Origin of the sequence: Pseudomonas sp. Ps21-P2, from assembly GCF_039672565.1 — a bacterium.
Lineage (GTDB): Bacteria > Pseudomonadota > Gammaproteobacteria > Pseudomonadales > Pseudomonadaceae > Aquipseudomonas.
Window position 1 is genome coordinate 1 of record NZ_JBDFPL010000011.1, and the last position, 56656, is coordinate 56656.

52 protein-coding genes and 1 pseudogene (1 of these 53 cut by a window edge) are annotated in these 56656 nt (G+C 60.4%); 23 read left to right on the forward strand and 30 right to left on the reverse strand.

Annotated elements, in window-relative coordinates; genetic code table 11:
* Positions 1-611, forward strand: a 611-nt coding sequence (locus ABEH28_RS24135) for a transposase (RefSeq protein WP_346631280.1), incomplete at its 5' end; no start/stop codon positions are given.
* A gap of 105 nt (positions 612-716) precedes the next feature.
* Here ABEH28_RS24135 and ABEH28_RS24140 read toward each other — a convergent pair.
* From ABEH28_RS24140 to ABEH28_RS24155, 4 genes and pseudogenes are all read right to left on the reverse strand, one after another.
* Positions 717-1091, reverse strand: a complete 375-nt coding sequence (locus ABEH28_RS24140) for a helicase (protein WP_192174557.1) — start codon at positions 1089-1091, stop codon at positions 717-719.
* Positions 1092-1419: 328 nt separating this feature from the next.
* Positions 1420-1689 (reverse strand): annotated as a pseudogene (locus tag ABEH28_RS24145) (HU family DNA-binding protein); the annotation flags it as partial.
* A gap of 188 nt (positions 1690-1877) precedes the next feature.
* Complete coding sequence (locus tag ABEH28_RS24150) at positions 1878-3026, reverse strand: FAD-dependent oxidoreductase (RefSeq protein WP_346631281.1); 1149 nt, start codon at positions 3024-3026, stop codon at positions 1878-1880.
* A 34-nt stretch (positions 3027-3060) separates the two neighbouring features.
* Complete coding sequence (locus ABEH28_RS24155; protein WP_002555879.1) at positions 3061-3228, reverse strand: rubredoxin; 168 nt, start codon at positions 3226-3228, stop codon at positions 3061-3063.
* A 371-nt stretch (positions 3229-3599) separates the two neighbouring features.
* Between ABEH28_RS24155 and ABEH28_RS24160 the strand changes: the two genes are divergently transcribed.
* Both ABEH28_RS24160 and ubiA read left to right on the forward strand, forming a co-directional pair.
* On the forward strand, positions 3600-4178 hold the full coding sequence (locus tag ABEH28_RS24160; protein WP_346631282.1) for a chorismate lyase: 579 nt from the start codon (positions 3600-3602) through the stop codon (positions 4176-4178).
* The gene (gene ubiA / locus ABEH28_RS24165) at positions 4178-5068 is read left to right on the forward strand and encodes a 4-hydroxybenzoate octaprenyltransferase (RefSeq protein WP_346631283.1); all 891 of its coding nucleotides are present in this window, start codon (positions 4178-4180) and stop codon (positions 5066-5068) included. Before ABEH28_RS24160 ends, ubiA begins: the two co-directional genes overlap by 1 nt.
* Before the next feature lie 35 nt (positions 5069-5103).
* On the opposite strand, the gene ABEH28_RS24170 is transcribed toward ubiA, so the two are convergent.
* Entirely contained in the window at positions 5104-5460 is a 357-nt protein-coding gene (locus ABEH28_RS24170; protein WP_346631340.1) for a hypothetical protein, read from the reverse strand.
* A 194-nt stretch (positions 5461-5654) separates the two neighbouring features.
* Here ABEH28_RS24170 and phoB point away from each other — a divergent pair, with 194 nt between their 5' ends.
* The 3 genes from phoB (at position 5655) to ABEH28_RS24185 (ending at position 9135) form a co-directional block, all read left to right on the forward strand.
* Positions 5655-6344, forward strand: a complete 690-nt coding sequence (gene phoB / locus ABEH28_RS24175; RefSeq protein WP_037016751.1) for a phosphate regulon transcriptional regulator PhoB — start codon at positions 5655-5657, stop codon at positions 6342-6344.
* A 90-nt stretch (positions 6345-6434) separates the two neighbouring features.
* Positions 6435-7694, forward strand: a complete 1260-nt coding sequence (gene phoR, locus ABEH28_RS24180; RefSeq protein ID WP_346631341.1) for a phosphate regulon sensor histidine kinase PhoR — start codon at positions 6435-6437, stop codon at positions 7692-7694.
* 100 nt (positions 7695-7794) lie between these two features.
* A complete protein-coding gene (locus tag ABEH28_RS24185; RefSeq protein WP_192174552.1) occupies positions 7795-9135 on the forward strand; it encodes a hemolysin family protein in 1341 nt (446 codons plus the stop codon).
* A 21-nt stretch (positions 9136-9156) separates the two neighbouring features.
* Here ABEH28_RS24185 and ABEH28_RS24190 read toward each other — a convergent pair whose 3' ends face one another.
* The 8 genes from ABEH28_RS24190 to ABEH28_RS24225 all read right to left on the reverse strand — a co-directional run bounded on the left by ABEH28_RS24190 (position 9157) and on the right by ABEH28_RS24225 (position 19747).
* Entirely contained in the window at positions 9157-10065 is a 909-nt protein-coding gene (locus ABEH28_RS24190) for a M23 family metallopeptidase (protein ID WP_192174551.1), read from the reverse strand.
* Between the two features lie 278 nt (positions 10066-10343).
* Entirely contained in the window at positions 10344-11249 is a 906-nt protein-coding gene (locus ABEH28_RS24195; RefSeq protein WP_346631284.1) for a response regulator, read from the reverse strand.
* Positions 11250-11422: 173 nt separating this feature from the next.
* Positions 11423-12181 carry a phosphate signaling complex protein PhoU gene (phoU, locus tag ABEH28_RS24200; protein WP_133773894.1) on the reverse strand — a complete coding sequence of 253 codons (759 nt, stop codon included), beginning with the start codon at positions 12179-12181 and terminating at the stop codon, positions 11423-11425.
* 51 nt (positions 12182-12232) lie between these two features.
* Positions 12233-13066, reverse strand: a complete 834-nt coding sequence (gene pstB / locus ABEH28_RS24205) for a phosphate ABC transporter ATP-binding protein PstB (RefSeq protein WP_065988194.1) — start codon at positions 13064-13066, stop codon at positions 12233-12235.
* Between the two features lie 97 nt (positions 13067-13163).
* Positions 13164-14834 carry a phosphate ABC transporter permease PstA gene (gene pstA, locus ABEH28_RS24210; RefSeq protein ID WP_346631285.1) on the reverse strand — a complete coding sequence of 557 codons (1671 nt, stop codon included), beginning with the start codon at positions 14832-14834 and terminating at the stop codon, positions 13164-13166.
* Positions 14835-14849: 15 nt separating this feature from the next.
* Positions 14850-17135 (reverse strand): ABC transporter permease subunit, encoded by a 2286-nt coding sequence (locus ABEH28_RS24215; RefSeq protein ID WP_346631286.1) that lies wholly within the window; start codon positions 17133-17135, stop codon positions 14850-14852.
* 185 nt (positions 17136-17320) lie between these two features.
* Positions 17321-18301 (reverse strand): phosphate ABC transporter substrate-binding protein PstS family protein, encoded by a 981-nt coding sequence (locus tag ABEH28_RS24220; protein WP_192174547.1) that lies wholly within the window; start codon positions 18299-18301, stop codon positions 17321-17323.
* A gap of 147 nt (positions 18302-18448) precedes the next feature.
* Positions 18449-19747, reverse strand: coding sequence for an MFS transporter (locus ABEH28_RS24225; RefSeq protein WP_346631287.1), 1299 nt, complete (start codon positions 19745-19747; stop codon positions 18449-18451).
* A 380-nt stretch (positions 19748-20127) separates the two neighbouring features.
* Here ABEH28_RS24225 and ABEH28_RS24230 point away from each other — a divergent pair, with 380 nt between their 5' ends.
* Positions 20128-20529 (forward strand): acyl-CoA thioesterase, encoded by a 402-nt coding sequence (locus tag ABEH28_RS24230; protein ID WP_093466337.1) that lies wholly within the window; start codon positions 20128-20130, stop codon positions 20527-20529.
* Between the two features lie 108 nt (positions 20530-20637).
* Complete coding sequence (locus ABEH28_RS24235) at positions 20638-21549, forward strand: D-hexose-6-phosphate mutarotase (RefSeq protein WP_346631288.1); 912 nt, start codon at positions 20638-20640, stop codon at positions 21547-21549.
* Positions 21550-21704: 155 nt separating this feature from the next.
* Here the strand turns inward: ABEH28_RS24235 and ABEH28_RS24240 are convergent, their stop codons facing one another.
* From ABEH28_RS24240 to ABEH28_RS24260, 5 genes are all read right to left on the reverse strand, one after another.
* Positions 21705-22241 carry a DUF3299 domain-containing protein gene (locus tag ABEH28_RS24240; RefSeq protein WP_346631289.1) on the reverse strand — a complete coding sequence of 179 codons (537 nt, stop codon included), beginning with the start codon at positions 22239-22241 and terminating at the stop codon, positions 21705-21707.
* Between the two features lie 79 nt (positions 22242-22320).
* On the reverse strand, positions 22321-22566 hold the full coding sequence (locus tag ABEH28_RS24245; protein WP_037016790.1) for a GlsB/YeaQ/YmgE family stress response membrane protein: 246 nt from the start codon (positions 22564-22566) through the stop codon (positions 22321-22323).
* 223 nt (positions 22567-22789) lie between these two features.
* A complete protein-coding gene (locus ABEH28_RS24250; RefSeq protein WP_346631290.1) occupies positions 22790-23872 on the reverse strand; it encodes a 5-(carboxyamino)imidazole ribonucleotide synthase in 1083 nt (360 codons plus the stop codon).
* Between the two features lie 7 nt (positions 23873-23879).
* Complete coding sequence (purE, locus tag ABEH28_RS24255; RefSeq protein ID WP_065988179.1) at positions 23880-24371, reverse strand: 5-(carboxyamino)imidazole ribonucleotide mutase; 492 nt, start codon at positions 24369-24371, stop codon at positions 23880-23882.
* A gap of 211 nt (positions 24372-24582) precedes the next feature.
* A complete protein-coding gene (locus ABEH28_RS24260; protein ID WP_192174542.1) occupies positions 24583-25494 on the reverse strand; it encodes a LysR substrate-binding domain-containing protein in 912 nt (303 codons plus the stop codon).
* Between the two features lie 211 nt (positions 25495-25705).
* On the opposite strand from ABEH28_RS24260, the gene ABEH28_RS24265 reads away from it, so the two are divergent.
* From ABEH28_RS24265 to ABEH28_RS24275, 3 genes are all read left to right on the forward strand, one after another.
* Entirely contained in the window at positions 25706-27130 is a 1425-nt protein-coding gene (locus ABEH28_RS24265; RefSeq protein WP_282365398.1) for an aspartate ammonia-lyase, read from the forward strand.
* A gap of 202 nt (positions 27131-27332) precedes the next feature.
* A complete protein-coding gene (locus tag ABEH28_RS24270; protein ID WP_346631291.1) occupies positions 27333-28787 on the forward strand; it encodes an alanine/glycine:cation symporter family protein in 1455 nt (484 codons plus the stop codon).
* A gap of 30 nt (positions 28788-28817) precedes the next feature.
* Positions 28818-29822, forward strand: a complete 1005-nt coding sequence (locus ABEH28_RS24275) for an asparaginase (RefSeq protein ID WP_346631292.1) — start codon at positions 28818-28820, stop codon at positions 29820-29822.
* Between the two features lie 395 nt (positions 29823-30217).
* Here ABEH28_RS24275 and ABEH28_RS24280 read toward each other — a convergent pair whose 3' ends face one another.
* Positions 30218-31117: a bestrophin family ion channel gene (locus ABEH28_RS24280; RefSeq protein ID WP_346631293.1), complete on the reverse strand. Its 900-nt coding sequence runs from the start codon at positions 31115-31117 to the stop codon at positions 30218-30220.
* A 234-nt stretch (positions 31118-31351) separates the two neighbouring features.
* Between ABEH28_RS24280 and tkt the strand changes: the two genes are divergently transcribed.
* Positions 31352-33463, forward strand: coding sequence for a transketolase (gene tkt / locus ABEH28_RS24285; protein ID WP_346631294.1), 2112 nt, complete (start codon positions 31352-31354; stop codon positions 33461-33463).
* Positions 33464-33527: 64 nt separating this feature from the next.
* Here tkt and ABEH28_RS24290 read toward each other — a convergent pair whose 3' ends face one another.
* The gene (locus ABEH28_RS24290; RefSeq protein ID WP_346631295.1) at positions 33528-34739 is read right to left on the reverse strand and encodes a YeeE/YedE family protein; all 1212 of its coding nucleotides are present in this window, start codon (positions 34737-34739) and stop codon (positions 33528-33530) included.
* Between the two features lie 90 nt (positions 34740-34829).
* Positions 34830-36365: a PLP-dependent aminotransferase family protein gene (locus ABEH28_RS24295; RefSeq protein WP_346631296.1), complete on the reverse strand. Its 1536-nt coding sequence runs from the start codon at positions 36363-36365 to the stop codon at positions 34830-34832.
* Between the two features lie 89 nt (positions 36366-36454).
* On the opposite strand from ABEH28_RS24295, the gene ABEH28_RS24300 reads away from it, so the two are divergent.
* The 3 genes from ABEH28_RS24300 to ABEH28_RS24310 are packed head-to-tail and all read left to right on the forward strand — an operon-like array spanning position 36455 to position 38223.
* Entirely contained in the window at positions 36455-37096 is a 642-nt protein-coding gene (locus ABEH28_RS24300; RefSeq protein WP_346631297.1) for an FMN-binding negative transcriptional regulator, read from the forward strand.
* Positions 37089-37535 (forward strand): GNAT family N-acetyltransferase, encoded by a 447-nt coding sequence (locus ABEH28_RS24305; protein ID WP_346631298.1) that lies wholly within the window; start codon positions 37089-37091, stop codon positions 37533-37535. Before ABEH28_RS24300 ends, ABEH28_RS24305 begins: the two co-directional genes overlap by 8 nt.
* Before the next feature lie 16 nt (positions 37536-37551).
* Positions 37552-38223: a GNAT family protein gene (locus ABEH28_RS24310; RefSeq protein ID WP_346631299.1), complete on the forward strand. Its 672-nt coding sequence runs from the start codon at positions 37552-37554 to the stop codon at positions 38221-38223.
* A gap of 132 nt (positions 38224-38355) precedes the next feature.
* Here ABEH28_RS24310 and oadA read toward each other — a convergent pair whose 3' ends face one another.
* Entirely contained in the window at positions 38356-40164 is a 1809-nt protein-coding gene (gene oadA / locus ABEH28_RS24315) for a sodium-extruding oxaloacetate decarboxylase subunit alpha (RefSeq protein ID WP_346631300.1), read from the reverse strand.
* 102 nt (positions 40165-40266) lie between these two features.
* Positions 40267-41682, reverse strand: a complete 1416-nt coding sequence (locus ABEH28_RS24320) for an acetyl-CoA carboxylase biotin carboxylase subunit (protein WP_074885974.1) — start codon at positions 41680-41682, stop codon at positions 40267-40269.
* 195 nt (positions 41683-41877) lie between these two features.
* On the opposite strand from ABEH28_RS24320, the gene ABEH28_RS24325 reads away from it, so the two are divergent.
* On the forward strand, positions 41878-42828 hold the full coding sequence (locus ABEH28_RS24325; protein ID WP_346631301.1) for a LysR family transcriptional regulator: 951 nt from the start codon (positions 41878-41880) through the stop codon (positions 42826-42828).
* On the opposite strand, the gene ABEH28_RS24330 is transcribed toward ABEH28_RS24325, so the two are convergent.
* Positions 42782-43012, reverse strand: coding sequence for a hypothetical protein (locus ABEH28_RS24330; protein ID WP_346631302.1), 231 nt, complete (start codon positions 43010-43012; stop codon positions 42782-42784). The genes ABEH28_RS24325 and ABEH28_RS24330 overlap by 47 nt on opposite strands.
* On the opposite strand from ABEH28_RS24330, the gene ABEH28_RS24335 reads away from it, so the two are divergent.
* The gene (locus ABEH28_RS24335) at positions 42902-43141 is read left to right on the forward strand and encodes a hypothetical protein (RefSeq protein WP_346631345.1); all 240 of its coding nucleotides are present in this window, start codon (positions 42902-42904) and stop codon (positions 43139-43141) included. The genes ABEH28_RS24330 and ABEH28_RS24335 overlap by 111 nt on opposite strands.
* Here ABEH28_RS24335 and hexR read toward each other — a convergent pair.
* Complete coding sequence (gene hexR, locus ABEH28_RS24340) at positions 43122-43988, reverse strand: transcriptional regulator HexR (protein ID WP_065988147.1); 867 nt, start codon at positions 43986-43988, stop codon at positions 43122-43124. The genes ABEH28_RS24335 and hexR overlap by 20 nt on opposite strands.
* A 117-nt stretch (positions 43989-44105) precedes the next feature.
* Positions 44106-46172, reverse strand: a complete 2067-nt coding sequence (locus tag ABEH28_RS24345; RefSeq protein ID WP_346631303.1) for an EAL domain-containing protein — start codon at positions 46170-46172, stop codon at positions 44106-44108.
* A gap of 171 nt (positions 46173-46343) precedes the next feature.
* Here ABEH28_RS24345 and uvrD point away from each other — a divergent pair, with 171 nt between their 5' ends.
* The 3 genes from uvrD (at position 46344) to ABEH28_RS24360 (ending at position 50124) form a co-directional block, all read left to right on the forward strand.
* Positions 46344-48527 (forward strand): DNA helicase II, encoded by a 2184-nt coding sequence (uvrD, locus tag ABEH28_RS24350; RefSeq protein ID WP_346631304.1) that lies wholly within the window; start codon positions 46344-46346, stop codon positions 48525-48527.
* A gap of 206 nt (positions 48528-48733) precedes the next feature.
* On the forward strand, positions 48734-49588 hold the full coding sequence (locus ABEH28_RS24355) for a Tim44 domain-containing protein (RefSeq protein ID WP_192174525.1): 855 nt from the start codon (positions 48734-48736) through the stop codon (positions 49586-49588).
* A gap of 128 nt (positions 49589-49716) precedes the next feature.
* Entirely contained in the window at positions 49717-50124 is a 408-nt protein-coding gene (locus ABEH28_RS24360; RefSeq protein ID WP_192174524.1) for an SMI1/KNR4 family protein, read from the forward strand.
* A 60-nt stretch (positions 50125-50184) separates the two neighbouring features.
* Here ABEH28_RS24360 and ABEH28_RS24365 read toward each other — a convergent pair whose 3' ends face one another.
* Positions 50185-51939: a cation:proton antiporter gene (locus ABEH28_RS24365; protein WP_346631305.1), complete on the reverse strand. Its 1755-nt coding sequence runs from the start codon at positions 51937-51939 to the stop codon at positions 50185-50187.
* 310 nt (positions 51940-52249) lie between these two features.
* Between ABEH28_RS24365 and ABEH28_RS24370 the strand changes: the two genes are divergently transcribed.
* Positions 52250-52735 carry an acyl-CoA thioesterase gene (locus ABEH28_RS24370; RefSeq protein ID WP_122534219.1) on the forward strand — a complete coding sequence of 162 codons (486 nt, stop codon included), beginning with the start codon at positions 52250-52252 and terminating at the stop codon, positions 52733-52735.
* A gap of 17 nt (positions 52736-52752) precedes the next feature.
* Here ABEH28_RS24370 and pdxY read toward each other — a convergent pair whose 3' ends face one another.
* A complete protein-coding gene (gene pdxY / locus ABEH28_RS24375) occupies positions 52753-53619 on the reverse strand; it encodes a pyridoxal kinase PdxY (protein WP_346631306.1) in 867 nt (288 codons plus the stop codon).
* Positions 53620-53753: 134 nt separating this feature from the next.
* Between pdxY and ABEH28_RS24380 the strand changes: the two genes are divergently transcribed.
* Positions 53754-54146: a DUF3301 domain-containing protein gene (locus ABEH28_RS24380; protein ID WP_074886003.1), complete on the forward strand. Its 393-nt coding sequence runs from the start codon at positions 53754-53756 to the stop codon at positions 54144-54146.
* Positions 54147-54166: 20 nt separating this feature from the next.
* Here ABEH28_RS24380 and ABEH28_RS24385 read toward each other — a convergent pair whose 3' ends face one another.
* Positions 54167-55129: a CobW family GTP-binding protein gene (locus tag ABEH28_RS24385; protein ID WP_346631342.1), complete on the reverse strand. Its 963-nt coding sequence runs from the start codon at positions 55127-55129 to the stop codon at positions 54167-54169.
* Positions 55130-55178: 49 nt separating this feature from the next.
* Between ABEH28_RS24385 and ABEH28_RS24390 the strand changes: the two genes are divergently transcribed.
* On the forward strand, positions 55179-55550 hold the full coding sequence (locus ABEH28_RS24390; protein WP_192174566.1) for an NADH:ubiquinone oxidoreductase: 372 nt from the start codon (positions 55179-55181) through the stop codon (positions 55548-55550).
* Positions 55551-55562: 12 nt separating this feature from the next.
* Here ABEH28_RS24390 and zigA read toward each other — a convergent pair whose 3' ends face one another.
* Positions 55563-56656, reverse strand: the 3' portion of a protein-coding gene (gene zigA / locus ABEH28_RS24395; protein WP_346631307.1) for a zinc metallochaperone GTPase ZigA. Its footprint extends 109 nt past the window's final position; only the last 1094 of its 1203 coding nucleotides appear in the window; its start codon lies beyond the right edge, outside the window; its stop codon occupies positions 55563-55565.

Genomic DNA, 56656 nt, shown 5'->3' on the forward strand with positions numbered 1-56656 from the left:
ATTTACGCCCCTGGACTCCACCTCCCGCCGTCTACGGCAAGCTGCAAAGCCTTCTGCGGCGCAGGGCTTCGCTGGTTCAGGCCAAAACCAGCCTGACCCAGAGCTGGGCAAATGACGCCAGTTTGAAAGCTGTGTTCGCCACTTTTCTCAAATCGGTTGAGCGCCTGGACCTGCTCGTCCAGAAAAAACTCAAAGATGTCTTGCGAGAAGCCGGTTTGCTTGAAGAAGTGGCACGTTGCCAAGCGATCGAGGGTATCGGTTTTCTGACCGCAACTGCTTTGGTCATGGCATATAACCGAGGCGACTTTAACAGCGGCGACTCTTTCATCGCTTTTTTGGGCATGGACCTAAGAGTGAGCGACTCGGGCCAAAAAAACGGCCGAAGATCTTTAACAAAGCGAGGGTGCTCGGAAGTTCGCCGATTACTGCACAACGCCGCTATGTCGGCGAGCCGATCAATTGCCTGGAAAGCGTTCTACAACAAACACCTGGGCAGCGGAAAAGCGACGACCCAGGTGCTTGTCATGCTCGGCCGTAAACTCGCTCGGATCGCGTTCTCCCTGATGAAAAACCAAAGCGAATATCAACCGAAAGGGGGGATTTTGGCTTGATGACAACCATAGAATCTCCCACAGGATCTGGGTTGACGCAACATCTCAGGCACGCCGCTGCACTCGTGGGAGTGAGCTTGCTCACGAAGAGGCCTGAGCATTCAACTATTTCTTCTTCCTCGGCTTCAAATACTTCGTCAGCCCCTGGAACCACATCACCAGTCCCGCGTTGCCGGTGACCAGGATGTCCTTGTCCTGAATGCCCTGCATGAATGCGAGCTGCTTGTTCCGGGCCTGCATTGTGGCGAAGCCGTAATCGGCGTCTTTGAAAGAGATCACGAACGCAGGCGCCGCAAAGGTGCCAGCGCGGCTCTTGACGCGCTGATCGCGCACGATGAAGTGCCGGGCGATCTTGCCGTCAGCCGTCTGCAACTGGAAAGCCAGATCCTTCCCCGCGAGTTGCTGCTGAAACGCGGGATTATTGCGACTGGCGCGGGCCATCAACAGGCCCAACATCCAGAGTAGAAAACGAAACTTCATGCGTGGGCCTCATGGGATCAGCGGCGGTCAGGGTGACAGCCGCAGTGTAGCGAGCTTGATTGTCCGGCGAGCAGGCAGAACCGGTCAGTCGCAAAGTGGCGGGCTAGACGGGACGCGCGGGTCGGCGCCGGTCGATTCACCGGCCATAAAAAAATGGGCACGCCGACTGATCGGTATGCCCATTTCCATGCTGCTCGCCCTCCGCAGAGCGCTCAGCGAATTACTTTTTCTTTGCTGCGGGTGCCTTGGCCGCTGGGGCCTTGGCTGGCTTGGCATCTTTGGCGGCTGCAGCCGGCTTGGCTGGTTTCGCTGGCTTTGCCGAGTCCGGATTGACGCTGTCTTTGAGAAACTTGCCCGGCTTGAATGCCACCGTGTTGCTGGCCTTGATCTTGACGGGCTCACCGGTCTGAGGGTTCTTGCCGGTGCGGGCGCCACGATGACGTTGCAAGAAAGTGCCGAAGCCAACCAGCGTGACGCTGTCCTTTTTGTGCAGCGCGTTGGTGATTTCGTCGAGCACCGCGTTGAGGACGCGATTGGCTTGTTCTTTTGTGAGATCTGCTTTCTCGGCAATAGCCGCTGCGAGTTCTGGTTTACGCATATGAAGCCTCTTTTACGGTTTTTTGTTTTTATGTCCCGTGCAGCCCTTGCGGACAGCGAGCAGGTGCCGCAACAGCTCTACGTTGCGGCAGACCGGAATGAGAATGGCACGCCACCGGGACCCGCGCCAGTACGTGGGCCACGTTTGTTTCAACTAAAAGATGGCTTATCCGACAGAACGACTGTTAATCATGCCAGCAGCGGGGGCAAAGCCTTGTTCAGGGCGAGCTTGTCCATCACCGCCGCGCCTGTCAGAGCGTAACCCAGCAGGTTGCCGTCGCTGTCCAGACACAGTGCCTTGATGTCGGCGCCCTCACCTTCCACGGTCCAGACACCTTCCGAGCCCTTGGGCGGCGGCGACACTACCAGCGGGCAAACAGGCGTTTTCACCGTGACCGGCATCGGGCCATATTTGACGGGTGTGAGCGTGCCGGCGAGGGTTTGCGCCAATGCCCGGGCGCAGTTCATCAGCGGCATGACGTAAAGCAGATTCAGGCCATCAACTTCAGCGCAGTCGCCCAGTGCATAGATATTGGCGTGGGAGGTCTGCAAATGCCGATCGACCACAACGCCACGCCCAATCTCCAGGCCGGCCGCTGCGGCGAGATCAGTGCGGGGCCGCAGGCCGATGGCCGACACCACCAGATCGCAGTGAAGCACCTCGCCATCCGACAGGTGCGCCTCGAGCCCGTCGTCGGCACGATCAAGCCGTGTCAGCAAGGGGCCGAGATGAAAACGCGCCCCCAGGCTTTCCAGTCCGGCCTGTACCGCTGCGGCAGCCGCAGGGTGCAGCAACGTCGGCATCACCTGCTCGCACGGCGCAACCAGGTCGATTTCGTAGCCGCCCAGGATCAGATCGTTGGCGAACTCGCAGCCGATCAGGCCTGCGCCCAGAATCAGCACTCGCTTCTTGCCGGCGGCTGCAGCACGGAAACGCGCGTAGTCCTCCAGATCATTGATCGGGAATATGGCATCGGCGGCATCACCGGCCACCGGCACGCGCACAGTTTCCGCGCCCCACGCCAGAATCAGATCGCGGTACGGGACCGCTTCCTCGCCGATCCACAGACGCTTGTGACCCGGATCGATGCCGCTGACGCGGGTGTGCGTGCGCACCTCGGCCTTGAGCTGCTCGGCCATGGCGCCTGGCTCGGCCATGCTCAAGCCGTCGGCTTCCTTGTTTTTGCCAAAGCCGGTGGACAGCATGGGTTTGGAGTACGAACGGCCGTCATCGGCGGTGATCAGCAACAGCGGCGTCTCGCCATCCAGCTTGCGAAATTCGCGGGCGAGGTTATAGCCCGCCAGCCCGGTACCGATGATCACGACAGGTGCGTTCATTCATTTCTCCAGAGGGGTCGTGGAAGTCGGCGGATCAGCCGATTTCGATCATCTCAAAATCCATTTTGCCGACGCCGCAGTCAGGGCACAGCCAGTCTTCCGGCACATCCTGCCAGAGCGTGCCCGGCGCGATGCCGTCATCCGGCCAACCGTCGGCTTCGTTGTAGATCAGGCCACAGACTATGCATTGCCACTTTTTCATTGGTCGGTTCTCTTGGTTTCAGGCTAGGCGTCCCAGACGCTCCGCTGTCGTCGCGAAGTTTTCGAATGGGTCAGGCCTTTTACTGATCACAGCGCAATGACGCAAGTTTCATTGATGCACGACTCGCGCGCTTTTCGGAGGATTGGCTCTAGCTGCGATGGCGTCGAGCGTCATGCCGCAAGATTGATAGCGCCCAAACCGGCCTCTTCCCGGCTGAAGCCGGTCCTACTAACACTGCATATCCTGTAGGACTGGCTTTAGCCGGGAATGCGTCAAGTGTCTCAGCGCAGCAATGGGGGGCTCCGGTCGTCGGTCAAAAATCGCAATCATGCTAAGCTCGCCGCCTCGATTGCCGCCTGTGTTTGTCTCCCGTGATCCAGCAAACCCCTGCATTTCCAGCGCCCGAGTGGCTTTTGCGCGATCAGTTGATCGAAGCCCCCTCACCCGTCGTTCTTGAGTGGCTGTTCCACGAAGATTCCCTGACCCGACGCCTGACCCGGCTCTCTGACAATCATTTCTGCGTGCAGCCGCAATTCGAAGGCTGGCAGCGCCTGCGTGAAGATGAATGCGCCGCGCTGCACTTGCCTGAGGGCAGCGAAGGCTGGGTGCGTGAAGTCTATCTGCTGGGCCGTGACGAACGATGGGTGTTTGCCCGCAGTGTCGCCGCCCGCAGCGCTCTGGAGCATGACGGCCTGCACATGGACGAACTCGGCACCCGATCGCTGGGCGAACTGCTGTTCAGCGATAAAGCCTTCGCCCGCGGTCCGCTGCAGGTCTGCCGCTATCCTGCGCAATGGCTGCCCGAGACTGACGCACAGCCGGGCTTGTGGGGACGCCGCTCCTGTTTCAGCCGGGGGATCTTGAGCATTCTGGTGGCGGAAGTGTTTCTGCCCACCGCATGGCGCGCCATCGAAGCCAACCTTCCACTGCATGCCCAAGAGGGCCGCTGATGTATCTGTCGTTGCTCAAATCCCTGAACCGTCTGCACCCACGCGCCTGGGACTTCATCCAGCTCACGCGCATCGACAAGCCCATCGGCATTTATCTGTTGCTTTGGCCGACCTTGTGGGCGGTCTGGATTGCAGGCAAAGGCTCGCCTTCCCTGAGCACGCTGCTGATTTTCGTCATCGGCGTGTTCCTGATGCGCGCGGCGGGCTGCGTGATCAACGACTTCGCCGACCGCAAGGTGGACGGCCACGTCAAACGCACCGAGCAACGGCCGTTGGTGAGTGACAGGGTGACGTCAAAGGAAGCGCTGATTCTGTTCGCCGTGTTGGTGGGGCTGAGCTTTGTGCTGGTGTTGTTCACTAACGCGACGACGATCTGGCTGTCGTTCGGCGGTCTTGCCCTCGCGGCGTGCTACCCGTTCATGAAGCGCTATACCTACTACCCGCAAGTGGTATTGGGCGCTGCGTTTTCGTGGGGCATGCCGATGGCGTTTACCGCAGAGACCGGCGAGCTGCCCGCTGCCGCGTGGCTGCTGTACATCGCCAATCTGCTGTGGACGGTGGGATATGACACGTATTACGCGATGACGGATCGCGAGGACGACTTGAAGATCGGCGTAAAATCCACGGCCGTGCTGTTCGGCGACGCGGATCGGGTGATCATCCTGACGCTGCAATGCCTGGCATTGTTCTGCCTGATGCTGGCGGGTACACGCTTCGAGCTGGGCCTGTACTTCTTCATCGGCCTGCTGGTGGCGGCGGGATGCTTCGCCTGGGAGTTCTGGTCGACGCGGGACAAAGACCCTCAAGCGTGCTTCAGGGCTTTTCTGCACAACCACTGGGCGGGGCTGGCGATTTTTATCGGTATCGTTCTGGACTACGCGCTGCGCTGACCGATTCGGGCCGACGCAGCGCGCGAAGGCTCAGATCATGGCTTGGCGATGTGCCAGACGTCGCCCTTGCCGTCGCCGGATTTGTCGCCAGCAGCCTTATCGCTTTTGAAAAAGTACAGCGGCTTGCCCTTGTAAACCCACTGCGAGGCGCCGTCATCGCGCTTGATAATGGTCCAGTCGCCCTCAGGCTTGTCGCTTGCTGTGGCAGTCAGCGGCGGCCAGTTGGTTGCGCACTGATCGTTGCAGACGGACTTGCCCGCGGAGGTGTCCTTATCAAAGGTATAAAGCGTCATGCCTTTGTGGTCGGTGAGCATGCCGTCACTGGTCATCGCCGGCGCGGCAGCGAATGCCATGCCGGAAGATGCCAACGCTGCCGCCGCCAAAAGGCGCATCAGAGCAGAAGAAATTTTAGCCATGGATGAATCCTCTTTTTGTTTGTCGCTGGATGGACATTTCTTGTAGGACAAGTCGCCAGCTTAGCGCTAGACCGGCGAATACGCCTAGCTCGAACTAACCTGTCACACGACTGCAATAATTCCGTTATCTAATGCGCCCCAAGACAGTTAAATGACATGAGGTTCGAGGCATGGTTGGCAGGAGCATTCTGATCGTCGACGACGAGGCGCCCATTCGCGAAATGATTGCCGTCGCACTGGAAATGGCCGGCTATGACTGCATTGAGGCTGAGAATTCGCAACAGGCCCACGCCGTTATCGTCGACCGCAAGCCGGACCTCATCCTGCTGGACTGGATGCTGCCGGGTACATCCGGCATCGAGCTGGCACGCCGCCTGAAACGTGACGAGCTGACCGGCGACATCCCGATCATCATGCTCACGGCCAAAGGCGAAGAGGACAACAAGATTCAGGGCCTCGAAGTCGGCGCCGACGACTACATCACCAAACCCTTCTCTCCCCGCGAACTGGTCGCCCGCCTCAAGGCCGTGCTCCGCCGGGCTGCCCCGAACGATGGCGAATCCCCGATCGAAGTCGGCGGTCTGCTGCTGGACCCGATCAGCCACCGCGTGACCATAGACGGCACACCTGCCGAGATGGGCCCGACCGAATACCGCCTGCTGCAATTCTTCATGACCCATCAGGAACGCGCCTACACCCGCGGGCAGCTGCTCGATCAGGTCTGGGGCGGAAATGTCTACGTGGAAGAGCGCACCGTGGATGTCCACATCCGGCGTCTGCGCAAAGCCCTCGGCGAGGCTTACGAAAATCTGGTACAAACCGTCCGCGGTACTGGTTACCGTTTCTCCACCAAAAGCTGAAAAAGCGTTTGGCAGCGATTCAGACCGCTGAAGACAAGGACGCGTTAATTGAATCACAACTGGCATGGCACCCTGATCCGCCACTTGCTGATGTTGGTCACAGCCTCGCTGCTGGCCGGTTTGATCAGCGGACATTACGGCGGGTGTCTGGCAGTCGGTCTGGGGCTTTATCTGGCCTGGACCCTCAAACAGCTGCTACGCCTGCATGACTGGCTTCGCCATCACAAACCCGACGAGCCGCCGCCCGATGGCTATGGCTTGTGGGGTGAAGTCTTCGACAGCATTTACCATTTACAGCGTCGCGATCAGCGCGTGCGTGGCCGCCTGCAAGCGGTTATCGACCGTGTCCAGGAATCCACCGCCGCGCTGAAAGATGCCGTGATCATGCTCGACAGCGACGGCAACCTGGAATGGTGGAACCGCGCGGCAGAAACCTTGCTGGGCCTGAAGACGCCCCAGGACAGCGGTCAGCCGGTGACCAACCTGGTGCGCCACCCGCGCTTCAAGGAGTACTTCGCGCACGCCAACTACGCCGAGCCGCTGGAGATTCCTTCGCCGGTCAATGACCGCCTGCGCATTCAGATGCTGATCACCCGCTACGGCAACAACGAGCATTTAATGCTGGTGCGCGACGTGACGCGTATGCATCAACTGGAGCAGATGCGCAAAGACTTCGTCGCCAACGTGTCCCACGAGCTGCGCACGCCTTTGACGGTCATCTGCGGGTACCTGGAGACGCTGCTGGATAACGTCGAAGAAGTGAATCCGCGCTGGGTCCGTGCTTTGCAGCAAATGCATCAGCAAGGCGGACGCATGCAGACGTTGCTTAACGATCTCCTGCTGCTGGCCAAGCTGGAAGCCACCGATTACCCGTCCGACAATCAGCCCGTCGCCGTGTTGTCGCTGCTGCAGAGCATCACCAATGATGCCCAGGCGCTGTCGGGGAGCAAGAACCAGCAGATCACCCTGGAGCTGGAAAGCGACGTCAGCCTCAAGGGCAGCGAGGCGGAGCTGCGCAGCGCGTTCTCCAACCTGATCTTCAACGCGGTCAAATACACGCCCGCAGAGGGCAAGATCCGCATCCGCTGGTGGAGTGACGGGCGTGGCGCGCACCTGAGCGTGCAGGACTCCGGCATCGGCATCGACAGCAAACATATCCCGCGCCTGACCGAGCGCTTCTACCGCGTCGACTCCAGCCGCGCGTCAAACACCGGCGGAACAGGCCTGGGCCTGGCGATCGTCAAGCACGTGCTGCTGCGCCACCGCGCGGTACTGGAAATCAACAGCGTCCCCGGCAAGGGCAGTGTGTTTATCTGCAACTTTGCCCCGGCCCAGATGACCAAAGCCTAGGCAAGCCTGTAGATAGCCGTTAAATTGCGTCCCTTGTGCCCTCCAATTGTGAGGGCTTGTTTCATTCCACACTTCAAAACGGAACCTGCAAAACCCCATCATGGACCCTTCCCCTGGTATCAGCCTGGCTTCACTCTTCGCCGATTTCGGCATGATTCTTTTCGCAATGGTGTTGGTTCTGCTCAACGGATTTTTCGTTGCGGCCGAGTTCGCCATGGTCAAACTGCGCTCCACCCGTGTCGAGTCCATTGCCGAGAAAAACGGCTGGCGTGGACGCATTCTGCGCACCGTTCACAGTCAGCTCGATGCTTATCTGTCGGCCTGCCAGCTGGGTATTACGCTGGCGTCGCTGGGGCTGGGCTGGGTCGGCGAGCCGGCGTTCGCGCACCTGCTGGCGCCGTTGCTCGAGACGGTCGGCGTGGAATCGCCTGAAGTCGTCAAAGGCGTGTCGTTCTTCAGCGCCTTTTTCATGATTTCGTACCTGCACATCGTGGTGGGTGAGCTGGCCCCGAAATCCTGGGCCATTCGCAAACCCGAGCTGTTGTCGCTGTGGACGGCGGTGCCGCTCTACCTCTTCTACTGGGCGATGTACCCGGCCATTTACCTGCTCAACGCCAGTGCCAACGGCATTCTGCGCATCGCCGGCCAGGGCGAGCCCGGCCCCCACCACGAGCACCATTACAGCCGTGAAGAGCTCAAGCTGATCCTGCACTCAAGCCGCGGTCAGGACCCAAGCGACCAGGGCATGCGCGTGCTGGCCTCCGCCGTGGAAATGGGCGAGCTGGAAGTGGTGGACTGGGCCAATTCCCGCGAAGACATGGTCTCGCTGGAATTCAACGCCCCGCTCAAAGAAATCCTCGCGATGTTCCGTCGGCACAAGTTCAGCCGGTACCCGGTGTACGACTCGGACCGCAATGAATTCGTGGGCCTGTTGCACATCAAGGACCTGCTGCTGGAGCTGGCGGCGCTGGACCACATCCCCGAGTCTTTCAATCTCGCCGAGCTCACGCGGCCGCTGGAGCGCGTGTCCAAGCACATGCCGTTGTCGCGCCTGCTCGAGCAGTTCCGTCAGGGCGGCGCGCACTTTGCGCTGGTCGAGGAAGCCGACGGCAAGATCATCGGTTACCTGACGATGGAGGACGTTCTGGAAGTGCTGGTGGGCGACATTCAGGACGAACACCGCAAGGCCGAGCGCGGGATCCTGGCCTATCAGCCGGGCAAGCTGCTGGTACGTGGGGATACGCCGCTGTTCAAGGTCGAGCGCCTGCTGGGCATCGATCTGGACCACGTTGAAGCCGAGACCCTCGCAGGCCTGATCTACGACAGCCTCAAGCGCGTGCCTGAGGAAGAGGAAGTCATGGAAGTCGAAGGCCTGCGCATCATCATCAAGAAGATGAAAGGCCCGAAGATCGTGCTGGCGAAGGTGTTGAAGCTGGATTGATCTGCACGTCCGGGCAGATCATCAATTCCCGCCAATCGCGAAGTTAGGCAGGCTCTGGACCGGTTGCGAGAATTCGTACGGGATCGACTCCAGCGCCAGCCCGACATTGCGCTGCACCACGAAGTGCAAATGCGGGCCGGTGCTGTTGCCGGTGTTGCCGGACCGTCCGAGCGGCGCGCCCACTGCCACATGCTGGCCTTCCTTGACGCTCACCGATCCCTGCTGCAGATGCAGATAAACGCCCATCGTGCCGTCGTCGTGCAGGATGCGCACGAAGTTGCCTGATGGATTGGCGCCTCGGCCCGACTGGGCATTCTCGGTCTTGATCACAGTACCGCCCCGCGCAGCGATGATCTGCGTGCCTTCGGGCATGGCGATGTCGATCGCGTAGCGGCTCTTGGCGCCTACATGGCTGTAAGACCCATTGGCACCCTGACTGATGCGAAACGGCCCGCCCACCCACGGCAATGGATAGCGATAGGCAAATCCGTTCGCTGACACGCCGCGCTGCGGGTCGCCGACGATGGATCGCAGACTGGGCTTGTAGGCCATGGCCTTGCTGGCGACTTGCGGGCTGAGGGCGATAAGGCGTTCGTTGCTGCGCGCTGGAATTGTGCGGCGAATGACTTGGTCCGACACGCCCACCACGTTCTTCACCCCGGCCAGACGCAGCTCGACTTCTACCGGCGCGTAGAGATCATTGCGAACATAAAGGCTGTCACTGCCATTGGCTTTCTTGACGCTAAGGCGCACCTGGCTGTCGATGCGCTCGACCATGCGCTCGCGGAGCTTCATCACCTCCGCGCCACGCACAGGCTGGTCGGTAAACGACACGACGCCATTGGCATCGGTGAACCGATAGATCGTGACGGCCCCGGCGGTCTGCGTGGCCAGCAGTAAGGCACAGACAACCAGCACGCGCTCTAACATCGGGATAGACCTGGTGAGTGGACGATTGGCGCCCAGCCTAACAGCGATGCCGACGCAATTGGACTCATCCGAATCAATCGGTAATAGACGAAGCGTCAAGGAAATCGCGTCAGGACGGGGCGCGATCGGAATTGCAATTTCTATGCTGGATAGAGTGGGAGTGCGCTTGCTCGCGAAGAGGGACGCCCGACCGCAGCACATTTAGCGGATGTACCGGTCTCATCGCGAGCAAGGTAGAGCGCCATCCCGGTCGCTCCCCCAGGTGAATGCGCAGCGGATCAGGCGCCCGGCACGAAGTGCTTCTGCGCGGTGCCACGGGCAATCAGGCGCGACAGGTAATCAAGCTTCTGGGTGTCCTTGTCGACGAAGCGGAAGGTGACCTGCAGCCACTCGCTGTCCGGCTTCTGCTCGAACGCGGCAATCGCGTGCAGATAACCATTGAGACGCGCCACCTCGGCGTTCTCGCCCTGCTCCAGATCGAGCACGGCGCTTTCGAGGATCTGCGGCAGGACCTCGCCACGGCGGACCAGCAGCGAGGCCTCCTTGAGCGTCAGCGCTTTGATAACGCAGGGCTGGTTCCCGCTCGAAAGACGCAACTGACCCTGACCACGACCGGTGGGTGCAGCGGCAGGAGCAGCTTTAGCTGTCGGCTGGACCATAGGCTGAGCGGCTTGAGGTGCTGCCGACGCAGTGGGTGAAGCGCTGACGGTTTCAGGGCGGTTACCTGTCAGTGCGCCAAGCGAGTCATTGGCAAACGCCGCATTGACGCGGGCCGGGCCACTGGACATCAACGCGTCGAGTTTGCCGACCTTGTGCAGCGCTTTCTTGACCTTGGTCAGCAGTTGCTCGTTGGTGAACGGCTTGCCGATGAAGTCGGAGACGCCGGCCTGGATCGCCTGGATCACGTTTTCCTTGTCGCCACGGCTGGTGACCATGATGAAAGGCATGGTCTTCAGGTTGTCCTGCTGGCGGCACCAGGTCAGCAATTCGAGCCCGGACATTTCGGGCATTTCCCAATCACAGAGCACCAGATCAAACACTTCACGGCTGAGCAGCACTTGCGCCTTGCGACCATTGACTGCGTCTTCCAGAGCGATTCCCGGGAAGGCATTGCGCAGGCCTTTCTTGACCAGATCACGGATGAACGGTGCGTCATCCACCACCAATACACTGACTTTACTCATCGACGCTCCTGATGGCGTGTTCACCGTAAATGGCGAGCATTCGCTGGCGGGTGACCAGCTGCCAAACTGTTTGACGACACCGGGACTTTTATTCGCGGGTGACTTGAAAAATATGGGCAGACCGGAGAAACAAAAACGCCCGGCGGTCGCCAGGCGTTTTTTCTCAGGCAATCTTATTTATCGTCAGGCGTGTCCAGAACATTAATCCTTTCGGCGGTCAGGCCTTTCACTTCTTCCTGCATGCGCTTGAGGCCCAGGTGGCGGACATCGGTACCGCGCACCAGGTAGATCACCAGTTCGGAGATGTTGCGCGCGTGATCACCGATGCGCTCCAGGGAACGCAGGACCCAGATCACATTCAACACGCGAGAGATCGAACGCGGATCTTCCATCATGTAGGTGACCAGCTCACGCAATGCGGTCTTGTACTCGCGGTCGATGTTCTTGTCGTACTGCGCAACCGACAACGCCAGATCGGCATCGAAGCGGGCGAACGAGTCCAGTGCATCGCGCACCATTTTGCTGACTTGATCGCTGATGTGGCGCACTTCGACGTAACCACGCGGCGACTCACCCTCTTCGCACAGCTGAATCGCGCGCCGGGCGATCTTGGTGGACTCATCGCCAATGCGCTCAAGGTCGATGACCGATTTGGAGATGCTGATGATCAGACGCAGGTCGGACGCGGCAGGCTGACGACGGGCCAGAATGCGCAGGCACTCTTCATCGATGTTGCGCTCCATCTGGTTGATGCGGTCGTCCACCTCGCGCACCCGCTGGGCCAGGCCCGAGTCGGCTTCGATCAACGCGGTGACCGCATCGTTGACCTGCTTCTCGACCAGACCACCCATTTCCAGCAGGTGGCTGCGAACTTCTTCCAGTTCAGCGTTGAACTGCTGGGAGATGTGATGTGTATGGCTGTCTTTGATCATGAGTGTCCGTCCGATTGATTGCGCGGTGGTTCAAGGCTGACGAAACACGTGCTAGCCGTAACGACCGGTTATGTAGTCTTCAGTCTGCTTTTTGGTCGGATTGGTGAACAACGTATCGGTGTCCCCGTATTCGACCACCTTGCCCATGTGCAGAAACGCGGTGTAATCCGACACGCGCGCCGCCTGCTGCATGTTGTGGGTAACGATCACAATGGTGTATTTGGATTTCAGTTCGTAGATCAACTCTTCGACTTTCAGGGTCGAAATCGGGTCGAGCGCGGAGCACGGCTCATCGAGCAGCAGCACTTCGGGTTCGACGGCGATGGTGCGGGCGATCACCAGACGTTGCTGCTGACCACCGGAAAGTCCGAGCGCCGACTCATGCAGGCGGTCCTTGACTTCGTCCCACAGTGCGGCGCCACGCAAGGCCCACTCGACGGCCTCATCGAGCACGCGCTTTTTGTTCACGCCCTGAATACGCAGCCCGTAAACGACGTTCTCGTAAACGGTCTTCGGAAACGGGTTGGGCTTCTGGAACACCATGCCGACCCGGCGACGCAACTCGGCGACGTCCTCGCCTTTGGTGTAGATGTCGTGGCCATAGAGCTTGATCTCGCCCTGTACGCGGCAGCCGTCCACCAGATCGTTCATGCGGTTGAAGGTGCGCAGCAAGGTGGACTTGCCACACCCGGACGGCCCGATGAACGAAGTGACGCGCTGTTTCGGGATGTTCATGCGGATGTCGAACAGCGCCTGCTTCTCGCCATAGAAGAGATCCAGCCCCGGCACTTCCAGCGCAACGGCTTCGTTCGCCAGATCCAGCACCTGGCGTTTGCGACCCAGGGCCGACATGTTGATGCCGTGGGCGTGGGGTTCGTGTTGCATGGTCTCTCTCCGTTCGTAGCTGCAAGCCTCTAGCCGCAAGCTGCAAATGTGGTGCTGATACGGTATGCGGCTTCTCAGCGTGCCGCTTGAAGCCAACTCAGTCTTCGAACGCCTTGTACTTGTCGCGCAGGCGGTTGCGAATCGTCACCGCCGAAAGGTTCAGCAGCGCGATCACCAGCACCAGCAGCAGCGCCGTGGCGTACACCAGCGGGCGCGCGGCCTCGACGTTGGGGCTTTGAAAACCGACATCGTAGATATGAAAACCCAGGTGCATGATCTTCTGGTCAAGGTGCAGGTACGGGTAATTGCCGTCCAGCGGCAGCGAAGGCGCCATCTTGACCACACCCACCAGCATCAGCGGCGCCACTTCACCGGCCGCTCGCGCGACGGCCAGAATCAGGCCGGTCATCATGGCCGGGCTGGCCATGGGCAAAACGATCTTCCACAGCGTTTCGGCCTTGGTCGCGCCCAAAGCCAGCGAGCCCTCGCGCAGCGTCAGCGGGATGCGCGCCAGGCCTTCTTCGGTGGCAACGATCACCACCGGCACGGCGAGGAGCGCCAGGGTCAACGATGCCCACAGCAAGCCCGGTGTGCCGAACGTCGGCGCCGGCAGGGCTTCGGGGAAGAACAGCTGATCCAGAGATCCGCCCAGCACGTAAACGAAAAAGCCCAGCCCGAACACGCCGTAGACGATGGCAGGGACGCCCGCGAGGTTGTTCACCGCGATGCGGATCAAGCGCGTCATCACGCCCTGGCGCGCGTATTCACGCAGATACACAGCGGCGAGCACGCCAAACGGCGTCACGATGACGGCCATGATCAGCGTCATCATCACGGTGCCGAAGATCGCCGGGAAAATACCGCCCTCCGTATTGGCCTCGCGCGGGTCGTCGCTGAGGAACTCCCAAAGCTTCTGAAAGTAGAACCCCAGCTTGGTCATCGTGCCCATGGCGTTGGGTTGATACGCGTGAACCACCTTGCCGATGCTGATCTCGATTTCTTTGCCGTTGGCGTCACGGGCCGTCAGGCTGTCGCGATTGTATTCGGCGTGCAACGCGCCCAGCCGCGATTCGACGTCCTTATAGCGCGCGTCGTATTCAGCGCGCTCAGTGGCCATGTCGGCCTGTGCGGCGGCATCGAGTTCGCCGTTGAGCTCAAGCTTGCGCGCCTGCAGCCGCAGCCGCTCGATGCCGTGGTTGATCGCGCCGATCTCGCCCTTCTCCAGGTCGTCCAGTTGATCGGAAATGCCCTGCACCCGCTCGATACGCGCCTGCAGTTGCGGCCATGCGGCTGCACCCTCGGCGACAACTTTGCCGTCTTCCTTGACGTTGACCAGATAGCCGTAGAAGTTGCCCCACTCGCGGCGCTCGAGGGTCATCAATTCCGCAGGCTTGCGCGGGTCCTTGAGCCACTCGCCAATGACCCAGTTGAAATCGCTGGGGCTGATATCCCGGTTGCCTACCTTGAACAGATCGCGGGTCATGAACTCGGGCCCCTGATCAGGAACCGGCAACCCGGCGGCCTTGAGCCTGGCGCGCGGCACTTGTTCAGACTGAACCAACTCGCCCACCAGCCCGTGGCTTTCCTGCCCGGGAACGTCGTACTGGGCGGAAATGACATCGGCGGGCCAGAAATGCCCCAGCCCGCGCACGGCAATCACCGCCAGCAGGCCGATGGTCATGATCACCGCGATGGACACCGCACCCGCGCTCAACCAGACGCCGGGGCCGCCACTGTTGAACCACCGCTTGAGGGAGGTCTGCTTCATCGGTTTCAACCTGCCCTAGAGAGACGAATACTGCTTGCGCAGGCGCTGACGAATCAGCTCTGCCAAGGTATTCATGACAAATGTGAACATCAGCAGCACCAGGGCGGCGAGGAACAGCACGCGATAATGACTGCCGCCCACTTCCGACTCGGGCATCTCCACCGCCACGTTGGCCGCAAGGGTGCGCATGCCTTCGAACAGGTTCATGTCCATGATCGGCGTGTTACCGGTGGCCATGAGCACGATCATGGTCTCGCCCACAGCGCGGCCCATGCCAATCATCAGCGCAGAAAAAATCCCCGGGCTGGCCGTGAGAATCACCACGCGAACCAGCGTCTGCCACGGCGTGGCGCCGAGGGCCAGTGAGCCGAGGGTCAGGCCACGCGGCACGCTGAACACGGCATCCTCGGCAATCGAATAAATGTTGGGGATGACCGCAAAACCCATCGCGATTCCGACCACCATTGCGTTGCGCTGGTCGTAGGTGATGCCCATATCGTTGGTGATCCACGCGCGCATGTCGCCGCCGAAGAACCAGTTCTCCAGGTGCGGGCTCATGCTCAGTGAGACCCAGCCAATCAGCAGAATGACCGGAATCAGAATCGCGCTTTCCCAGCCGTCGGGTACCCGCAGGCGAATCGAGTCAGGCAAGCGCGTCCAGCCAAACCCCGCCAGCAGAATGCCGATGGGGGTGAAGATCAGCAGACTGAAGATGCCCGGCAAGTGCCCTTCCAGATACGGCGCCAGGAACAGCCCGGCGAAGAAGCCGAGAATGACCGTCGGCATCGCTTCCATCAGCTCGATGACCGGCTTGACCTTGCGACGCATGCGCGGCGCCATGAAGTAAGCCGTGTAGATAGCAGCGGCAACGGCGATCGGCGCCGCCAGCAGCATGGCGTAGAAGGCGGCTTTGAGCGTGCCGTAGGTGAGAGGCGCGAGGCTGAGCTTGGGCTCGAAGTCACTGCTGGACGCGGTGGATTGCCAAACGTATTTGGGTTCGTCGTAGTTCTCGTACCAGACCTTGTCCCACAACGCGCTCCAGGAAATTTCCGGGTGCGGATTATTCAGGCTCAAGGGCAGCAGCTTGCCGCTGTCTTCAACGATGAGGCGATCCGCGCGGGGCGACAGACCCATCATTGCGGGGCCGCTGGCTATCGGGTCGATCAACAGCGTGCGGTGAGCGGTGCTGTGGAACACGCCGAGCTTGCCGGAGGTGTCCATGGCAATGAACCCTTTGCGGCGCTGCTCGGCGGTGATCTGGGAAATCGGCGCGCCGCTCATTTTGAAGTCACGAATGTGCTGCAGACGCATCTCGCCATCGACGTCCCGCGCCATGAACCACTGCGCGATGTTGCCCCTTGAGCTGCCGATCACCAGCGAGATGCCACCGACCAGTTGCGTGCTGGCGGTGGTTTCGGCGTTGGCGTCTTCAAGCAGTTTGTAGCGGCCGTTCAGCGTGCGATCGCGCAGATCGAACACATCCACCAGCGCGCGACCGTTGATCACGTACAGCCACTGCTGGCGCGGGTCGACGTAAATGGCTTTGACCGCCGCCGACAGTTGCGGCAAGTCGATGCGGCTTTGCTCGCGATCGGTTTCGCCGGTCATCAGGTTTTCGGATTGGGTCAGCGACAACACGTGCAGCTGGGTACCGGTTGCACCGGCCAGAATCAGGGTCGTGTCGCTGGCATTCAGATTGACGTGCTCAAGCGCCCGCCCGCCTTCGTCCAGCACCAGCGGCGTCTCGCCGTAGGGATAAGTAATCGTGGGGGTGATGGTTTTTTTGTTGTCGGGATAGCTGATCGGGTAAGCGTGCTTGAACACCAGCACCTGGCCGTTGGACAGGCCGACCGCAATCAAAGGCTTGCCGGGCTGATCCTGGGCCACCGACGTCACCTTCGCGCCAGCAGGGATTGGCAAGGCCACGCGGGAAATTTCGCCGCCGTCCTTGAGGTGGAAAAACAGCGCTTCGCCCTTGTCGGACACGCGCATGGCGACCTGATTCTGCTCTTCGATGACCAGCACCATGGGGTTGCCAGCATCTTGCAGCCAGGCGGGTGTTTGAGCATCGCTGCGCGTCAGTTTCGCCCCCTGAAACAACGGCGCGACGACGTAAGCCAGGTAGAAGAAGATCAGGGTGATGGCGGCCAACACGGCAAGACCGCCCACTAACACGTACCAACGCGTCAGGCGGTCTTTGAGCGCACGGGTCCTGCGCTTGCGTTGCAGCTCGGGCGCATTGAAATCAATGCGCTCGGGACGGGGTTTTTCGGTCATTGATGAATTGGCCAAATCATTCATGCGCACACCGTAGCCACTCTGTATGACAAATACATGACAGCGAGGTGACGCAAAAAAGCCCGCCGCTCCTAAATCGGGGCAACGGACTGTTCAGTGTTCTGCGAGCCTCGTTCCATAAGGCCTTTGTCGTTTGTGGCGGGACGAACCTGTCACCCCGCATCAGGGTTGTCTGGGCAGCGCGCTCGCTACCGTTCTTGTAGCCCCAGATCAGCCAAGGCTTTGCTGACGACCTTGGCTGGTAACGGAATGTACCCGTCTTTCATGACAACTTCCTGACCTTGTTTTGACAGGATCAATCTGACGAACTCGGCTTCGAGCGGATTCAACGGTTTGTTCGGCGCCTTGTTGACGTACACATAAAGGAAGCGCGCCAGCGGGTAAGTGCCATTCAGCGCGTTGGCCTCGTTGTCTTCGACAAACTCGCCGCCCTCTTTTTTCGCGAGGGGTACGGTGCGCACGCTGGATGTTTTATAACCAATGCCCGAGTAGCCAATGCCGTTCAGCGAATTGCTGATGGAGCTGACCACCGAAGCAGAGCCGGGTTGTTCGTTGACGTTGGGTTTGAAGTCGCCCTTGCACAGCGCCTCTTCCTTGAAATAACCGTAGGTGCCGGACACCGAATTGCGCCCGAACAGCTGGATGGCCTTGCCGGCCAGATCTCCTGTCACGCCCACATCGCCCCAGGTTTTTGCATCGGTCCTGGCGCCGCACAGCCGGGTCGCGGAGAAAATCGCGTCGACCTGCTGCAGCGTCAGGCCCTTGATCGGGTTGTCCTTGTGGACAAACACTGCCAGCGCATCCACCGCCACGGGAATCGCCGTCGGCTTGTAGCCGTGCTTCTGCTCAAAGGCCGACAGTTCGCCGTCCTTCATCTTGCGGCTCATGGGTCCCAGCGTCGCAGTGCCCTCGGTCAGTGCGGGCGGCGCTGTTGAGGAGCCGGCAGCCTGAATCTGGATGTTCACGCTTGGGTATTCTTTCTTGTAGGCCTCGGCCCACATCGTCATCAGATTGGCGAGGGTGTCGGAGCCCACGCTGGACAGATTCCCGGAGACACCGCTAGTTTTGACGTAGGGCTTGATCGCAGGGTCGACGGCGGCAGACGCACTGCCGATAGCCGCGCCAGCCGCGACGAACGTCAGCGCCGTCATCAAACGTTTGAAGGTCATGCCTTGCTCCTGGCGAGGTGAAGAGTGCCGCCATCGATGATGGCCATGTGACTACTCTATGACCGGAATATGACAATCAAATGAAAGGCCGCCAGTCATTACGACTGGCGGCCTCGGTTTCAGCAGGAGAATTTGCCGGTGGCTCGATCAGGACTCGACCGGCTTTCTCTTGATCAGGTAAACACCGATCCCCATGCCCATAGCGCAAAGAATCGCCACGTACCAAGCCGGGCCCATCGGGTTGGCGGCGAACATCAGGCTGACGACCATTGGCGTTAAACCGCCAAAGATGGCGTACGCCAGGTTGTAGGAAAACGACAGCCCGGTGAAGCGAATCACAGGCGGAAAGGCCTTGACCATCACGAACGGCACTGCGCCGATGGTGCCGACAAACAAGCCGGTGATTGCGTAGAGCGGATACAGCAGATCCGGGTGCGTGCCGATCATGTGGTAGAAGGTCCACGAACTCACCAGCAGACCAAGCGAGCCGAACAGGAAGACCAACCCCGCGCCGACTCGGTCCGCCAGCGCGCCAGCCCCGATACATCCCAGACTCAGCAAGACAATGGCGAGGCTGTTGGCTTTGAGGGTGTCGGCAGGTGCGAACCCGTAGGCCTTCTGCAGCAGGGTCGGGGTCATGAGGATAACTACCACCACGCCGGCGGAGAGCAGCCAGGTCAGCAACATCGACAGGACGACGGCGCCGCGATGATCGCGCAGTACCGCTTTGAGCGGCACTTCTTCAGCCAGTTGCTTGCGCAATTGAAGCTCGGCGAACACCGGGGTTTCGTGCAGCCAGCGGCGCAGGTAAACCGACATCAGACCGAAGACGCCACCGAGCAGGAAAGGAATCCGCCAGGCGTAGTCCGATACCTCAACGGGCGAGTACACGCTGTTGATCCAGGTGGCGACCAGCGAGCCGAGCAAAATCCCGGCCGTCAGGCCGGACGTGAGGGTACCGCAGGCGTAACCGACGTTACGGGCGGGAACGTGTTCGGAAACGAATACCCACGCGCCAGGCACTTCGCCACCGATTGCGGCGCCCTGAATGACGCGCATCAGCAGCAGCAACATGGGGGCCCAGATGCCGATCTGCGCGTAAGTGGGCAGCAAGCCCATGATCAGCGTCGGCACGGCCATCAGGAAAATGCTGAGGGTGAACATTTTCTTGCGGCCCAGCAGATCACCAAAATGCGCCATGACGATGCCGCCCAGGGGCCGAGCCAGATAACCGGCGGCAAAAATGCCAAACGTTTGCATCAAACGCAGCCATTCGGGCATGTCGACGGGGAAAAACAGCTTGCCTACCACTGCTGCGAAGAACACGAAAATGATGAAGTCGTAGAACTCCAACGCTCCGCCCAAAGCAGACAGTGAAAGGGTTTTGTAATCGTTACGGTTCAACGGGCGCGAAGGCTGGGTGGCGCTTAAAGGCACAGAGGACATGACAGTGGCTTCTCTTTTGAGGCTCTCTTTGGGCGAAAAATCAACGGTGACTCAACCGTGGGTAACGGCTTCACACGCGATTTCTCGACTCGAAAAGTTAATCGGGCATCAAAATTGCGTGCCAAAAATGGCGTAGTGCGCCAAGTCGGTCCGGCACGATAGCAAATTGCGTACAAATGCACATGGATTGCAATGACGCGAAGGCATCATGAAAAAGCGGCGGTCGTTTCATGACGGCGCGCCCGATATACTCGCCGGCCACGACTCAGCCGGTCTCTTCAGGGAAGTTGTGCGAAGCCATTTGCCCAAGTCGTTTTCGCAGAGTTTCCCTTTAAACGAAATGAAGACTACCTAGAGTCATGGGTCAGAGGGACCCAATAATGATTGAGCTCGAACAAGAAGATCCGATACCGCAGGGCGATCTTGCCTTGCAGATTACCGCCCTGCCCCGCGAAACCAACGGCTTTGGCGACATTTTCGGCGGCTGGCTGGTTGCCCAGATGGACCTCGCCGGCACTGCCATGGCGAGCAAGGTGGCCGGCGGCCGTGTGGCGACTGTTGCCATCGACCGCATGGCGTTTCTGGTGCCCGTCGCGGTGGGCGCGCAGTTGTCGTTCTACACCCAGACCCTGGAAATCGGCCGCAGCTCGATTCAGATGATGGTCGAGGTGTGGAGCGATGATCCCCTGTCCAGCGAATGGCGCAAGGTGACCGAGGCGGTGTTCGTTTTTGTCGCCATCGACGGCAGCGGCCGTACCCGTTCGGTGCCGGCTCGACGCTGATCATCAAGCCCGGGTGGGCGCCGATGTGCCCGCCCTTGGCTTTGCGCAACAAACTCATCAAGCTTGGCGCAGTCTGATTCAGTCACTGTCCTTCGAGTGAGAACCCCCATGCCTACGTCAAACGTCGAATCCTTCCAGCTCGGTGAGCTTAATTGCTGGCGCATCCGCCACGGTCAGGCCGAACTGGTGATCGCCCAGCAAGGCGCGCACATCATCAGTTACCAGGTGGACGGCGATGAGCCGCTGATCTGGTCCAACCCGGGCGCGTTGTTCAAATCGGGCAAGCCTATTCGCGGCGGCATGCCTATCTGCTGGCCGTGGTTTGGCAATTTCCAGAAAAACCCGTCCAGCGTGCAGGCCATGCGCGAGAGCGACGAGCCGGCAAAGGCCCACGGCGAAGTTCGGGCGATCGACTGGGAGTTGATGGGCGTCGGTGAGGACGGCGACGCATTGATCGTCGAATTCATCCAGCCCCAGGCCGAGGGACATTTGTCGGGGTGGCCGCACACCGTTGGCCTGAAGCTGCACATCCGCCTGGATGCCGCACTGAATGTCAGTCTGGTGAGCTTCAACGCTGGCGCCGAAGACGTCACGCTGAGTCAGGCGCTGCACAGTTATTTCGCGGTGAGCGATGTGAGCCGGATCAGTATCGAAGGGCTGGATGGCGTCGAGTACCTGAACACACTGGAAAGCTGGGATACCCAGAACGTACAGGTGGGTGACATCACGTTCACTGGCGAGACGGACCGTATTTATCAGGACACGCCTGACCTGATTTCAGTGGTCGACCCGCAGTGGAAACGCCGGATTCAGATTCAGACGACGGGTTCGCAATCGGCCATCATCTGGAACCCGTGGATCGCCAAGACCAAAACCTTCGACGACATGCAGCCTGATGGCTGGAAGGGCATGGTGTGCGTTGAGACGGCCAACGTCCTGACCGACGTCGTGACGCTCAAGCCAGGTGATATGCATGCGCTGAGCGTCAGCATCTGGGCCGAGCCGTTGGCAGAGGCCTGACAACACCGCGCTATTTGTAGGATCGGCTTCAGCCGGGAAAAGGCCTGCGTGAGCACCTTCAATTTTGTGGTGTGACACCCGACGCCTTCCCGGCTGAAGCCAGTCCTACAATGCATCGAGCCGGGTCCATCGAATCTGAACGCTATGTCAGCGAACTACAAATCCGCCTCAACCACCACACGCACTTTCGATGCGTCCAGCGCATAGGCGGCGTCGGCGAGATCATTGCTGACCTTCTCGACCTTCAACGTGCCGATGACCCACAACGGTGTGTAGATGTCGGCGATCTTCAGGCCTTTCGGATAACGCACCAGCACCAGCTGATTCGGCGGCGGTGGCGGCACGTGGATGCAGGCGCCCGGGTATGGGACGAGGAAGAACAGCGTGCTGTGACCCTTCGCATCAGTCTCCAGCGGAACCGGATAGCCACCCAGGCGGATGGTTTTGTCGTTCATCGACGCGACGGTTTTGGTGGAATACATGACGGCAGGCAAGCCCTTGCTCTGCTTCAAACCGCCTTTACTGTCGAACGTGCCCTGGCCTTCCGGCGAGTTGTGGTCGATTTCGGGCATGGCTTCGAGGGCTTTCTGATCCGACTTCGGCATCAGTTCAAGCCAGTCGGTTTCGGGTAATTCAGCGGCGCGTACCAGTCCGCAGACCAGCAGCAGTGAAACGAAGAGGAGATGACGCATTGGAGATGCTCGGCGGGAGGAGTTGAGTGCCGGGCATTCTAGCCCTCTGCGCCGCAATAGCGCAGAGGGCCAGGCGTGCTTAACGCTTTTTAATCATGCCGTAGATCACCAGCAGGATGATCGCGCCGACAAGCGCACCGAGGAAACCTGCACCCTCGCCTGCGCGGTAGATACCCAGCGCCTGACCACCATAAGTGGCGGCCAGCGAGCCGCAGATACCGAGCAGGATGGTCATGATCCAGCCCATGCTGTCGTCGCCTGGCTTCAGAAAGCGCGCCAGCAGACCTACGATCAAGCCGATGAAGATGGTTCCGATGATTCCCATGCCATGTCCCTCTGTTTGAATGAATATGCCAAAGCCTAGCTGGCTATTGGCAACACGCTATGAGAGGGGCGGCCCGGCGAAATGGTTCAACAGGATATGAAGGACACTGTAGGAGCAGCTTGCTCGCGATCACGCTGGGTCAGACAGCAATGATGTCGCGGACAAATGCCATCGCGAGCGAGCTCACTCCTGCGGAGGCGGTCAAGACCGGTCAGCGCGGTGATCAGTTTTTGATCAGAGCCTCAACCTGCTTCACCTGACGATCCAGCGTCGCGCGGTCTTTGCTGCGCACGGTGGCGTGGCCGACCTTGCGCCCGGCTTTAAAGGCTTTGCCGTAGTGATGCAGGTGGCAATCTTCGACGGCAATGACCTGCTCCACTGCAGGCACTTCACCGATGAAGTTGAGCATCGCGCTTTCGCCGACCTTGGCCGTCGAACCCAGCGGCAGCCCGGCAACGGCGCGCAGATGGTTCTCGAACTGGCTGCACTCGGCGCCTTCGGTGGTCCAGTGGCCGGAGTTGTGGACGCGCGGGGCGATCTCGTTGGCTTTCAGGCCGCCATCGACTTCGAAGAATTCAAAGGCCAGCACGCCCACATAATCGAGCTGCTTCAGCACGCGCCCGGCGTAATCTTCAGCCAGCGCCTGCAGTGGGTGATCGGTACTGGCGATCGACAAGCGCAGAATGCCGCTGTCGTGAGTGTTGTGGACCAACGGATAGAAGCGGGTCTCGCCATCACGGGCGCGGACGGCGATCAGCGAAACTTCGCCGGTGAATGGCACGAAGCCCTCCAGCAGGCACGGCACGCTGCCCAGCTCGGCGAAGGTGTTGACTACGTCTTCGGGCGTGCGCAGGACTTTCTGGCCCTTGCCGTCGTAACCCAGCGTGCGGGTTTTCAACACGGCCGGCAGACCAATGCTGGCCACCGCAGCGTCCAGCTCCGCCTGGGACTGGATGTCAGCGAACGCCGGCGTCGGGATGCCGAGGTCCTTGAACATGCTCTTTTCGAACCAGCGATCGCGGGCGATGCGCAGCGCTTCGGCACTCGGGTAAACCGGCACGAACTGCGAGAGGAAGGCGACGGTTTCTGCCGGCACACTTTCAAACTCGAAGGTGACCAGATCGACATCATTCGCCAACTGGCGCAGGTGTTCCTGATCGCCGTAATCGGCGAGCAGATGCTCGCCAAGCGCAGCGGCGCAGGCGTCCGGCGCGGGGTCAAGGAAGGCGAAGTTCATCCCCAGCGGGGTCCCCGCCAGTGCCAACATGCGACCCAACTGGCCGCCACCGATTACGCCGATCTTCATGAAAACCTCAGGCCTCGCGTGGGTCTGGATTGTCCAGAACGCTGTCTGTCTGCTCAGCGCGGAATGTCTTCAGCACTGCGTGGAAGTGTGGATGCTTGGCGCCCAGGATACTGGCCGACAACAGCGCGGCGTTGATCGCGCCCGCTTTACCGATGGCCAGCGTCGCGACCGGAATGCCGGCAGGCATCTGAACGATGGAGAGTAATGAATCAACGCCCGACAGCATGGAAGACTGCACCGGCACACCCAGAACGGGCAGATGAGTCTTGGCGGCGCACATGCCAGGCAGGTGAGCGGCGCCACCGGCACCGGCGATGATCACCTCGATGCCACGGCCTTCGGCTTCCTCGGCGTACTTGAACAGCAGATCAGGCGTGCGGTGCGCCGAAACCACTTTGACTTCGTACGGAATGCCGAGCTTTTCAAGCATGTCGGCGGTGTGGCTAAGGGTGGACCAATCGGACTTGGAGCCCATGATCACGCCAACCAGTGCGCTCATCGTCGTGCCTCTCATCGGGCGCCCGCAGGCGCGGCTAAAAACAACAAGCCACGCGGGAAAACCGGCGTGGCTTGTCGTACAAATTATGACCAGTCGAACCGGCCGAAGGCCGCGGAGTATACCGCAAAGACTCTCGTTTGACAGACTGCCCGCGACCTCCTGTCAGCCTACCAAACCGGCCCACGGAAGCCCGGGTTTACTGACTCCGAAGTCAGGCGGCTGGCGAGCTGCCGCCCGCTTCCAGCTTGCGCCACAATAGCCGGACATTGGCCTTGCGAACCAGCGCGCATCGGTACAGCCGAATCTCCAGCGGGACGTGCCACTGAGTGCCGCCGCAGATCACCAGTTCTCCCCGTTCGAGCTCAGCCGTCACGCTCAGGCGCGGCACCCACGCGATACCCAGCCCCTGGAGCGCCATGCCCTTGAGGCTGTCGGCCATCGCCGTTTCGTAAATCGTCGTGAAGCGCACGCTGCGCTGGCGCAACAGCAGATTCACCGAGCGACCCAAGAACGCACCCGCGCTGTACGCCAGCAGCGGCACGCTCTGTTCCCCTTCCAGGTCGAACAGCGGACGCCCCTCTTCATCGGTTGAGCAGACTGGCAGCATTTCGGTCACGCCCAGGTGCAGCGACGGGAAGATCTCGGCGTCCATCTGCAGTGCGGCGTCGGGGTCATAGAACGCCAGCATCAGATCGCAACCGCCTTCACGCAGCGCATGCACCGCGTCGCCGACGTTGGTAGCGACCAGGCGCGTGGCGATGTTCAGCCCTTCGTTGCGCAGCTGCGCGATCCAGCGCGGGAAGAAGCTCAGCGCCAGCGAGTGGGCAGCGGCGATCTGCATGACCTCGCCCTGCCCGCTTTCCAGATGGTGCAAATGACGCAGCACCTCGCCGAGCTGGTCGACCACTGTCCTCGCGGTGACGAGGAATAACTGCCCCGCCGCCGTCAGCTCGATTGGCGTGCGCGAGCGATTGACCAGCGTCAGGCCAAGGGCCGCTTCAAGGCTGCGAATGCGCCGGCTGAAGGCCGGTTGCGTGACGAACCGACGCTCCGCCGCCTGGGAAAAACTGCGGGTCGCGGCCAGCGCGCTGAAGTCTTCCAGCCATTTGCTTTCCAGGTTCATCGTTTCTCCAGCCTTAAAAGTTGCGCATTCGCGGGTGCGAACAGGAGCCTCATACACTGATTCACACGCTCGTAACAATCCCCGCGTCACAGCGACATTATGCCGATTGTGCATAGGGCAGCGTTTTACAGCATTGGTCCAGAATAGCCCACAAGCCTAGTATCAAGGGCGTTCCGGCTTAGTCCGTGCCCATCTTGAGACTTTCTCTATCATGTCCTCCGCTGCATCATTTCGCATCGAAAAAGACTTGCTTGGCGTTCTCGAAGTACCCGCTGAAGCGTATTACGGCATCCAGACCCTGCGCGCAGTGCACAACTTTCGCCTCTCTGGCGTTCCGCTTTCGCACTACCCCAAGCTGGTCGTAGCGCTGGCGATGGTCAAGCAGGCAGCAGCGGATGCAAACCATCAGCTGGGCCATTTGAGCAACGAGAAGCATGCGGGCATCAGCGAAGCCTGCGCACGACTGATCCGCGGTGATTTCCACGATCAGTTCGTCGTCGACATGATTCAAGGCGGCGCCGGCACCTCCACTAACATGAACGCCAACGAAGTCATCGCCAACATCGCGCTTGAAGCGATGGGCCATGCCAAGGGCGAATACAAATACCTGCACCCGAACAACGACGTGAACATGGCGCAGTCCACCAACGACGCCTACCCGACGGCCATTCGCCTGGGTTTGCTGTTGGGCCACGACGCGCTGCTCGCCAGCCTCGACAGCCTGATTCAGGCCTTCGCAGCCAAAGGTCACGAGTTCAACCACGTGTTGAAAATGGGCCGTACCCAATTGCAAGACGCGGTGCCAATGACCCTGGGTCAGGAATTCCGCGCCTTCGCCACCACGCTGACTGAAGACCTCAATCGCCTGCGCAGTCTGGCGCCTGAGCTGCTAACCGAAGTCAATCTGGGCGGCACTGCCATCGGTACCGGCATCAACGCTGACCCTGGTTATCAGCACCTGGCCGTTCAGCGTCTGGCGACCATCAGCGGCCAGCCGCTGGTGCCGGCTGCCGACCTGATTGAAGCCACCTCCGACATGGGCGCTTTCGTGCTGTTCTCCGGCATGCTCAAGCGCACTGCGGTCAAGCTGTCGAAGATCTGCAACGACCTGCGCCTGCTCTCCAGCGGTCCGCGCACCGGCATCAACGAAATCAATCTTCCGGCGCGTCAGCCAGGCAGCTCGATCATGCCGGGCAAGGTCAATCCGGTGATTCCGGAGGCGGTGAACATGTGCGCCTTCGAAATCATGGGCAACGACCTGGCGCTGACTATCGCTGCCGAAGGCGGCCAGTTGCAGCTCAACGTGATGGAGCCGTTGATCGCCTACAAGATCTTCGACTCGATTCGCCTGCTGCAGCGCGCCATGGACATGCTGCGCGAGCACTGCATCGTCGGCATCACCGCCAACGAAGTGCGCTGCCGTGAACTGGTCGAGCACTCGATCGGCCTCGTCACTGCGCTGAACCCGTACATCGGTTACGAAAACGCCACTCGTATCGCCCGCGTCGCCTTGGAAACAGGCCGTGGCGTGCTGGAGCTGGTGCGCGAAGAGGGCCTGCTCGATGACGTCATGCTAGCGGACATCCTGCGCCCCGAGAACATGATTGCGCCGCGACTCGTGCCCTTGAAGGCTTGATCCGTCCGGCCCCCTGCGACACTTGCAACACGATCACCAGGCTGAGGGTCTAGACACCCCTCACCCTTTTGAGGGCCGGGAGCACACGCTTCCAGGCCCTTTTTTTTGCCCGGCGTCATTTGGGCATGAAACAAACCGGATAAAGACTCCAATAACGCGCGCCGGTATAGTGCGCACCCTCTAAGAAAGCGAGGAAACACCAATGCTTGAAGTCATCAACGACTTCCTCTCGGGAAAAGTACTGATCGTGCTCATTGTTGGGCTCGGTGGATATTTCACGATTCGCTCGCGTTTCGTTCAGTTCCGTCACTTCTTTCACATGTTCGCGGTGTTCCGCGACAGTTTGCGCAGCAGCGCGGGCCAATTGAGTTCGTTCCAGGCCCTGATGCTGAGCCTTGCCGGCCGCGTCGGCGCCGGTAACATCGCAGGCGTCGGCATCGCGGTCACCCTCGGCGGACCCGGCGCGGTGTTCTGGATGTGGGTCACTGCCCTTGTCGGCATGGCGAGCAGCTTTTTCGAATGCTCCCTCGGCCAGCTGTACAAACGCTGCGACGCCGAAGGCCAATACCGCGGCGGCCCGTCGTATTACATTCAGCACGGCCTGGGCAAACGCTGGCTGGGCATGATCATGGCGGTGCTGTTGCTGGTGACCTTCGGGTTCGCCTTCAACGGCCTGCAATCCCACGCCGTGACCCACTCGCTCAACGACGCCTTCAAGATCTCGCCAAGCTACGCCGGCGTCGGTCTGGCGATTCTGCTGGGCCTGGTGTTCGTCGGCGGGATCAAGCGCATCGCCAAGGTCGCCGACCTGCTGGTGCCGATCAAGACGCTGGTTTACATCGCCGTCACGCTGTATGTCATCGGCGTGCAGTTCGAACACGTTCCGCACATGCTGATGACCATCGTCAAAAGCGCGTTCGGCATGGATGAAGTGTTCGGTGGCCTGATCGGCAGTGCCATTGTCATGGGCGTCAAACGTGGCGTCTTCGCCAACGAAGCCGGCCTGGGCAGCGCACCCAACGTGGCAGCGGTGGCTCAGGTCGAGCACCCGGTGGCACAAGGTGTGGTTCAGGCGTTCAGCGTGTTTCTCGACACCTTCGTCATCTGCACCTGCACCGCGTTGCTGATCCTGCTGTCGGGTTTCTACACCCCGGGCTTCGAAGGCGATGGCATTGCCCTGACGCAAAACTCCCTCGCCGCCGTCGTCGGTGACTGGGGCAGGCTGTTCATCAGCGTGGCGCTGGCGCTGTTTGTGTTCACTTCGATTCTCTACAACTACTACCTGGGCGAAAACAGCCTGCGCTTCTTGCTGGGCGAGAACCGCAAGGCGATCTTCGGCTACCGCGTGTTGGTTCTGGCGTTGATCTTGTGGGGTGCGGTCGAGGATCTGGGCACGGTGTTCGCCTTCGCCGACATCACCATGACGCTGCTGGCCTTCGTCAACCTGATCGCGCTGGCGATGCTGTTCAAAATCGCGCTGCGGGTCCTGAAAGACTACGATGCCCAGCGTAAAGCCGGCATCAAAACGCCGGTTTTCGACTCCAGCCAGTTCCCCGATCTCGACCTGGACCTGAAAGCCTGGCCAAAGCCCGATGCTGCGCAGCCTGCGGCGCACGCGGCAGCGATCAGCGGCAAACCCGTCACGAACGCGCGTTGATCATTTGAACGTCAATCAAGGGAGACAGGCATGAATCGCGAAAACCACGCATCAGCCCGCCAGGTAATGGTCCTGTATACCGGGGGAACCATCGGCATGCAGGCCAGCGAAAACGGGCTGGCACCCGCTTCCGGCTTTGAAGCGCGCATGGCTGAGCAGCTGGCTGCACTGCCCGAAATGGTGGTGCCCCAGTGGTCATTCCGCGAAATGTCCCCCCTGATCGACAGCGCCAACATGACGCCCACCTACTGGCAGCGATTGCGTGAGGCGGTGGTCGATGCAATTGAAGCGCAGGGGTGCGACGCCGTGCTGATTCTGCACGGCACCGATACCCTGGCCTACAGCGCAGCGGCCATGAGCTTTCAACTGTTGGGCCTGAATGCCCCTGTGGTGTTCACCGGCTCAATGTTGCCAGCGGGCGTTCCCGACAGCGATGCCTGGGAAAACGTTAACGGCGCCTTGCAGGCTTTGGGGCAAGGGCTTGCCGCGGGAGTGCATCTGTACTTCCACGGGGAGCTGCTGGAACCGACTCGTTGCGCAAAGATTCGCAGCTTCGGCCGTAATCCTTTCGCGGCGCTTAATCGCGCCCGGGGTGGTGAGGCCGTATCGACATTGCCTGCGGCACTGGACTATCGCCAGCCCAAGCAACTGGCGAACGTTGCGGTGCTGCCGCTGTTTCCCGGCATTGGCGCTGCCCAGCTCGACGGTTTGATCGACAGCGGTATTCAGGGGCTTGTGCTGGAATGCTTCGGCAACGGCACAGGGCCTAGCGATGATGTCGACTTCCTTGCCAGCCTTCAGCGTGCTCACCAGAAAGGCGTCGTGGTCGTGGCGATTACTCAATGCCACGAAGGCGGCGTCGAACTGGATGTGTATGAGGCCGGCAGCCGGCTGCGGGGCGTCGGGGTGCTGTCCGGCGGCGGCATGACCCGCGAAGCCGCGTTTGGCAAGCTGCATGCGCTGCTGGGGGCTGGTCTGAGTGGGGATGAAGTGCGGCGGCTGGTAGAGCTGGACGTGTGTGGCGAGTTGCGCTGAGCGAGTAGCGCCGCTTAGATAATCGTCTGCAGGCCTTTGTCGGCGATGAACAAAGACATTTCGCAAGGTCGGTAACCCGCAACGGGTCGCAAATTACCCGGCGTCCAGACACTTTGCTCGCGCAGCAAACCCAATCCTGTGGGAGTGGGCTTGCTCACGAAGACGGCATTTCAGCCGCTGAAGATTCAGCGCACCTTCCGACCTCTTCGCGAGCAAGGTGGAACGCCACCCCGGTCGCTCCCACAACTCGTGTAACAACAGGTGCATTTGCGGTGGCTTCATTCTTGATGCAAAAGCGGCCTCTCGACCGCTGGATAGCTCGCGGATAGAGCATCCTCTCAGTCCAGATGCGCCTAGCGTCGTTCATGCCCTCTCAGAGCAAGGGCATGACCTCATCACGAATAAGCCACCTCAACCGGCCGCTTGTCCATCGCATCCTGCAGCATTGAATTTAGATTGCCGGAGATGTTTTCGCACAGCGCTTTCATCTGGATCTCGTGCTCGGAGGCTTTGAACGGGCTTTGCAAGTCGGTGCCGATTTTCTCGATTGCCAGCAGCATGAAGCCGACCACGGTGGACGCCAGCGGCGTGAACCAGCCCAGCGTTTCAACCAGACCGATCGGCACGATGATGCAGAATAGCGTGATGAACAGGCGCGGGAACGTCACGTACGGGTAAGGCAACGGGGTATTGGCGATGCGCTCCATGCCGCCTTGGTTGTTGGAGATTTCCACCAGCGTCGCTTCGAGCCGTTCCAGACGAATGCTGTCCAGGCGGCCGGCCTTGTATTCCTGAGCGATGATCGCCGCGGACTCATTGAGAATCGCGTTGGGGAAGTTGTTGGTGCGCGTGCGGCGCTCATACTCTTCCCGGGAAATCATCGCAGTGACCTGCTCGCCACAATCACTGCCCTTCAAATGAGCCGACAGGCATTCGACAAAAGCGACGTGCCGGCGCAACAGCGTGGCCTTGACCGGGTTCAGGCCGCCTTCGTCATCGATGAAGGTCAGCACCTGCCGGGCGAAGCTGCGGGAGTTATTCACCAGCGCACCCCATAACGTGCGCGCCTCCCACCAGCGGTTATACGCGCTGGTGTTGCGGAAGCTGGTCAGCACGACCAGCGCAGAACCCAACAGGGTCAGGGGCATCGATGGGAGGGTGATCTTGCGATCCAGAAACAGCATGAAGTCGACGGTGACGACGACGTCCCAAATCAGCAGCCAGAACAAAGACCAGCCGATGTAGGTAAACGTCCGGATCATGGCCCGGTACTTCTTGACGATCAATTCCTGCAAAAGCCACCTCCGCAATGCGCTTAAACCGGTCGGCAAAGGCTCGACCCAAGGCTTCGAATACGTGAGAACAACTTCGTTCGTTACGCCCACAGGCTATATGTAACCAAATACGAGCGGAAAGCTGAATCGCTTCTCCACCGGGTCGACTGACAGATTGTTCATGGAACGATCACAGCCTCCGAGGGCTCAACACCTATCTGGATGCCTCCGCTACCCGTCACGAGGAGAACGTTAATGAGCTCGTCTGCCAACTCTCACTCCACCGAACGATCAGGCGCAGTGCGCACGTTTACGCCGCACACTGACCGCGACCAACTGACCATCAACACCATTCGCACCCTGGCCATGGATGCGGTGCAAAAAGCCAATTCCGGGCACCCCGGCACGCCGATGGCGCTTGCCCCTGTGGGCTACACGCTGTGGAAAGATTTCCTGCGCTACCACCCGGAACACCCTGACTGGCCAAACCGCGACCGCTTTGTGCTATCGGTCGGTCACGCTTCGATGCTGCTTTATTCACTGCTGCACCTTGCCGGTGTGATCGAGATCGACGAACACGGCAAGCCGTCGGGTAAACCTGCGGTGAGCCTTGAGGACATCAAGCAGTTTCGCCAGATGGACTCCAAAACCCCGGGCCACCCCGAATACCGCATGACCACCGGCGTGGAAACCACCACTGGCCCGCTGGGTCAGGGTTGCGCCAACAGCGTCGGCATGGCGATGGGCGAGCGCTGGCTGGGCGAACACTTCAACACGCCGGGCGCGACGCTGTTCGATTACAGCGTTTACGTGCTGTGCGGCGACGGCGACATGATGGAGGGCGTCACCGCAGAAGCGGCCTCACTTGCCGGTCATTTGAAGCTGTCGAATCTGTGCTGGATTTACGACAACAACACCATCAGCATCGAAGGTCATACCGAGCTGGCTTACAGCGACGATGTGCAGAAGCGTTTCGAGGGCTACGGCTGGAAAACCCTGCACGTCAAAGACGCCAATGACGCCAGTGCGCTGGCAAAAGCGCTGCAGACCTTTCAGCAAACCAGCGATGCACCAACCCTGATCGTGGTCGACAGCGTCATCGGCTTTGGCTCGCCCAACAAACACAATACGTCTGCCGCCCACGGCGAACCGCTGGGCGATGACGAAATCAAGCTGACCAAAAAAGCCTACGGCTGGGACGAAAACAGCAGCTTCCTGGTGCCGGAAGACGCTCGCCATTACCTGCGGGATGCGCTGCTGGAACGTAGCGGCGGCGATTACGACGCCTGGCTTGAGACCTTCAACCAGTTTGAAAAGGACCAGCCTGATCTCGCCGATCAGCTCAAGCGCATGCGTGCCGGTGAGATGCCCGAAGGCTGGCAAGACAAGCAGATGAACTTTGAAGCCGACGCCAAAGGCATTGCCTCCCGCGCGTCCGGTGGCAAAGTGCTGAACGCCTTCGCCGAGCAGATTCCTTGGCTGATCGGTGGCTCCGCAGACCTTTCGCCGTCGACCAAAACCAATCTGACGTTCGACGGAGCCGGTAGCTTTGAAGCGGGCAATTACAGCGGTCGAAACCTGCACTTCGGTATCCGCGAACATGCCATGGGCTCAATCGCGAACGGCTTGGCCCTGTCCTATATCCGCCCGTACACCTCGACGTTTCTGGTGTTCAGCGATTACATGAAGCCGCCGATTCGTCTGGCGTCGATCATGGAACTGCCGGTTATCTTCGTGTTTACCCATGACTCCATCGGCGTCGGCGAAGACGGCCCGACACACCAGCCCATCGAGCAACTGACTCAGCTGCGGGCAACACCCGGCGTGCTGACGATTCGTCCGGGCGATGCCAACGAAACGGCCGAAGCCTGGAAAATAGCGCTGGCGCAAACCAGCAGACCGTCCTGCCTGGTGCTCTCGCGCCAGCCGTTGCCGACCCTTGATCGCTCGAAATACGCCGCCGCCGAGGGCCTGACTAAAGGCGCGTACGTGCTGGCCGATGCGGTAGAAGGCAAAGTGGACGTGATCTTGATCGCCACTGGCAGCGAGGTCGGCATGACCGTCGAAGCGTTCGAGACGCTCAAAGCCCAAGGGGTTGCGGCGAGAGTGGTGTCGATGCCGAGCTGGGAATTGTTCGAGGATCAGGACAAGGCCTATCGCGACGGCGTGCTGCCGCCGGACGTGAAAGCCAGGGTGGTGGTGGAACAGGCGGGGCCGGTGGGCTGGGATCGGTATGTCGGCCAGACCGGCGCGAAGGTTGTGATGAACACCTTCGGTGCGTCGGCCCCGATCGAGAAGCTGCAGGCCAAGTATGGATTCACGGCGGAAAACATCGCCAAGCTGGCGAAGGAGCAAATCGCCGGTTAATCCTGTGTAAGAGCGCTTGCCCGCACCTCGCGGGCAAGCGCCCTCCCTCCTTCAGATCCCTCGATCAGCACCCTGTCAAAACAGCCGGACGACGCTCGCCCTCAAAGAATATCGGCCGAATCCGCACACCCACTGCGTTGCCCGCAAAGGCAGCGACCAGCCAGAGCCAGCCGTGCAGGCTGCCTGAGGCGATCCCGCTGAAGTACGCGCCAATGTTGCAGCCGTACGCCAGGCGCGAACCGTAACCCAGCAACAGCCCGCCAATCACTGCAGCGATCAACGAGCGCGTCGGGATTTTCAGATTCGGAGCGAATCGTCCTGCAAGGCCTGCCGCCACCGCCGCGCCCAACATGATGCCGATGTCCATGACGGTGGTGATGTCCTCCCACACCGGCGCGGCCAGCGCCTTGGCATTCGCTGGCATCTGCCAGAACGGCCAACTGCCCACGTCCACCCCCAGACCACCGGCGACTTTCGCACCCCACAGCGCGAAGGCCGAGGTGATGCCCCAAGGGCGACCCGCCAATGCCAGCGTGGCGTAGTTGAGCAGCGCCAAGCCGACCGCGCCCCACACCAGCGGCCACGGCCCGCGAAAGAAACGGCGCACGCCAACATGCTCACTGGTGACGGCCGCTTCCAGCTGTCCGTGCCGACGCTTTTCCAGCTTGACGGTGACAAGGGAAATGATCGCAAACAGCGCCAGGCTCATCAGCAACGCAGGGATCACGCCGAAGGTTTTAACGATGGAAGTGGCCGGTAACGACGGCAACGAGAACCACCAATCGACGTGATGCGTGGCGATCAGCGAGCCAATGATGAAGAACAGCAAGGTCACGAGCATCCGCGCATTGCCGCCGCCGACGGTGAACAACGTGCCGGACGCACAGCCGCCGCCCATTTGCATGCCGATGCCGAAGATGAAAGCGCCGAACACCACGGACACGCCCGCCGGGGCCACAAGGCCGGTGACCGGCGTGCCGAACAGCGTACCGGCACCCAGCGCGGGGAAGAACAGCACCACCGCGACGGTCAGCATCACCATCTGCGCGCGCAAGCCGGCGCCGCGCCGCTCGTTGATGAATACCCGCCAGGCCGAGGTGAAGCCGAAGGCGGCGTGATAGAGCGTGAGGCCCAGCGCCGCGCCAACGATCAGCAACAGCACTTGCCTGCCGCCAACGGCGGATTGCAGAAACAGAGCGCCGACCACCAACAAGAGGAAGGCGATCAGCGGCGCGCCGAGCTTGCGCTGCGGTGCCGCGGAGAGAGGAAGACTCATGGGCGTATCTCGAAGAAGGATTGCGATGGGCGCGAGTATACGCCGGTGCCTGCTGGATGACGCGCCAGGCCGCCATCGGGCTCACCAAGATCAAACCCGCCATGCACTTCGCAATCGCCCCAGCGCCGAGGCGATATCGGCCTCAGGCACCGCTGCAAACCCCAGGACCAGACCGGCCCGATCATCCACCGGCGTCTCTGACCCCGGCAGCCAATACTCACTCAACGGCGCGACCTCGACGCCGACATTTTCTGCCTTGGCGACCAGTTCCGTTTCACGCTCTAACGTATCCACTGCGACGGTCACATGCAGCCCTGCAACGGGCTTGATCATCGGGCTGCAACCCGCAAGCTCCTGGGGCCAGCCGGCCAGCAATGCGTCGCGTCGGCTCAAGGCAGCCCGGCGCATGCGGCGGATGTGCCGCTGAAAGTGACCCGCTGCGATGAACTCGGCCATGACCATCTGCGTGCCCACCTCGGAATGACGCATGTCCACGGCCCGGCGCCGACTGAACGGCTCAACCAGGTTGCGCGGCAACACCAGATAACCCAGGCGCAGCGCCGGAAATGCGACCTTGCCGAATGTCCCGACGTACAGCACGCGACCGCTGCGATCCAGCGCTGCCAACGGCGCCAGCGGGGCGCCGCTGTAGCGGTATTCGCCGTCGTAGTCGTCTTCGACGATCCAGCTTTGATTGCGCTCGGCCCACGCGAGCAGCTCAAGCCGCCGAGCTAGACTCATCGTCACGCCCAGCGGGTATTGGTGAGAGGGCGTCACGTACGCCAACTTGCAGCCAGAGTCACCCAGAGCCGGACTGCGCATGCCCTCGTCGTCAACCGCCATGCCCTGCAACCTGGCGCCAGCTACCCCGAAGGCATGACCGGCCGCGCGATAGCCCGGATTTTCGATCGCCACCACGTCGCCCTGCTCCAGCAGCAGCTGTGCACAAAGGGTAATCGCCTGCTGCGCGCCATTGGTGATCACAATTTGCTCAGGTGCGCAGCGCAAGTCGCGGGAAGTCCTCAAATAGGCAGCGATCAGCTCCCGCAGCCGCCATTCGCCAGCCGGGTCGCCGTAGCCAAGATGCTGGAGGCCCGGCTTACGCCAGAAAGCCGCGTGGAGCTTGCCCCACGTGTCGAAAGGGAACAGATCAAACGCCGGAACACCCGTGCGAAACGCCCTAGGCAGGCCGCTTTTGGGAGGCCGCAAATGATGCTGATCCAGCGTATGCATTGCTGTGCTGTGGATAACATTGTTGGACGATTCGGCCGCCATTATCAGGGGTTTTGTGGATAAGCCTGGTGATAACCCTGTGGACAGGTGTGTGGATAGTTTTTTTGCAGCCGGCGATTTCTCTCTCAACAGTGCGACGTAAGTGCCGTCCCCGACGCGGCTTTCGGTAAAGCCTTCGGCGTAAAGCTGGTCATAAGCGCGCATCACGCTGTTGCGGGAGATGCCAAGGGACAACGCCAGATCCCGGCTTGCCGGCAAGCGCGTGCCACCAGACAAGCGACCGTCTAGGATGCGCTCGCGCAGTGTCTGATAGAGCTGGCGGCTAAGACCCTGGCGGCGATTCAGCTCGATGCCGGCGAAATCGAACGTCAGCGCGGGTATGGGTACTTTCATGGCATTGGCCCTATGAGATAGACCATTAATGGCTCTTACAACGAACCATTAGGCTGCCTAGGATTGGCTCAGCCGCCAAGGAAAATCTCATGTACACGCCCAGCTATTTCAAAGACGAAGACCTCGCCAGCCTCCACGAGCAGATAGAGGCCACGCGCCTGGCGACACTCGTCACTTTTGACGAGACCGGATTGCAGGCGAGTCATATTCCCCTGTTGCTCGAACCGACTCAGGGTCCGCAGGGCACTCTGTATGGGCATTTGGCCAAGGCCAATCCGCAGTGGAAAGCCCTCGAAACGGGCGCCGAAGCGCTGTTGATTTTCCAGGGGGCGGACGCCTACATCAGCCCTTCCTTCTACGCAGCGAAGGCCGAGCACGGCAAAGTGGTGCCCACCTGGAATTACCTGGCGGTGCACGCCTACGGCCGTGCCGATGTGTTCACTGATCCGGAGCGACTGTTGCGGATTGTCACCGGCCTGACCGACAAGCACGAAGCCGGCCGCGCCGAGCCCTGGGCTGTCAGCGACGCACCCGCTGATTACATCGAGAAAATGCTCAACGGCATCGTCGGCTTCGCGATCCCCATCGAGCGGCTGGCAGGCAAGCGCAAGCTCAACCAGAACCGCAGCGCCGCAGACATCGCCGGCGTCAGCAACGGCCTGGCACTCAGCCAGGACCCATCCGATCAGAAAATCGCTCAGTTGATGAGCCAGGGAGCATCGCGTGTCTGACCTCCACATCCGCCCCGTCACCTCCGAAGATCACGACGCCTGGCTGCCGTTGTGGCACGCCTATCTGACCTTCTACAAAACCACGCTGGCCGATGCGGTTTCACAGAGCACCTGGCAGCGGTTTCTGGACAGCAGCGAGCCCACCAATGCCGCCCTCGCCTGGCGGGACGGCAAGGCGGTGGGCATGGTGCATTTCATTTATCACCGCTCGAACTGGAGCATCAGCAATGCCTGCTACTTGCAGGACTTGCTGGTGGTGCCGGAACAGCGCGGCACGGGCGTTGGCCGCCAACTGATCGAATACGTCTACGCGACCGCCAAACGGGACGGCGCCGACAAAGTCCACTGGCTCACCCACGAGACCAACGCAACCGCCATTCAGCTCTACGAGCGCATCGCTGAGCGCCCGGGCTATATTCAATTTCGCAAACCGTTGTAAGACAGGGACTCTCGACATGTCGGATCTTGAAAACTGGCAACCGGCCAAGCTGCCGGATACCCGCACACTGCAAGGACGCTTTATTCGTCTGGAAAAATTGAACGCCGCCCGCCATGGCGATGGGCTGTGGGATGCACTGGAAGGCCCGGCCGCAGACCGCAAATTATGGGATTACCTGTTCGTGGGCCCGTTTCCAGAGCGCGGCGCATTCGATGACTATCTCGCAGGACTGGAAGGCTCGACCGATCCTTGGTTCTACACCGTCATCGATCAACAGACCGGCACCATCCACGGGTTTCTGGGCTTGATGTCGATTTTCCCGAGCGCGGGCCGCATCGAAATTGGCCATGTGACCTTCGGCGCCTCAATGCAACGCACCCCCAAGGCAACGGAAGCGGTTTACCTACTGGCGAGGGAATCCTTTGCGCTGGGCAATCGTCGTCTGGAATGGAAATGTAACGCCAACAACGCCCGTTCCAAGCGTGCGGCGGAGCGCTTCGGATTCAGCTTCGAGGGCACTTTCCGTCAGCATTCCGTGTTCAAGGGTCAGAATCGGGATACGGCCTGGTACTCGATCATCGACAGCGAATGGCCTGCAATACAACAGGCGTTCGAAGCATGGCTGGCTGTGGATAACTTCCAGAACGGTGAGCAAATCAGGACGCTGGAGCAACTGCGCCACTGCTGAGAGCGTCGAGTCCACATAACCGGAGACGCGTGGCTGAAGCAAAAAAAAGAGGAGCCAAGAGAGCTCCCCCAGAGGTAACCATTCAGCCTGCCGCATCTGTGCGCGGCGGGCTGTTATCTATGCAGTGAGTTATCAGCCCTCGATCTCGACCAGAATCTCGCCCGGGTTAACCCGATCGCCTTTCGCGACGTGGATGGCCACGACCTTGCCAGCGACTGCCGCCTGAACTTCGGTCTCCATCTTCATCGCTTCGGTAATCAGTACCGCCTGACCGGCGCGAACGCTGTCGCCCTCCTTCACCAGCACGTCGACGATATTGCCCGGCATCGAAGTGCTGACATGGCCCGGTTTGCTGGCCTGGGCACGCTTGCCAATACCGCTGCCGACAAACTCATTGAGCGGCTCGAACACCACTTCTTCCGGCATGCCGTCGATGGACAGATAGAAGTGACGCTTGCCCTCGGCCTTGACGCCCACGCCGGTGATGTCAACGCGGTAGCTTTCGCCGTGAACGTCGATGACGAATTCGGTCGGGACGCCCTCGCCTCCCGCCTTCGCCACTGCGCCCGGCTCTGGAATCGGCAGCAACGGCTCTGGCGCCAGCGTGCCCGCCGCACGTTCTTCGAGAAACTTACGCCCGATGTCCGGGAACATGGCGTAGGTCAGCACGTCTTCTTCGCTGGTGGCCAACGCGCCGATCTCGCCGCGCAGCTTGGTCATTTCCGGCTTGAGCAGGTCGGCCGGGCGCACGTCGATCAGCTCTTCGTTGCCGATGGCCTGACGGCGCAGCGTCTCGTCCACCTGCCCCGGCGCCTTGCCGTAGCCGCCAGTGAGGTAAAGCTTCACTTCGTTGGTGATGGTTTTGTAGCGCTCGCCGGCCAGTACGTTGAAGAACGCCTGGGTGCCGACGATCTGTGAAGTCGGCGTCACCAGCGGCGGGTAGCCCAAGTCTTTGCGCACTCGCGGAATCTCGGCCAGCACTTCGCCCATGCGGTTCAACGCACCCTGCTCTTTGAGCTGGTTGGCGAGGTTAGAGATCATGCCGCCCGGCACCTGATTGACCTGAACGCGGGTATCGACCGCCGTGAATTCGCTCTCGAACTGGTGATACTTCTTACGGACCGCGTAGAAATACAGGCCGATTTCCTGCAGCAGTTCCAGGTCCAGGCCGGTGTCGAATTCGCTGCCTTTAAGGGCCGCGACCATCGACTCGGTACCCGGATGGCTGGTACCCCAGGCGAAACTGGAGATCGCGGTGTCGATGTGGTCAGCACCGTTTTCGATGGCCTTCAACTGGCACATCGCGGCCAGGCCGGCCGTGTCGTGGGAGTGGATGAACACCGGCAGCGATTGCTCGGCCTTCAGCGCCTTGACCAACTCGCCCGTGGCATAGGGAGTCAGCAGACCGGCCATGTCCTTGATCGCGACGGAATCACAACCCATCGCTTCCATCTCTTTGGCCTGCGCCACAAAAGCACCGATGGTGTGCACCGGGCTGGTGGTGTACGCGATGGTGCCCTGGGCATGTTTGCCGGAAGCCTTCACCGCTTCCACCGCCACGCGCAGATTGCGCACGTCATTCATGGCATCGAAGATGCGAAACACGTCGATACCGTTGTTCGCAGCCTTGGCGACGAATGCCTGGACCACGTCATCGCTGTAGTGGCGATACCCCAGCAGGTTCTGACCGCGAAGCAGCATTTGCAGACGCGTGTTGGGCAGCGCCGCGCGCAATTGGCGCAGGCGCTCCCACGGATCTTCCTTCAGAAAGCGCACGCAAGCGTCGAAGGTCGCACCGCCCCACACTTCCAGCGACCAGTAGCCGACTTTGTCGAGCCTGTCGCAGATCGGCAGCATGTCCTCGGTGCGCATGCGGGTCGCCAAAAGAGACTGGTGGGCGTCGCGCAAAATGGTGTCGGTGACGAAGATTTTCTTGGACATGTTCGGATCTCCTTTTAGCTTCAAGCGGCAAGCTACAAGCGGCAAGTCACAGCGGATCGGCTTCAACTTGTACTTGCGGCTTAGCGCTTGCAGCTGGCTTTTTTATAAGCCCGCGTGGGCAGCGATGGCGGCGGCGATGGCCAGGGCCAGCTCTTCGGGTTTGCGCTTGATCGAGTAATTGGTGAGCTCGGGATGGCTCTCCACGAAGCTGGTATTGAACTGGCCGCTGCGGAATTCCGGGTTGCGCAGGATTTCCTGGTAATACGCGGCCGTGGTCTTCACCCCTTGCAGACGCATGTCATCCAGCGCACGCAGGCCGCGGTCCATTGCCTCCTCCCAAGTCAGCGCCCAGACGATCAGCTTCAGGCACATGGAGTCGTAATACGGCGGAATGGTGTAGCCGGTGTAAATCGCCGTATCGGTGCGCACGCCGGGGCCGCCGGGCGCGTAGTAACGGGTGATCTTGCCGAAGCTCGGCAGGAAGTTGTTCTTCGGGTCTTCCGCGTTGATGCGGAACTGCAACGCGAAACCACGATGGATGATGTCTTCCTGCTTCACCGACAGCGGCAGTCCCGAGGCGATGCGGATCTGCTCGCGGACGATGTCGATCCCGGTGATTTCCTCGGTGATCGTGTGCTCGACCTGTACGCGGGTGTTCATCTCCATGAAGTACACCTCGCCCTCGGCCAGCAGGAACTCCACGGTGCCGGCGTTCTCGTAGCCCACGGCCTTGGCGGCGCGCACGGACAGGTCGCCGATGTAGGCGCGCTGCTCCGGCGTCAGTTGCGGGCTTGGGGCGATTTCGATGAGCTTCTGGTTGCGGCGCTGGATCGAGCAATCACGCTCGAACAGGTGCACGACGTTGCCGAAGCTGTCGCCAAGGATCTGCGCTTCGATGTGCTTGGGATTGACGATGCACTTTTCGAGAAAGACCTCAGCCTTGCCGAATGCCTTGGTGGCCTCGGAAATGACTCGAGGAAACGCCTGCTCCAGCTCTTCCCGGCTGTTGCAGCGACGAATGCCGCGCCCGCCGCCGCCCGAGGTGGCTTTGAGCATGACGGGGTAACCGATGCGATCGCCTTCAACCAGTGCTTCGGCAATGTCGGCCACGTTGCCTTCCGTGCCGGGCGTTACCGGTACGCCGGCCTTGATCATGCTGCGGCGGGCTTCGGTCTTGTCGCCCATGCGGCGGATTACTTCAGCGGACGGGCCGATGAACTTGATCCCTCGTTCGGCGCAGATATCCGCCAGCTCTGCGTTTTCCGACAGAAACCCGTAGCCTGGGTGCAACGCGTCGCAGCCAGTTTCCACGGCAAGGTTCACCAGCTTGCGCGGGTTCAAATAGCCTTCGAGGGGCTCGGAGCCGATGCCATAGGCTTCGTCGGCACGCTTGACGTGGAGCGCGTGCCGGTCCGCGTCGGAATAGATCGCCACCGAGCGGATGCCCATTTCGGCGCAAGCGCGCACGATCCGAACAGCGATTTCCCCACGGTTGGCGATCAGGATTTTTTTTATCACTGGTATTTCCTCGACCGATTAGCAGACGGACCAGATGGCTGGCCAATACCGCGCGACATTCCGTTACTGCATGTTGCTCGCAGGTGAAGCCACCCTATGACGAATCAGCAATTAACAAAAATGAGTAAATATTGGGTGAACCATAAGCAAAACCTTATAGTTCTTAATATCAACTAATCGGCTAGGGCTTTAGAAATGCGTAAGTCATTGATGCGAATGACATTGCGTCAATTGCGGATCTTTAATGAGGTCTGTGATTTGCGCTCTTACAGTCGCGCAGCTGAGGAAATGTCGCTGACCCAGCCGGCGGTGAGCCTGCAGATGCGTCAGCTGGAGGAGCTGGTCGGCCAGCCGCTGTTCGAATACGTGGGTAAGAAGCTCTACCTGACGGAGGCCGCCGAAGCGCTGCAGCTTGCCAGTCGCGACATCTTCGGTCGGCTGGAGAACCTCGACATGCAGCTCTCCGACATGCAGGGCTCCCTGCAGGGGCAGCTCAAACTGGCGATTGAATCCAGCGCAAAGTATTTCGTTCCCCACCTGTTTGCAGCTTTCAAGCGCAAATACCCGGAAGTCATGCTCAACCTCACGGTCGTCAATCGGGCGCAGGTGATTCGGCGGCTGTCGGATAACCGTGATGATCTGGTCGTCATGTCGATGGTCCCACAGGACATGGGCCTGGAGTTTTTGCCCTTCCTGAATAACCCGATCGTTGCCGTGGCGCAGCCGGACCATCCGTTGACGCTATTGCCCAATCCGGCGCTGAAGGATCTGGAGGCAGCAACGCTGGTGGTTCGCGAACAGGGTTCAGGGACGCGCAAGGCCTGCGAGGAGTATTTCAAGGAGAAGCGCATTCATTTCGAGCACACGCTGGAGGTGTCCTCGGCCGAGGCGCAGCGTGAATGCGTGGTGGCGGGGCTTGGCGTTGCGCTGCTGACCCGCCATGCGCTGAGCCTGGAACTTGCCACTGGCACGCTGATTGAGCTGCCAGTGGCCGAATTGCCGCTGTATCGAAGCTGGTGCGTCGTACAGGCACGGGACAAACGTCTGTCGCCGGTGGCTCACGCGTTCCTGTCATTCATTCGGACGGAGCGTACGCAGATCAGCGAGCTGGTCGCGCGCTTTGATGGCCACCTTCCGAAGCGCTAGCGCTCTGCCAGAAGTGAGCGGTGGCGCCATCCAGGTAGCTCGACAGCTCCTGATTCAGGCGGCGTTCTTCTGAATGGCTTTCGATCGCACGCCGGAACGCCATACGGCGCTGGTCTTCCTGCTGACGGCGGGTCTTGGTGCTGGAGGTGCTGTGCTGCTGCGAGTCATCGTAGTGCCGAGGCATATCCTGTCTCCCATTCGTGTGCGGGAGTACAGAGTGGCGGGATGCGGTGACGATCAGACGTCGGAAGCGTTACAGGTTGGTGAAGGTTTCGGCGCTACGCGACTTAAGATCAATCTTCAGACGATTTGATCGACTTCGGCGACAACCGCAGGCTGCGCAAGCTGCGCTTCACGCTCTTGAGGTGATTGACCAGGCTCGGACCGCGCGCCATCGCAACGCCCATCGCCAGGACATCTATGACCACCAGATGCGCAATACGCGAGGTCAGCGGTGTATAGATTTCGGTGTCTTCGTGCACGTCGATGGCGAGATTGACCGTGGACAGCTCGGCCAGTGGCGTCTGACTCGGGCACAGGGTGATCAGGTTGGCGCCGCTTTCGCGCACCAGATTGGCCGTGATCAGCAGGTCCTTGGAGCGACCCGACTGCGAGATACACACCGCGACGTCGGTGGGCTTGAGCGTCACAGCCGACATCGCCTGCATGTGCGGATCGGAGTAAGACGCTGCCGTCAGTAACAGACGGAAGAACTTGTGCTGGGCGTCAGCCGCTACCGCACCCGATGCACCGAAACCGTAGAACTCGACACGATGCGCCGCCGCCATGACCGTCACCGCCGCCTGCAAGGCATGAGGGTCGAGCTTTTCGCGCACTTCTATCAGCGTGTGCAGCGTGGTGTCGAAAATCTTCAGGCTGTAGTCGGCGACGGAATCGTCTTCGTGGATGGCGAACTGGCCGAAACTCGCGCCAGCGGCAAGGCTTTGCGCCAGCTTGAGTTTCAGGTCCTGAAAGCCGGTGCAGCCAATGGCGCGACAGAAACGCACGATGGTCGGCTCGCTGATACCGACCGCGTGCGCGAGATCGGCCATGGAGCTGTGCATCACGGCCGCCGGATCGAGCAGCACGTGATCGGCTACTTTCAGCTCCGACTTGCGCAAGAGATGGCGTGACTGGGCGATGTGCTGCAACAGATTCAAAGGACAGGACTCAAGTGAAGGATGGGCCGGGCTGTAGCTTTCTTGTAGTTATACTACATGACCTGCAAACCGCACAGTTAAACGATCTCGCCGTGGCCAACCGATCGTTGCTGAAGCTCAGGTCGCTTTGTAGTGTAGGGCTTTTCGCACAGGACTCCAGGCTTCGGTCAGCCGACTGCGCAGGATGCCGCCCATAACGCTGGCCTCCACTGGCCGACTGATCAAGTAGCCTTGCACCTCGTCGCAACCGTGAGACCTGAGAAACTCCAACTGTTCGCAATCTTCCACGCCTTCGGCCACCACCTTGAGGTCAAGACTGTGGGCCATCGCGATGATCGCTCGGGTAATCGCAGCGTCTTCTGCGCATTCATTCAGACCACGAATAAAGGCCTGGTCGATCTTCACGCAGTGCACCGGAAAACGTTTCAGGTAGCTCAACGATGAGTAGCCGGTGCCGAAGTCGTCGATGGCCAGTTTTACGCCGAGTGCGCGCAGTTGCTGAAACGTGGTGATGATGTGCTCGACGCTTTCCAGCAGTTGACTCTCGGTGAGCTCAAGCTCCAGGTATTCGGGCTTGAGCCCGGCCTCTTCGAGCACTTGCCGAACGAGGCTGACCATCTTGCCCTGACGCATCTGATGCACAGAGAGATTGACTGACACCCGGATAGGAGCGAGCCCCTCCTGCTGCCATTCGCAGGCCTGATGACAAGCTTTGCGCAGTACGAACTCACCGATGTTGGCGATCAGGCCGGTCTCCTCTGCCAACCCGATAAACTCGCCGGGCGAAATCAGACCGCGCTCGGGATGACGCCAGCGCACCAGCGCTTCCGCCGAATTCAGGCGACCACTTTCCAGCTCCAGCTTCGGCTGATAGAAAACCTCCAGCTGCCCTTCCGCAATCGCGCGACGCAGCTGGATTTCCAGCTGCAACCGACCCGGCGTGCCCGCCTCAAGGCTTTCGGTAAAGAACTGAAAATTGTCGCCGCCCAGGTGTTTGGCGTGTTGCATGGCCATATTTGCCTGGCTGACCAACGCGGCGATGTCCCGTGCAGAACCCGGCAGCAACGCGATGCCGATGGAGGCGCTGACCACCAACTCATGGCCGCAAACCGATATCGGCGAGCGCAGTTTTGCCAGCAGGCGCGTCGTGATCCGCGCCAGTGTGGTCAGGTTGCCGTGGCTGTCGAACAGCACGGCAAACTCGTCCGCCGACAAACGCGCGACGGTATCGGCATCGGTCACATGGGCGTTGAGCCTGCGCGCGATAAGGCGAAGCAACTGGTCAGCGGTATCGTGACCCAGGCTGTCATTGAGCAATTTGAAGCGATCAAGGTTGATGTGCAGCAAAGCCAGCGTGCGCCCGCCATGACGCGCACGCTGATTGGCGTCACGCAGCCGCTCATTGAACAGCGCGCGATTGGCGAGGCCGGTCAGCTCATCGTAATGGGTCAGATAACGCGTACGTTCTTCGTACTGGCGGGTCAGTTCGCGGTTGAGCTCGTCGCTTTCGGCCTGGGCCTGTTGAAGGTGCTCGATGAGCGCCACGTTCTGAAATCGCCGGATAAGACCCCGCTCGATCAAACGGTTGACCTGCGCAGCCACCACGATAAGCGCCAGCAGGAGAATCAGTCCGAGCCAGCCCCAACCATGGCATTGGGGGTCGCCGGTCCAGAACAGATAGAGAATGGGCGGCAGCAGACACGGCAGCGTGAACGTGAGAAACGCCGGAATGCTTACCGCGTAGGCCACACTGGCAGACAGCGTCGCAGCGCCGATCAGGCCGAATACCCACGCCTGCTGGGCCAGGCTTTGCGCCGGCATCAACACCAGCGCGGCGCTGGAAAGGGTGAACCCACTGACGCAGGCGCCGGCCAGAAACATGCGGTTCCAGATCGGCTGCGATCGACGATCGAGTGATGCTGACCTGAACGCTGCGACTTGCAGCACGCGCAGACACACCAGCGCTGACAGCCAGCCCAGCCAGACGCCCACCAGCACGTAACGCTCGGGACTCCAGAGCAGCCACGCGCAGAGCAAACCATTGATGAACATGAACAGGGTCGGCAGCAGCGATCCCTGATAAAGAAGGCGGGTGCGCTCGGCGGCAAGCTGGGTCGCGAACTGCTTGCAGATGACACGACGTGTCGCCACGGAGTCTGCCGGGGCTTCGGAACTGAAGGTCATGGCGTTTCTTATAATTGGGGGCCTTGAACGTTCGCGGAGGATACACAAGGGATCGTCGAGACCAAACAGTCATCAATTAAAATCTACAGACGGCAAAAATGGGACCGGCAACATCACGACCGGCCAGCGTTAGGGTTTGCCCATGCCCTCACGGCACCCTAGAATGCCCCGATGCGCGATGACCTCTCCCTTCTGCTTAACTCCCTCAACGATGCCCAACGCCAGGCCGTAGCTGCCTCCGTGGGTCGTCAGTTGGTCCTGGCCGGCGCTGGTTCCGGCAAAACCCGTGTGCTGGTGCACCGTATCGCCTGGTTGATCCAGGTCGAGAACGCCTCGCCGCACTCGATCCTGTCGGTGACGTTCACCAACAAGGCCGCCGCCGAGATGCGCCATCGCATCGAGCAGCTGATGGGTATCAACCCGGCCGGCATGTGGGTGGGCACTTTCCACGGCCTGGCGCACCGCCTGCTGCGGGCGCACTGGCAGGAAGCGGGTCTTAATCAGAGCTTCCAGATCCTCGACAGCGATGACCAGCAGCGACTGGTCAAGCGCGTCATGCGCGAGCTGAATCTGGATGAGCAGCGCTGGCCGGCACGGCAGGCGCAGTGGTTCATCAATGGCCAGAAGGACGAAGGGCTGCGCCCCAAGCACATTCAGGCCTCGGGCGACCTGTTTCTGACGACCATGAAGTCAGTCTACGAGGCATACGAGGCGGCGTGTCAGCGCGCTGGCGTCATCGACTTCTCCGAGTTGCTGCTTCGCGCGCTGGACCTGTGGCGCGACAACCCGAGCCTGCTTGCGCACTATCAGCGTCGTTTCCGTCACGTGCTGGTAGACGAATTCCAGGACACCAACGCCGTTCAGTACGCCTGGTTGCGTCTGCTCGCCCAGGGTGGCGACAGCCTGATGGTGGTCGGCGACGACGATCAGTCCATTTACGGCTGGCGCGGCGCGAAGATCGAGAATATTCATCAGTATTCCGAAGATTTCCCTGACACCGAGACCATTCGCCTGGAGCAGAACTACCGCTCCACCGCGAGCATCCTCAAGGCCGCCAACGGCTTGATCGTCAACAACACCGGGCGTCTGGGCAAAGAACTGTGGACGGACGTCGGCGATGGCGAGCTGATCAATCTGTATGCCGCGTTCAACGAACACGACGAAGCGCGCTACGTGGTCGAGACCATTGAGAGCGCGATCAAGACCGGACTAGCGCGCAGCGACATCGCCATTCTGTATCGTTCAAACGCCCAATCGCGGGTCCTCGAAGAGGCCTTGCTGCGCGAGCGCATCCCGTACCGTATCTACGGCGGCCAGCGATTCTTCGAGCGCGCCGAAATCAAGAACGCCATGGCGTATATGCGCCTGCTGGACGGGCGCGGTAACGATTCGGCGCTGGAGCGGGTCATCAACGTCCCGCCGCGCGGCATTGGCGAGAAAACCGTCGAAGCGATTCGCGAGCATGCGCGCCATGCCGACGTGTCGATGTGGGAGGCCATGCGCCTGCTGGTCGTCAACAAAGGCTTGGCCGGTCGTGCGGCTAGCGCGTTAGGCGCGTTCATCGAACTGATCGAAAACCTTGCCGCCAAGGCCGCGGACATGCCGCTGCACCTGATGACCCAAACGGTCATCGAGCAGTCCGGCCTGATCACGTACCACAAGGAAGAGAAAGGCGAGAAAGGCCAGGCCCGAGTGGAAAACCTTGAGGAACTGGTCAGCGCCGCGCGCGCCTTCGAGAACAGCGAAGAGGAGGAAGACCTGACGCCCCTGGCTGCATTCCTCGGCCATGCCTCCCTGGAGGCCGGCGACACCCAGGCGGATGAGCACGAAGACAGCATTCAGCTCATGACGCTGCACAGCGCCAAGGGTTTGGAGTTCCCGTACGTGTTCCTGGTGGGCATGGAAGAAGGCCTGTTTCCGCACAAGATGAGCCTGGAAGAGCCGGGCCGTCTGGAAGAAGAGCGCCGTCTGGCATACGTGGGCATCACCCGCGCCATGCAGCATCTGGTGATGACCTACGCAGAAACCCGACGCCTGTACGGAAGCGAAACCTACAACAAGGTCTCGCGCTTCGTACGGGAGGTCCCGCCTAATCTGATTCAGGAAGTGCGGCTGTCTAACAGCGTGACCCGTCCGTTCGGCGGCTCCAAAACCATGGCACCGAGTCGTCTGTTCGACGGCGAAGCCATTCCGCAGAGCCAGTTCTCCCTGGGTCAGCACGTGCAGCACGCGGTGTTTGGCGAAGGCGTGATCCTCAACTTCGAGGGTTCAGGCGCTCAGGCGCGGGTGCAGGTGAATTTTTCGGAAGGCAGCAAGTGGCTGATGCTGGGGTACGCGAAGCTCGAGCCGGTGTGAGCGGTAACTGAGGATGCGTTGATGCACCCCTTGCATTCCCACATCCACCCCCCATCTTTCCTACAGAACTTTCTTCACCTGCCTACAACCCAAATAGGACAGGCAGGTGAATATTCACGCAAAAGCCGGAAACATATGGCCGCTGGTCATCCCCATTTGTCCTGTGCAACATGGCGCGCGTGCAATCCACAAACGGGAATTCCCTTATGCAACGTTTTCTTAGCATCGCTTTGGCACTGATGATCGGGCTCACCATGAGCCTCGACGTCAATGCTGCGCGTTTCGGTGGTGGCAAGAGCATGGGCTCGGCGCCAAGTCACCAGGCGCGTCAAACAGCTCCTTCCGCTCCTGCCGCTGCACCTAACGCCGCCGGCCGTCCTGCGCCTGCTGCGGGCGGTGCTTCCAAATGGCTGGGCCCATTGGCCGGTCTCGCCGCCGGTGGTCTTCTGGCCTCCATGTTCATGGGCGGTGGCTTCGAAGGCATGCAGTTCTTCGACATCCTGATCATGGCGATCATCGCCTTCGTGATCTTCCGCTTCATCGCGGCGCGTCGACGCAAACAGCAGCCACAGATGGCTCCCGCTGGTGCTCCTTATCAGCGTGAAACCTTCGAGCAACCACAACCGGCACAGAATTCGATCTTCGGCGGTTCCGCTCCAGCAGCGGCAGCCCGTCCGGTGATCAACGCGCCAGCCTGGTTCAACGAAGAACGCTTTATTGAAGCGGCCCGCAGCCACTTCCAGTCGCTGCAACAGCATTGGGACGCGAACGAGATGGACAAGATCTCCGAGTTCGTGACCCCGCAAATGCTGCAGTTCCTGAAAAAAGAACGTGCCGATCTGGGCGACGGTTTCCAGTCCACCTTCATCGACAACCTCACCGTGCAACTTGACGGTCTGGATGATCGCGCCGACAAGACCATCGCCACGCTGACGTTTAGCGGTGTGTCGAAAACGTCGCGCTTCGATCAGGGCGAAGTGTTCAGCGAGAGCTGGAACATGGAACGCGCTCAGGGCGACAACCAGCCTTGGCTGGTGGCAGGTATCCGCCAGAACGGCTAATACCGCTGAGCTGCTGCAACTGAACCCCGGACTTGTTCCGGGGTTCTGCTTTTTATAGAAGCCAAGTTAATTTGGCGATGCCTTTGAGCTACTGTATAACCCGCGCAAATCGTTAGAGGATCCACGTCGTGGAAGAAGTCATCGAACAACTCCGTGAAGCCAATGAACCGGTCCCTGTCCCGCTTGAGCTGCCTGATGAAGATCAGCTGGTCGAGGTTGAAGAGCAGCTGTTCATCAATATCCCCTTCGTCTTCAAGGAGTTCTTGCTGACCGTCAGCGACGTGGTCTACGGCAGTCTTGAGCCTGTCACCGTCACTGACCCGGTCTCTCATACGTATTTGCCGGAAGTGGCAGCGACCGCCTGGGATATCGGCGTACCCCGCGAGCTGATCCCGATCTGCCAGGACGGCGAGGATTACTACTGCGTTGAAGAAGACGGCACTGTGGTGCTGTGGTCTGGCGAAGAAGAACTCGTCACCGAAGAAAGCTGGGAATCCGTCTGGCACTGGGCGCGGGACGTCTGGCTGGAAAGCTGAGAAGCACAACCGCTCCCCTGAATCAGCGTTGAGGCACGCACCTCAACGCTGATTCACAACTCAGGGCTCAGGATGATTGCCCAGGGTTTCAAGCAACGCGATCTGCATGCGCGTATGCACCCGGATGAACCAGCGCCACAGGACGGCAGCCACCACAGCCGCCACAATGACAATCAGCATTAGCCATTCGCGCGTCGGCAGCATGCTGGATGACAGCAATGCGATGAGCAGAAAAATCACCAGCAAAGACAGCAGCGGGATCACTTCGGCAATCACCCGACGGACGCGCGCTGTGTGCCTGCCCGCCATTTCCGGCTTCACGCTCATCTCTGCCAGCAGCATCGACAGCGCTTTGAGCTTGCGATAAGCCGCGATCAGAAACGGCAGTGAAAGCAGCAACGACGCACCCCAGATCCAGGCTTTTTGCTGCCCGACATCGCTGACCCAGTCGCTGAAATACACGCCAATCCGCTCCGCAAAGAATGCTCCTGTAAAGAAGATGGCGATGACCAATGCCAGATTGATTCCGACTTGCAGCAGGATCTTGCGGATCATCGCTGCCAGCACTGCGCCCTGCCCCTGGGGCTGAATGCTGCGCAGCCACTCCCCGTACATTCCAAACACACGCGCCATGCGTGCAGGAAAAATGGCGCCCAGCGTGTGGGACAGAGGGTCTGCTGCGCGGATGAGATAAGGGGTCAAGAGCGTCGTGATCGCGGAGACCGCCACCGCGACCGGGTAGAGAAAATCGCTGGTGACCTGCAGCGTCATCCCCAGCGCTGCGATGATGAAGGAGAATTCGCCAATCTGTGACAGCCCCATCCCCACCCGCAGCGAGGTCTTGCCGTCGTTGCCGGCGATGAAAGCGCCAAGCCCGCAGGAAATCATCTTGCCCAGCACCACAGCGACGGTGATCACCGCGATGGGCCAGGCGTAATCGAGCAGAATCTTCGGATCGATCATCAAGCCGATCGCGACGAAGAAGATCGCGCTGAACATGTCACGGATGGGCTCGACCAGGTGCTCGATCTTCGCCAGTTGCCTGGATTCGGCCATGATCGCGCCGATGAGAAACGCCCCCAGCACCATGCTGTATTCGAGTTTGACTACCAGCAGGCAAAAGCCGAAGCACAGGCCGAGCACAGTGATCAGCAGCATCTCGTTGCTCTCGAACTTCGCCACGTAGGCCAGCAATCGCGGCACGACCAGAATGCCGATGACCAGCGCCACGATCATGAACAGCGACAGCTTGCCGACCGTTGAAAACACCTCCCCGGAACTGACCGTGCCGCTCACGGCGATCCCCGATAACAGCGCGATGATGCCAATGCCGAGGATGTCTTCAACGATGAGCACGCCGAAGATCAGTTGGGCGAAGCGCTGGTTTTTCATCTTCAGGTCATTGAGCGCCTTGACGATGATGGTGGTGGACGAGATCGCCAGAATGGCACCGAGGAACAGCGAGTCCATGGTGTTCCAGGCGAAGAACTGGCCGATTTCGTAACCGATCCAGGTCATCAGCATGATTTCGAGAAACGCGGCAATGAACGCCGTCGCACCGACCTTGAACAGCTTGCGCAGGCTGAATTCCAGGCCGAGGCAAAACATCAAAAAGATCACGCCGAGTTCGGCGAGGGTCTTGATGGTGTCCTCGTCGTGAATGAGGCCAAACGGCGGGGTGTGCGGACCGATGATGAAGCCGGCCACGATGTAGCCCAGCACCACCGGTTGCTTGAGCCGATGAAACACCACCGTTACAACGCCAGCCACGAGCATGATCACTGCCAGGTCTTGAATGAAACTGATGGCATGCATGGGCGCTGCTCCTGCTGGCAATCGATGAAATACGCGTATCCGTCTGAAAGAGAGACGACTGCTGTACGAAAACTCGCCAACGAAGCCTGAATATTCTGACTGAGACGCAGGATTTACCCCATCCAAGGGCTTCCGCAGGTTAACACCGCACAAAAGCGGGAGAAGCCAGTGCAATATATGGAAACAGATGGGTACAGGGCGTGACGGCGGAGCGGCCGTTGGCGTCCCGGTATCGATGGTTTTGTCGCCAATCTGCATTCGAGCACCCGAGCAAGGTGCCTTCTGACCCTTTTAGACCGTGAGCAACGCTATGGAACCCGGAAACGCCCAGCTGTCGATGACTGTATTGATGACCCCGGACATGGCCAACTTCTCCGGCAACGTGCACGGCGGGACGCTGCTGAAGTATCTCGACGAAGTGGCCTACGCGTGCGCGAGCCGTTACGCAGGACGCTATGTCGTGACGCTGTCGGTGGATCAGGTGATTTTCCGTGAGCCGATTCACGTTGGCGAGCTGGTCACGTTCCTGGCGTCGGTCAACTACACCGGCAATACGTCCATGGAAGTGGGCATCAAGGTGGTGACCGAAAACATCCGCGAGCGCTCGGTTCGTCACACCAACAGCTGCTTCTTCACCATGGTGGCGGTGGATGACCAGCGCAAACCTGCCAGCGTACCGCCGCTGACACCGGCCAACAGCGAAGACAAGCGCCGTTACGTGCAGGCACAACAACGCCGCCAGATCCGTCAGGAACTGGAGAAGCGTTATCGTGAAATCAAGGATGAGCCGGTTTAAGCAAGCACCGGTTTGGCTTACAGCCGGACCGCTTCGAACTTGACCCGCGGGTGAGCGATTCGGTCCTGCGCGCGCACCAGCTCCAGCTCGTAGCTGCCGCAGGCCTGGGTCTCCAGCAGCACTTCATGCACCGCTGACGCCGCGAATTCGAAGGCGCTGCGCAGGTCGTCACCGAGCAGAATCCGAGACAGGAACAGCCCGGACGTCAGGTCGCCCACGCCCACCGGCTGCCGGGGAAAGGCCAGAAGCGGCCGACACAGGTGCCAGGTTTCGTGCTCGGTCACCAGCAGCATCTCAAAGCCGTCCGCGGGTTTGCCCGGGTAGGCCAGGTGCTTGACGACAACCGCCTTGGGGCCTCGGGCCAGCAGCGCTCGCGCCATGGCCACGCAGTCGCGCAACGAATCGGGTTTGCGGCCGGAGAAGCTGTCCAGCTCCAGCTGATTCGGGCAAAGGAAGTCGGCGACTGCAGCGGCTTCGTCCAGCAGGAAATCGCTCACTTCCTGCGGCACGATGCAGCCCTTCTCCGGGTGCCCCATCACCGGATCACACAAATACAGCGCGCGTGGATTGGCGCGTTTGATCTGCGCAACGGCGCTCAGAATCGCGCGTCCCTGCGCTGCGCTCCCCAGATAACCCGACAGCACCGCATCGCAATTGCCCAGCTCGCCTATCGCCGCAATCCCCTCGACCAACGCCGGAATCTGCTGCGGCGCCAGGACTTCCCCCGCCCAGTGGCCATACTGAGTGTGGTTGGAGAACTGAACGGTATTAAGCGGCCAGACATCGATGCCGATACGCTGCATAGGGAACACGGCTGCGCTGTTGCCGGCGTGACCAAACACGACATGCGACTGGATGGCGAGTAGATGGGGCGTACGTTTCATGACAGGTTCCTGAGACCGGGAAGGCACAGTAGTGGCGATGCCGGACGAAGTGAAGCGAAATTAAACTTTAGGGCTATGGCTGTCTGTCACCCGACGCAGTTAAGCTGCAAGCCTTCTGTTGGAGTTCCTTTTCCATGCTGACCCTGGGCAACATTTTCGTCCTCATGCTGCTGGCGACTGCCGGCGCCTGGCTGTGGCACGCCCATGGCCTGCGTGAACGGGCGCTCGAACGCGTCAAACAGCACTGCGCCAAACTTGATCTTGAGTTGCTCGACGGCAACGTGGCGCTGAAGCGACTCGCGTTCAAGCGCGACAATGAGGGCCGCAAGCGACTGGCGCGGGTGTATAACTTCGAGTTCACGGTCACCGGTGAGCACCGGCATCCCGGCACGATCACCATGTTCGGTGCCCACGCGGCGCAGATCGAGCTGGCGCCCTACCCGTTCGAGATCAAAGACCCGAAACCGACCGCCGAGATCATTCAGCTGAGCCAATGGCGTCAGGAACACAATAAGTGGAAGCAGTGATCCTCTGTGGATAACTCGTTTCAGAGCAGACAGGCCGCCAGCGCTGTCTGCAAAGCGGCCTCGTCCTGAGGCCCATCGAAGATCAGCTCGAGAAGGGAGTCCTTGCGCCACTCACTCGACGCCCACGCCAGCGCACTCCTGTTCACCGCATTGCCTGAGATCCACCCCTTTTCGCTGTGGATAACCAGCTTGGCACGCCGCCAGTTCAAGGTTTGCAGCCAGGACTGGACTTTCGCCGCATCAAACACTCGCTGAGGGTGCCAGCGCCAGCCGATGCTCCAGCCTTCCGCCTGTTGCTGACTCAGGCATACCGGCGTCGTTGGGTCCGCCCACGTTGCGGGGAGTTGCGGCAATGACCGGGGGATGGCCGGATTGGCCGAGCCAGCGTGAGCGTTGACCTCAACGCCAGGCAACGAATCCAGAGACAATACGCCGTGGTCGGTCCAGTACAGCCTGCACGCAGGCAGTGCGTCGATGATTGCCTTTCGGGTCGACGCGTCCAGCCCTTCTGACTTGTTCAGCACCAGCAGGCCCGCCTGCGCCAGGGCTTCTCGCTGGGTGTCAGGCAGCTCTTTGCCCTGGGCGAGTGCCTGGGCGTCGAGCACCATGACACTGGGCTGGACCGACAGCACCCCGACCCAGGGCGCCTCGTGTAATTGCTTGATCAACTGAACCGGATGCCCCAGCCCGGAGGGCTCGATGAGCAAGCGGTCCGGCCTGGCCTTTCGCAAGAGCCGGCCGAGGCCAATCTGAAAAGGCGCGCCATTGACGCAGCACAGGCAGCCACCAGCCACTTCGCCAAGTGCGATACCATCATCGCCGGTCGTCAGCAGCGCAGCATCCAGGCCGATCTGGCCGAACTCATTGATCAGCACAGCCCAGCGCTCGCCCGCCGGTTTCTGCTTCAAAAGATGCCTGATCAGACTCGTCTTGCCAGCACCTAAAGGGCCCGCAATGACATGAGTGGGGATGTTCTGCAGCATGTCGGCCATTTTGAGATCGCTCCTGAATGAGCGCTGACGGAGGTAAATGATGCGAGCAATCTGGCTGCCTATGGGGCTGGCATGGGCGCTGATGGCAATGACGTCGACGCAGGTCCGCGCTGAGTCGTGCGTGGTGCACAGCCAAGGCGAGCGAGTGGACGTCAAAGTCTGTCAGGAAAATCTGAACATCCCGCCAGACCTGTTCCACGACGGATTCTGCAAACCTCAGCTCAAGGATCAGAAAACCGAGGTCACGTACTCGGAGCAGTGCCCTGCCGGGTCATTTGGCCAGTGCAGCAACGCGCAGGTGGCCAATATGCCTTATCGGCAGAACATTCACTATTACGGCGTTGCCAGCGACGCTGCGTTTCTCAAACCGTTCTGCGAGCAGCAGAGCAAGGGCATCTGGAAAACGCAGTGAGTCAGATGGGTGCTACGCCGCGTCGCCATACCAGTCGCCAAACGGATCAGGCATCGAGCGCCAGTCCGCAACGCCGCTCGCCATCTCGGCATCGGTCAGCAGGCATTGATCAAGCTCTGCCGCCAGCCGGGCAAAGTCGATGTTCTGACCGATGAACACCAGTTCCTGACGGCAATCGCCGGTCTCAGCTTCCCAGCTGCGCATGATCACCTGCGTGCTTTCGTCGTCCTGCGGCCACTGCGCCTTGGGCACGAACCGCCACCAACGACCGGCGAAACCGTGACGAATCAAGCCGCCGGCCTGGGACCAACTGCCGGCGTCCTCGTGCTTGCTGGCGAGCCAGAAAAAGCCCTTCGAGCGCAGCAGTCGGCCGTTTTCCCACGGCGCATTCAGGAAGTCGAAAAATCGCTGTGGATGAAACGGCCGACGCGCCCGATAAGCCGTGGACGCGATGCCATATTCTTCGGTCTCTGGCGTGTGCTCGCCGCGCAACTCCTTGAGCCAGCCCGGTGCCTGAGCCGCACGTTCGAAATCGAAACGGCTCGTGTCCAGAATCTTGCTGAGGGGCACGGCGCCCATAACCATCGGCAGAATCTCTGCCTGGCTGTTGAGCCGCCGCAAAATTGCCATCAGCTCTCGCCGGTCGGTTGAGCTGATCAGGTCGATCTTGCTGATCAGGATCACGTCGGCGAACTCGACCTGCTCAATCAGCAGATCAGTGATCGCGCGCTCGTCCTCCTCGCCCAGGGTCTCTCCGCGCGAGGCCAGACTCTCTGCAGCGTTGAAGTCCTGCAGAAAATTAAGGCCATCGACCACCGTCACCATGGTGTCGAGGCGGGCGACATCGGCCAGGCTCCGGCCCAGCTCATCGCGAAAGGTGAAGGTCTCCGCCACGGGAAGCGGCTCGGAAATGCCCGTGGATTCGATCAGCAGATAGTCGAACCGGCCTTCATGGGCCAGCCGGCTGACCTCTTCCAGCAAGTCTTCGCGCAAGGTGCAGCAAATGCAGCCGTTGCTCATCTCCACCAGTTTTTCTTCCGCCCGATTGAGGCTGACGTCCCGCTGAACTTCGCTGCCGTCGATGTTGATCTCGCTCATGTCGTTGA

Bases quoted from the DNA above. Each gene is read 5' to 3' on its own strand.
- ABEH28_RS24370 (WP_122534219.1), top strand. From the start codon at position 52,250: ATGGAACCCGGAAACGCCCAGCTGTCGATGACTGTATTGATGACCCCG.
- ABEH28_RS24335 (WP_346631345.1), top strand. From the start codon at position 42,902: ATGGCTTTCGATCGCACGCCGGAACGCCATACGGCGCTGGTCTTCCTG.
- ubiA (WP_346631283.1), top strand. From the start codon at position 4,178: ATGTATCTGTCGTTGCTCAAATCCCTGAACCGTCTGCACCCACGCGCC.
- ABEH28_RS24240 (WP_346631289.1), bottom strand. From the start codon at position 22,241: ATGCGTCATCTCCTCTTCGTTTCACTGCTGCTGGTCTGCGGACTGGTA.
- ABEH28_RS24390 (WP_192174566.1), top strand. From the start codon at position 55,179: ATGCGAGCAATCTGGCTGCCTATGGGGCTGGCATGGGCGCTGATGGCA.
- ABEH28_RS24355 (WP_192174525.1), top strand. From the start codon at position 48,734: ATGCAACGTTTTCTTAGCATCGCTTTGGCACTGATGATCGGGCTCACC.
- phoR (WP_346631341.1), top strand. From the start codon at position 6,435: ATGTTGGTCACAGCCTCGCTGCTGGCCGGTTTGATCAGCGGACATTAC.
- ABEH28_RS24330 (WP_346631302.1), bottom strand. From the start codon at position 43,012: ATGCCTCGGCACTACGATGACTCGCAGCAGCACAGCACCTCCAGCACC.
- ABEH28_RS24260 (WP_192174542.1), bottom strand. From the start codon at position 25,494: ATGAACCTGGAAAGCAAATGGCTGGAAGACTTCAGCGCGCTGGCCGCG.
- pstA (WP_346631285.1), bottom strand. From the start codon at position 14,834: ATGAAGCAGACCTCCCTCAAGCGGTGGTTCAACAGTGGCGGCCCCGGC.
- ABEH28_RS24230 (WP_093466337.1), top strand. From the start codon at position 20,128: ATGATTGAGCTCGAACAAGAAGATCCGATACCGCAGGGCGATCTTGCC.
- phoU (WP_133773894.1), bottom strand. From the start codon at position 12,181: ATGATCAAAGACAGCCATACACATCACATCTCCCAGCAGTTCAACGCT.
- ABEH28_RS24265 (WP_282365398.1), top strand. From the start codon at position 25,706: ATGTCCTCCGCTGCATCATTTCGCATCGAAAAAGACTTGCTTGGCGTT.
- ABEH28_RS24295 (WP_346631296.1), bottom strand. From the start codon at position 36,365: ATGAAAGTACCCATACCCGCGCTGACGTTCGATTTCGCCGGCATCGAG.
- ABEH28_RS24185 (WP_192174552.1), top strand. From the start codon at position 7,795: ATGGACCCTTCCCCTGGTATCAGCCTGGCTTCACTCTTCGCCGATTTC.
- ABEH28_RS24150 (WP_346631281.1), bottom strand. From the start codon at position 3,026: ATGAACGCACCTGTCGTGATCATCGGTACCGGGCTGGCGGGCTATAAC.
- phoB (WP_037016751.1), top strand. From the start codon at position 5,655: ATGGTTGGCAGGAGCATTCTGATCGTCGACGACGAGGCGCCCATTCGC.
- ABEH28_RS24275 (WP_346631292.1), top strand. From the start codon at position 28,818: ATGAATCGCGAAAACCACGCATCAGCCCGCCAGGTAATGGTCCTGTAT.
- ABEH28_RS24345 (WP_346631303.1), bottom strand. From the start codon at position 46,172: ATGACCTTCAGTTCCGAAGCCCCGGCAGACTCCGTGGCGACACGTCGT.
- ABEH28_RS24190 (WP_192174551.1), bottom strand. From the start codon at position 10,065: ATGTTAGAGCGCGTGCTGGTTGTCTGTGCCTTACTGCTGGCCACGCAG.
- oadA (WP_346631300.1), bottom strand. From the start codon at position 40,164: ATGTCCAAGAAAATCTTCGTCACCGACACCATTTTGCGCGACGCCCAC.
- ABEH28_RS24195 (WP_346631284.1), bottom strand. From the start codon at position 11,249: ATGAGTAAAGTCAGTGTATTGGTGGTGGATGACGCACCGTTCATCCGT.
- ABEH28_RS24155 (WP_002555879.1), bottom strand. From the start codon at position 3,228: ATGAAAAAGTGGCAATGCATAGTCTGTGGCCTGATCTACAACGAAGCC.
- ABEH28_RS24300 (WP_346631297.1), top strand. From the start codon at position 36,455: ATGTACACGCCCAGCTATTTCAAAGACGAAGACCTCGCCAGCCTCCAC.
- pstB (WP_065988194.1), bottom strand. From the start codon at position 13,066: ATGCAACACGAACCCCACGCCCACGGCATCAACATGTCGGCCCTGGGT.
- ABEH28_RS24220 (WP_192174547.1), bottom strand. From the start codon at position 18,301: ATGACCTTCAAACGTTTGATGACGGCGCTGACGTTCGTCGCGGCTGGC.
- ABEH28_RS24365 (WP_346631305.1), bottom strand. From the start codon at position 51,939: ATGCATGCCATCAGTTTCATTCAAGACCTGGCAGTGATCATGCTCGTG.
- tkt (WP_346631294.1), top strand. From the start codon at position 31,352: ATGAGCTCGTCTGCCAACTCTCACTCCACCGAACGATCAGGCGCAGTG.
- ABEH28_RS24385 (WP_346631342.1), bottom strand. From the start codon at position 55,129: ATGCTGCAGAACATCCCCACTCATGTCATTGCGGGCCCTTTAGGTGCT.
- purE (WP_065988179.1), bottom strand. From the start codon at position 24,371: ATGAGCGCACTGGTTGGCGTGATCATGGGCTCCAAGTCCGATTGGTCC.
- uvrD (WP_346631304.1), top strand. From the start codon at position 46,344: ATGCGCGATGACCTCTCCCTTCTGCTTAACTCCCTCAACGATGCCCAA.
- ABEH28_RS24245 (WP_037016790.1), bottom strand. From the start codon at position 22,566: ATGGGAATCATCGGAACCATCTTCATCGGCTTGATCGTAGGTCTGCTG.
- ABEH28_RS24270 (WP_346631291.1), top strand. From the start codon at position 27,333: ATGCTTGAAGTCATCAACGACTTCCTCTCGGGAAAAGTACTGATCGTG.
- ABEH28_RS24290 (WP_346631295.1), bottom strand. From the start codon at position 34,739: ATGAGTCTTCCTCTCTCCGCGGCACCGCAGCGCAAGCTCGGCGCGCCG.
- ABEH28_RS24380 (WP_074886003.1), top strand. From the start codon at position 53,754: ATGCTGACCCTGGGCAACATTTTCGTCCTCATGCTGCTGGCGACTGCC.
- ABEH28_RS24235 (WP_346631288.1), top strand. From the start codon at position 20,638: ATGCCTACGTCAAACGTCGAATCCTTCCAGCTCGGTGAGCTTAATTGC.
- ABEH28_RS24140 (WP_192174557.1), bottom strand. From the start codon at position 1,091: ATGAAGTTTCGTTTTCTACTCTGGATGTTGGGCCTGTTGATGGCCCGC.
- ABEH28_RS24310 (WP_346631299.1), top strand. From the start codon at position 37,552: ATGTCGGATCTTGAAAACTGGCAACCGGCCAAGCTGCCGGATACCCGC.
- ABEH28_RS24170 (WP_346631340.1), bottom strand. From the start codon at position 5,460: ATGCGCCTTTTGGCGGCGGCAGCGTTGGCATCTTCCGGCATGGCATTC.
- ABEH28_RS24325 (WP_346631301.1), top strand. From the start codon at position 41,878: ATGCGTAAGTCATTGATGCGAATGACATTGCGTCAATTGCGGATCTTT.
- ABEH28_RS24250 (WP_346631290.1), bottom strand. From the start codon at position 23,872: ATGAAGATCGGCGTAATCGGTGGCGGCCAGTTGGGTCGCATGTTGGCA.
- ABEH28_RS24225 (WP_346631287.1), bottom strand. From the start codon at position 19,747: ATGTCCTCTGTGCCTTTAAGCGCCACCCAGCCTTCGCGCCCGTTGAAC.
- pdxY (WP_346631306.1), bottom strand. From the start codon at position 53,619: ATGAAACGTACGCCCCATCTACTCGCCATCCAGTCGCATGTCGTGTTT.
- ABEH28_RS24215 (WP_346631286.1), bottom strand. From the start codon at position 17,135: ATGAATGATTTGGCCAATTCATCAATGACCGAAAAACCCCGTCCCGAG.